Raw genomic sequence first — 57,671 nt, forward strand, 5'->3', positions numbered from 1 at the left:
ATGCAGCCTCTACGTGCGCACCCTTTATAGCATCAATCTCAAATACGATAAAGCGTTTAGTCAGCAAGTCAAGTTGTTTGTCTGAGTTAAGCAGATAATCATATTCACCTCCCTTGTAGTAAGGTTCCAGAACATTTAGGAAATTGGCTATGTCAAAGTCTTTTTCCCGAACCTGCTTTTCTTCTAATACTTTGCGGTAGTCTCTCTGTACATATTCGTAAAAACCATTAAAGGATGGATATTCATCATTGATCTTAATACGCTCTATATAACCGCTTACCGCATTAGACAAGGCTACTTCTTCTGCTCTTGTCGGTGGCTCATCATCTCGTTTCCATAAGGTTAGTATCAGGGTTTTGATACTTTCTCTCTTCTCAATATCGAATATGCCATCGTCTGTAAAGAATGGATTGAATGAAATAGGATTATCTTCGGTATAAGTGAAATAAACACCGTCTTCACCTTTGGTTTTTCCATAGATCAGCTCACATAATCCCTGATAGGAATTACCTGTGTCAACCAACAGCACATGTGCCCCCTGTTCATAGTATTGACGAACCATGTGGTTTGTAAAAAAAGATTTTCCCGAACCTGAAGGTCCCAAAATGAATTTGTTTCTGTTCGTGACGATACCTTTTTTCATAGGCAAGTCCGATATATCCAAATGGATTGGCTTTCCCGTTAACCTGTCTGCCATCTTGATACCGAACGGTGATGGTGAACTTTGGTAATTTGTTTCTTCTGTGAAGAAACACAACGCGGGTTCTATGAAGGTGTAGAAACTTTCTTCAGAAGGAAAATCCCCGGCATTGCCCGGCATTCCTGCCCAGTACAAAGTTGCTACATCAGTAGTATTGTGTCTTGGTTTGCATTCCATCAAAGCCAGAGCACTACCGGTATCATTCTTAATCTGTTTTAGTTCGATCGGATCCTCAGACCATGCCAGTACATTGAAATGTGCACGAATGGAAGACAGACCATGTGAATGAGCCTCATTGAGATAGCGTTCTATCCATTCTTTGTTAATCTGGTTGGCACGGCTATACCTTGCCAGTGAATGCATATTCCTTGCAGACTTTTCGAACTTTTGGAGGTTTGCTTCGCTGTTATCTAAGAAAAGGTATTGATTATAGATGTGATTACAACTTAACAGTAGTCCAACGGGAGAAGCGAACGACAACAAACAGTCACTTCGGTCTGTAGATAATTTTTCGTAACGCGTATCAGCAGATACTGTTCCCGGTAGATCATCCGTATCAGATAAGGTATGTAAACATAATCTTTTGTTCCCTATACGAACTTCTTCAGACCCCAAAGCAATGTCCTGTAAAGGCCTTCCCTCATCTCTTGACAAGGTGAGGTACTGTTCCAGCAATCCTTGCTTGCCACTCGTTCCGACGATATCCTCTTCGCTCAGACGTTCCAGTTTTACAAAATCGCTATCATTCACTATCCTTTCAAACTGTGCCACAGCTTCCATAAAGCGATGAATGATTTCCTTATCCCTTATTTCTTTAGGGATAAGCACACCCTTGCAAAGTGAACTAAAGTTGCTTTGCATACGCATACGTTCTTTAGTGGTCTTGGTAAGAAACAAGTAACAATAATGATTCAGAAAAGGACGCTCGTTAAAATGCTGTTGATACGATTTTGCTAAAAAGCTTTGATCTTCTTTTGCAATATCAGGAGCGTAATTTTCTTTGATATACCAATCTTGTTTGTGAACGACTGTAAAATCCGGTAAAGTTTTGATCGCCTTGTGCCATGCGGAATGTATAGCTTCGTATTCTACGGAAGCAACCGTAAACAGTTCGGGCAAATGTACCCGAAAGCAAGCCGTAATGTCTGCATCTTTAGAGATGATGCAGTTGTTTTCCACAGCCAATAATGGGAACTTGCTTTCCAACGTAGTGGCTTTTGCTACATTTCTCATAAGCCGACAGATTTAGAGGTGAATTTTAAATAGCGATGTACGGGTTTCCGGCAGATGATATAACGTGGATGCCTCTTATTGGCACCCACTTTCATTAATCCGTATTCACCATACTTCTGGTTCAGAGAGAATGTCTGCCAGACAATAAGAGAGCCTCCTCCAACTCCAATAAATAGACACACATAAGAACTTACGCCTGCCATATACAGTATCATCACCAGAACAAGCATACCCAGTAAGCCACCTGCAAAAATGAACAGATACTGTGCTTTCAATCCTTTGAACTCGACTGTACGTCCAATGCCTTTATTAATATTGTATTTACTCATAAGGCAAAGGATTAAAGGAAGAATGAACGAAGAATAGTTGCAGCAACGATCAAAAAGATACAAGCTCCAAACCATGATGCCGCAGTCTTGCTTGTATCAGGATCACCACTACTGAATTTATTGTACACTTTAACACCTCCGATTAACCCGACCACGGCACCAATGGCGTAAATAAGTTGTGTGGCGGGATCGAAATAAGAGGTTACCATTTGCGTGGCTTCGTTGATTCCCGCAGAACCGTTTCCCTGTGCAAATACCCCAAATGCTGACAGCAAAGCCGCACCTGTCAGCAGCACTTTTTTTCTTTGTTTTTTCATCTTTAAAACGAATTAATTTGTTACGATTTCCTGCACCTTGCAGGCTTTCGGAACAAATGTGCGACGTAAAACAAAGCACTCTTAAAAAGTGTCGTTCAGTGGAATAACTTGGCTTTCAAAGGCTTTTCGTATGAAAATTGAGTATAAAAAAACGCCAGCCTTTTGATGGCTGACGTTTCGTTCTTTTTACAATATTCTCACATTTTTCTACCCTTTTTCCTTTCTGAATTATAAGGAGTATTCGAGTTCTTATTTTCTTTTTTAATTTTATCTAAATTCTCTTTGATTTTTTGAGGCACATAAATGTCTTCCCATTTTCCTTTTTTTGCTGTAAAACTCATTTGCAATCCTACTTCCATTAACCCATCTTTCAGATCAAATCCGTGTTGCCTATTCCATCCGATAGGATCCAGTTTTAACTCGTTTGGAAATTCTATTACAACAAGATTTTTTGGAATTTCTGTAATATTTTCATAGTCAATTTCGCCCATTTCTCTTGTCTTAGGATTGTAGGGAATAAGATATGTTCCAGAGCTATCATTAAAATAGTCTTCTATGTGTGAAAAAGCAATTCCATTAGAGAGGAAGTCATCTTTTGGTCTAAGTTTATCCATTCTTATATCTACATAGAAAGTGTGTCCTTCAATATCAATGGTGGGCAGCATTCCTTTGTTCACACGCAGGTCATAAGCAACGGGGTCAACCATGATATCATAGTCGTTCCTTTTCTTTATGACATCTAATGATAGCTTATATTTATTCCCCATCCCAATAGGATCTAATACGGAGAATTCGGGAATAGTGACGGTTACTTCGTGATTTCCCCATCCCGATGAAAGTCTATTCTTTTCAACGTCGTAATCAAAACGATATCCATTTCCTAAATATTCCATTTCATCAAACCGAATAATATTCGTTTCATCTTCTTTTTCTCTCAGTTCTAATTTATTCACATCCACAAGAAACACTGTTCCGTGGATATCAAATTCTTTCAGTTCTTTTTCCATACCTTAACGTTTTAAAACACAAAGGAGAGTCTATACAAACTCCCCAATGTCAAAATCATTAATATTATTTTTCCGCAAATTGGAAGAACCAGAGTCCATTTCTTTACCGGGAACACCACTGTCCAACAACGCTGCAATTTTCTGTGCAGCACCCTCCATTGAGTTTTCCAGTAGACTAAAAAGATCGGTTCCCTGTATTTTCTGAACTATTCCCACCGCTGTTTCCTTCTGAGCTGTTTCCAATTTCTCTTTTTGGAGCAACATCCCCACGGTACTTAGTTCTTCAAAGGTAACCCCTGTGGCAAAACCGTTTTCTTCCTCATAAGTTCCATACCCGTTCCATTCTTCTTCCTCTTCCTCCAAATCAGGTTCGGTATTAAAAACTTCATCTAGCTCTTCCTGCGGAATTTCTTTAGCAAACCCTTTTAGGGATCTTTCTTCTTCAAAATTATCAGGTTTTTCCTCTTTATCTTCAAGTTGTCCTTTAGTGGTATTCTTTGGCGGAGAAAGGCGTTCAATCGGCTTGGGTTTTCCCATAATATCTAAAAATTCTCGCTTTTGACTAGGAATTTGCTTCTCCTGTTTTGGATTTCTTTTGATAACCACCTTGTCCTGCAACAGCAGGACAATGACAATTAATAGGGATATAAGAATTGCTGTTTCCATAGCTATAATTTAGGTTTGTCGATTGCGTTATAAATGGCTGTGAGTTCCTCTCCGAAATCCTCAAAATGGTATTTCAGCACATTGTGTAGGTAATCAGTAATAGTCAGTTTACCTCCACCCATCATAAAGACGATAAGCGATAACTTTTCGTGAAACTCTGTACTGATATAGGCTGTTTTGCTATCTCTTGCCTTAACGCCTTTCGACTGAAGAAATTCAGTTTTGTACTGATCTATTCTTAATGTTGCTTTCTTTTTTTGTTTTGTATTTTTCATAATGAAACTATTATATAATAGGTTTATATCTTTCATTGAAATAGTCGGTAATATCATCACCAAATTCCTTGAAATGATGTTCAAGAATACTATCTATATATGAATAAAGAGTAGTTTTATCTTCCCGTGTGAGTTGAACAATGCGGATTAATCTTTCATGATATTCAGGACGGATATAGACTACTTTACCGTTACGCCCTGACGGAAAGCGATTGACTAAAAAGGTTTCTTCATAATCTACTTTTTTGGTAGAAGTCGAACGAGATCGCTCACGTGGTTTGCTTTCTTTTATTTCCTCTTGTGATTTGGGAATTGGTTTGTCAGGGACAGGCTGGTCACCGCTCATGATGTTCATCAGGTATTCCTCATCAACATCCGGTTTCTCAAAGTCTTTTCGTTTGTTATCTGTTGCCATACATCATCGGTTTTACAGGTGAATAATTTTTAAAAATTCCTGCACAAAAGCATCCATGCGGGTGGTTTTCAGCAATTGCGGTTCGGCAGGGAGCAGACTGGAACGGAATACATAATTTCCTGTATCGTCTGTTTCTTTTCGGAAACGCTTGCTGTCCATAATGCGAGTTTCCATAATTGGCAATCCCAACTCCTCTATGACATTTTGATATGCGTCGTACAAACCTGTTTTTTCCCTACCATCTACTTGATTCCAAAACAACCATATTGCCAGATCTTTGTTTCCGGTTTCTGTTTCTGGTAAGTGAAGAAAGGCCTTGGTAAAGCCCAATGTACTTTCTACCACCAGTCGATCTGCCGTAATCGGTGAAAACACAAAATCCATCGTTTTTAAAGTCGATAATACTCCCTTTGTATTTGCAGTTCCAGGAAGGTCGAAAAAGATAATATCCGGCTCTACCTTCGATTTTTCTGTCTGCTCAAATGCGTTTTCCAATGCGTTTTCCGCTTTGCTCTTGACGATGGTGTAGGCCTTCTTATTGATAGTCTGAAACTGCTTCATAGCAGCTTTCTTGTGATAGTCATTTTCCATGACCGTTTTTAAATCCCTCGCACGCATATTGGTTAAACTGTGTTGCGGAAAGTCGCAATCCATTACTAGTACGTTGTAACCTAAACGGTAGTGCAGCACACTAGCCAACAGCGTAGTGATCGTTGATTTGCCTACACCTCCCTTTTGTGTGTAGAAGCTGATTTTTAAAGTTTTCTTTGTCGTTTCCATTATTTAAAAATTTATTGATGCTTTTCTTTAAATCGGTACAGGCAAACAAAAACCTTCATTTGTACCTTTCTTTGTTCTAATATTTCTTTTTTACCTTTTGCGTAATTGCTTGTCGTTTTTCCCTTTTTCATTCACATGAAACCTGATTGTAAAATTTCAATCCGTGAAGTTTTGCAGGTAGAAATATGCTTTACTTCAGTTAAACTTTCTTTTCTGCTTTTCTTATTTACCGCTTTTACGTTTTAGCGTTTTTATATTTTTAAAACTTTATGCTTTTATTTTTTACAGGATTTGCACAGATACATATCTCTTTTTTTACTTTTTTCTTTACTGTTTTTTTCAAAGCTTTCTGTAGAACCTTGAAACAAAGAAAGCGATTAATAGAGGTGGTTTTTAAAGCGTTGTACACTTTGGCTTTTAACGGAATACTTTGGCAGTATTCTATATATCAATAGTTTATAAAATCAACCTTTACTTTGCAAAGGGGGTTTTTCTGACGGTTTGATAGAATGCTATTCCATCAAGAAAGGTAAAATAAGAAGCAGCATGAAGCTGCTTTTTCCACTAAATAGAATCCGTCCCGCAGGGCGGATTTTCTATTCACCAGAATAGAGCAAGTTATGTTTTGAGGCACTCGAAACGTATTTCGTGCCCCAAAACAACTTGCCCTGCCGGGAGCCGAAAAACACCCTCCAAAGTCGGGGTTTTATAAAATTTTAAAATGGATTTGTGATGAATGAGAACAGTAACAACAAACAGAACAAAGGCGGACGTAAGCCAAAGCTAAACCCAAGCACGCACCGCCATGTTTTTCGTCTGAATGACGAAGAGAATGCGAAACTCCTGTCGCTTTTTGAAGCGTCAGGTATAAGCAACAAAGCAAAATTTATTATTTCTCTTTTACTACAACGGGAGATTAAGACGGTTAAAATTGATGTAGCTGCTATGGATTACCATGCACAACTGACCAAATTATACAGCCAGTTTAGAGCAGTTGGTATAAATTATAACCAGATAGTGAAGATACTTTATCGCAATTTTTCAGAGAAGAAAGCCGCTGCTTATCTCTTTAAATTGGAAAAGCAAACCGCAGAAATGGCGACATTATGTCAACAAGTTATCCAATTAACGCAGGAGTTTGAAACAAAATACCTATACAAAAGCGAAGAAAAATGATAGCAAAAATTGGAAAAGGTGCGAACATGATCGGAGCAATTTCTTACAATCTGCTTAAAGTGCACGAGGAAAATGGACATGTTTTGCTCACGAATAAGATACCCGAAGTGCTGAACGACAACTACACTACCGCTTTTCTCAACCGCTATTTCGAGCCTTATTTGCTGGCAAATAACAAAACAGAAAAGCCTGTTCGTCACATTTCGCTGAATCCTGACCCTGCGGATAAGGTTAGTGATGAGCAGTTCAGAAATATAGCGGAGCAATACATGCAAGAAATGGGTTATGGCAATCAGCCGTATGTGGTATTCAAGCATACCGATATTGAACGCACCCATATACATATCGTAACCACCTGCGTGCAACTCAACGGTGCAAAAATACCGGACAGTTATGATCATCCACGTTCAATGGCTGTATGCAGGAAATTGGAACAGCAATATGATTTGAAGCCCGCTACAGAGCAATACCAGTCAAATAGTGACCGAATTTTTAAATCCGTGGATTATACCAAAGGAGATATAAAAAGCCAAATAGCATCCGTTACCCGCCACTTGCCCAAATATTATCAGTACCAAAGTCTAGGAGCTTACAACGCTTTACTTTCTCTTTTTAATATAACTTCCGAAGAAGTTAAAGGTGAATTACACGGTCAACCAAAACAGGGTTTAGTGTATTTTGCTTTAAATGAGTATGGACAAAAGGCAAGTAATCCGTTCAAGTCTTCACTGTTTGGCAAAGAAGCAGGAATGACCCAGCTTGAAAAACACTTTGAAAAATCAAAGGAAAATATGAAAACCAACCCTGCAAAAGAGGTGCTTAAAAATACTATTGAAGCTGGTATGCATACATCCAATAATGAAACAGATTTTAAGAAGCAGCTATTGGAGCAGGGCATTAATACCGTTGTCCGCAGGAATGATGAAGGTCGTATTTATGGAATGACTTTTATAGACCACGAAAGCCGTACCGTATGGAACGGCTCGCAATTGGGTAAAAATCTATCTGCTAATGTATTTAATAAATGGTGGGATGAACAGGCAATAGAAAATAGGAAGCAAACCACAAATGACAATACAACACATTCAAGCCGCTCATCCCAGAATAATACTAAGGAAGAGTCCGAAACACCACACGAGCTTTTTGATTTTCTGAACAAGGAACAACCTGCCTATAATGAGCCTGATCTGATAGAGGGGTTGGGCAGTCTGCTTCCCGATGTACAGGACGAAGATTACGAGGAACAAGAATTTGCCAATAGAATGAAGAAGAAAAGGAAACGAAAAAGAGGTAAATAGAAACATCAAACCAAACAATGCCACCGAACGCCATCGGTTACCGTTTATCCAAAACCAACCCGAACAGACTCTAAATTCACTCTCTGTCATTTTAATCATTACAAATTATGCAAGGAGAAGACGATTTAAGAGGTTTAGCCAAGATTATGGCTTTCATGCGTGCGGTCAGTATCATCATTGTACTGATGCACTTTTACTGGTTCTGCTTTGGTTTCTTTTTGGAGCGTGGCTGGACATTAGAAATAATAGGCAAAATATTAGCCAACTTTAACCGAACGGCGGGGCTTTTTGCTCACAACCTTTACACCAAAATTTTCGCATTGGTATTGCTGGCATTAAGCTGTCTTGGAACCAAAGGTGTAAAGAACGAAAAAATAACATGGACAAAAATAAACACCGCCTTGGTAATTGGTTTTATTCTGTTTTTTCTCAATACACCTTTACTAAAACTGTCTCCCTTTATAGGTACATCTCTCTACATTTTTACTACAGCATTAGGTTACATTTCTTTGATGAAGGCGGGTGTCTGGATTACCAGATTGCTCCGCACGAATTTAATGGATGATGTATTTAATAATGAGAATGAGAGTTTTCAGCAAGAAACCAAACTGATGAAAAACGAATATTCTGTAAACTTACCTACTAAATTTTATTACAAGGGAAAGTGGAATGAAGGCTGGATTAACGTAGTGAATCCTTTCAGGGCAACAATTGTATTAGGCACGCCAGGTTCAGGCAAATCATACGCAGTTGTAAATAATTATATTAGACAGCATATAGAAAAAGGGTTTTCAATGTATATCTATGATTTTAAATTTGACGACCTTTCTACTATTGCATATAACCATTTACTAAAACACCGAGATAAATACAAGGTACAGCCTCAATTTTATGTTATTAATTTTGATGATCCTCGTAAAAGTCATCGTTGCAATCCACTTAACCCGGTTTTTATGACGGATATCTCTGATGCTTATGAAGCTGCTTACACGATTATGTTGAATCTTAATAGAAGCTGGATCCAGAAGCAAGGGGATTTTTTCGTTGAATCACCAATTATTTTGCTGGCAGCAATCATCTGGTTTCTGAAAATCTATGACAGCGGCAAATACTGCACTTTTCCACACGCTATTGAATTACTGAATAAAAAATACTCTGATGTATTCACTATTCTGACGTCTTATCCTGATTTGGAAAATTATTTATCGCCCTTTATGGATGCTTGGCAGGGCGGAGCACAAGACCAACTGCAAGGACAGATTGCTTCTGCTAAAATCCCATTATCAAGAATGATTTCTCCACAATTATATTGGGTAATGACCGGTGACGACTTTTCTCTGGATATCAACAATCCGAAGGAGCCTAAGATTTTATGTGTAGGTAATAATCCAGACCGTCAAAATATTTACTCAGCGGCATTGGGTTTATATAATTCAAGAATTGTGAAACTCATTAATAAAAAAGGACAGTTAAAGAGTTCTGTCATCATCGATGAGTTACCGACAATTTATTTTCGAGGATTGGATAACCTGATTGCAACGGCCAGAAGTAATAAAGTGGCAGTATGTTTAGGCTTTCAAGACTATTCTCAATTAATCCGTGATTATGGAGATAAAGAAGCTAAAGTAATTCAGAACACTGTCGGTAACATTTTTAGTGGTCAGGTAGTGGGAGAAACTGCTAAAAATCTTTCGGAACGTTTCGGGAAAGTGTTGCAAAAACGTCAAAGCTTGACAATTAACAGGAATGATAAATCTACTTCAATATCCACACAGTTAGATAGCTTAATACCTGCATCTAAGATTTCTACACTTACACAAGGAATGTTCGTGGGAGCTGTTTCCGACAATTTTGACGAACGTATTGAACAGAAGATTTTTCATTCTGAAATTGTAGTAGATAACGACAAAGTTGCTGCCGAAACCAAAGCTTTTAAAAAAATACCAGAGATTTTATCTTTTAACGATTCACATGGAGCTGATAATATGAAAGAACAAATTGAAGCTAATTACAAGCAGGTAAAGAAAGATGTTATAGGTATTATTGCAAATGAAATAGATCGAATCAAGAATGATTCTAATTTAACGCACTTACTTAAAGACCTATAGATAAACTACACTTCTCTTAGTAGTGTTAATGCTCACTAAGCTTTTTTTCAACCTTTTAATAATACTGAATAAATAATTATTAGAATCATTGATGCACTATTCTGTTTAGAACAAGCTACAGTAAATAGAGGTATTTACTGTAGCTTTTAAATTTTTATTATATGACTTTGTTCTTTCCCTTTTTAATAGAAAACGGTTTGACATTAGACGAATCTATTTCTTTTGTGATTCCTCATTTTTATGACTGATGGAAATACAAAATCTGTAAAAAATAGAAACTTTTTTATACTGAACACAAAAGAGGTATATTTTAAAATATTTAACAACTTCAATCAGGCAAAAAATTACGATACACAAAGTGATTATTTATAATCCCCTCTTAGATTTCTCGAATTAAAAACAGGGAATAAATCCTCCTTTCCGAGGTATAGTTTAATTTTATTTAAGCTAGCAGCAAGTTCGTCCTTCTGAATGGGTTTCATTAAGTATTCTATACTTACACTATTATTACTAAATGCTCTAAAAGTATATTCATCATAGGCAGTTGTAAATATTATCGGGCATTTAATAATTGACTGATCGAATATGGAAAAACTAACCCCATCAGCCAAACATATATCCATTGTAATTAAATCTGGTGAATTGTTTAAATTTAACCAGGAAACTGCATCCTTAACTGTATCAATTATTTGCAAAATTTCACAGTTAGGTTCCAATTCTTCTAACAATCTTTTTAGGCGACGAGCATTTAAGTCTTCATCTTCTATAATTAAAATTCTCATACTGTTTATAGATAGTGGTGATTAATTAAGTGAAAATTCTATTGGTATTATTGAAAATTAAATAGGACCTATTAAAAATGATTCTGACTTAAAGACATTGCATACAAGACCCTATACACATTTGATCACTAGAAATACTTACATTAATTTGGTGTCATACGTACATGCTAATAACAATTGAACATCTTTGTCGATTTCAATCCCATTAACTTCGCTATATCAGCGTGAATTGTGTGTTGCTTATTCCGCTTTTAATTTATCCACAATGGTTTTGATTTCAGGTATAGCTTCATCCACACCTATATAACCAACGTTTTTGTAACGTATAAAACCATTCTTGTCAATAAAGAATTTAGCAGGAAGTCCAGAAATTTTATAGGCAGCTGAAACAGGGCTTTTTCCAAGAACCTCGTCCTTTAAATCCATGTAAACATCAAATCGGTTTCCCCTTGCAATTAGCATCTTTTTAGCATCATCAGCAGCATTTGGGCTTTTTTCTTGGGTATGAATAAACATAAAAACAACGCTATCATCGTTTTTGTAGTAATCTACGGCCTTCTGCATACCCGGGAAAGAGGCTATGCAAGGCTGGCACCAAGTAGCCCAAAAGTCTAAGATAACGATTTTACCCTTTAGACTTTTTAACGAAACGCTTTTTCCGTTTAAATCTTTAAGTTCAAAATCTGGAGCCAATTGGTTAGTCTCCATTTTTGCTATTTTTGTCAATGTGCTATTATGGTCCACAGTTTCCATAGAATCGAGCAGAAATTCATAGCGTATCTCGTCACCATATTTATTTTGAAATAACTTTCTTGAAGCATCTTTGAATCTATCACTTCTATTTGCCGAAATTTTCAGTAATCTATTAACTTCATTGAAAGCATCCAGCTGTTTATCAGCTTCGATCAGTGCGAAAGGATAAATTTCAGCATCTGCACTTAAAAAATCAGACTTGTCTTCATTATTAGGCTTTAGATACTCCAATGCAGCTTTAAACTCCTTACGTTTATAGAGAATCAAACCGTAGTGAAAGTTGTTTGATCCAGTTTGACCCAAAAAAGGCTTTACAAGTTCTTCAGCATCATTCAGCATCCCAGCTTCGATAAGAGCTCGAGTAACTGTAGATAAACTGCTTGTCTTCCAACTTTTATTATTAATCTTATTCATCCAGTAGTTTGCCTTCTGAGCATCTCCTGCGTGGGCATAAGCTTTAGCGGCTATGTATCGGCCAGCATCTAATATCATGGCATCTCTTGGTTCCGATGCAGACTGCTTTTCCATTTGAACAAGCATTTTTTCAATGCTAATTGGATCTGTTTCAGATTTTATTGCATTATAGAGGTAAGTAGTTGACTGTTCCTCAACAACAATTTGCCCAATTGCTTTTATTGGAGTAGCCATTACTACTAAAAGCAAAATTGTCACGATAATCATACATTTTTTTTCCATTTTCTTTTAATTAGGTTATCTATAGTAATAGACCACTAAAAACACAATTTGGGGGGGCAACTATCATTTTATTAATATCCTTCTATTAGCCTTATTAATTTTTTCTGTATTCATTTGGTGTCATACCTACTTGTTTTTTGAAGAATTTACCAAATGATGTGGCATCAGCATAGTTAAAATGTTCTGCCAATTCTTTAATGGTAATTTTTGAAGATTTAATAAGAGCCTTTGCTTCCGCTATAATATATTCAAAGACCCATTCGTTGACCGTCTTTCCTGTCTGTTGTTTTATGATCGTCGATAAGTATTTGGTCGATAATAATAGCTTTTCGGCATAGAACAATGTGTCTTTTTCATTCTTGTAGTGTTTAAATAAGAGCTGATAGAACTCCCAAACTAGTTTTTCCTTTTTTGTCAGGCCTTCGGTATTTAAATATGTATGGTTTTTTTCAATCAGCGCAAACTCGTACATGCCTGACAATAATGAATGCTGTATGATCTGTCTTCTGAACAAATTATCTTTCCGATTATATTTTTCAAGCAGATTATCATAAAGCTTTAATAATATATTATATTCTTCAATATCGGCTTTAAAATAAGACGTCTGTCTTGCATCGGGATAGAGATATGAAGCATCGAAAGCAGCGACGAACTCAAGAGATATTGACATATATTTCATCATAAAATCACTGCTTATTTCTTCTGGCACATATTGGATGATAGTGCCGGGAGAGAGTGCTATGACGTCTCTTTCAGATAGCGGAACAGATTTTAAGTTGACTTTCATATTACCGTTCCCTTTTATACATATACCAACAAGTAAGGAATTAATCTTTACCGGATGTTCGAGCGTTATTCCAATAATATCTTCACTTGTATCTGATATCGCAAAATCGTTCCTCAGATTATCATCCGCCAAATTCAGGTGTGAAACTTCCAAGGTGTAAATAGTTTTTTGTTTCATCATCACATTATCTTTTAAGACAAATAAACCATTTTTTTCAATTTATCCGTCTATTATTCCAAAAATAGTACCATCTGACTATAAATTAGGAATGTGTGACCTTTTTAATATATGCTGTAGAACGGAACTTTGCAATGTTAAAATATTGAATTAATCGGTATGAAAATTAGAAACTATTTAGCAATCGCCTCTTTTATCCTTTTTCTCATTACAAGCTGTAAGAACAAAGAAAAGGAAATCCAAAATGAACAGCAGATTCCAGTAAAGGCAGTATTGATTGCACTGAATGATATTGACGGACAGAGAAAGTATATCGGTTCCGTCGAAGAGTCTGCGCAGACCCAGCTAAGTTTTCAGGTTGCTGGAAATGTAAAGCAGATACTTGTTTCCGAAGGAAGTAAGGTCAATGCAGGTCAACTCTTAGCAACTTTGGATAAAGGCCGTTACCAAAAGGCTTATGAGGTAGCAAAGTCCCAGAAAAAGCAAGCTAAGGATGCCTATCAGAGACTTAAGATTATTTATGATAACAAGAGTTTACCTGAGATCAAGATTATTGAAGCTCAATCTATTCTTGAACAGGCAGAAGCTGCAGAGTCTCTTGCTCTAAAGGATGTAGAAGACTGTAACCTCTATGCCCCTTACAGTGGAGTAATCGGGACCAAGGGTATTGATCTGGGTGCAAATGTAGCTGCTGGTATGCCGGTTTTTACAGTACTTAAAGTAGAAAAAATACGGGTTAAAGTTTCTGTTCCCGAGAATGATATAAAAGAGTTGAAAATCGGTGATGATGCAAATATCTACTTAAAGACACTGGATAAGACTTATACCGGAAAAATTATCGAGAAGGGAGTTGTGGCCAATCCATATTCCAGAGCATATACGGTTAAGGTAGATATTCTAAATGGCAGCGACGAACTGCTTCCGGGGATGGACTGTAACATTACATTTAAATCGGATAACTTGACAGGCTATTCACTTCCAATTTCTGTAATTCAAATTTCTGCAAGGAATGAACGGTATGTGTGGAAGGTCAGTAAAGACAATACTGTGTCAAAACAAACAGTGAAAATAGGAGAACTGACTTCAGATGGCGTGGTTGTCTTAGAAGGTATTGGAGAAGGAGACCGGATTGTTACCGAAGGTTTTCAAAAAATCTTTGAAGGATCTAAAGTTATCGTTAACTAAAAACTTGAACTATAAGAAATGGCAAATAATATTAAAGCAGTAGCATGGGCTATGCGTTACCATAAAGTTGTCTTTTTAGTAACGGCGTTACTTCTACTAGCGGGAATTGGTGGGCTTCTCTATATGCCCAAACAGGAATATCCAACTGTAAATATAAATCAGGGGATTATTGCGGGAATATACCCCGGAGCTAATTCAGAACAGGTCGCAAAACAACTGACCAAACCTTTGGAAGAACATCTTTTCAAATATAAAGAAGTAAAAAGAAAGGCTACCTATTCACAGTCTAAAGACGGTATTGTTTACGTTTACATTACCTTGAATGATTATGTAAAAAACAAGGATGAGGTATGGGCAAAAATAAGACACGGCTTAAATGAACTTAAACAGGAACTGCCTCCCGAGGTATTGGCGCTGGTAGTAGATTCAGAGTTCGGTGAAACTTCAGCTTTACTGTTTTCAGTCGAGTCCGAAAGTAAAACTTACCGACAGCTTGAAGGCTATTTGGAGAAAATAGAATCGAGACTAAGACAGGTACCCGAAGTTTCAAAGTTGACAAAATCAGGAGAGCAGAAAGAAAGGATAGCCATCTATCTAGATAAAGGAAAAATGGCAAAAAATGGCATTCAGGTTCAGGAAATCGGAGAAGTACTCTATACACAAGGACTGAAAGGGTATGCAGGTGATATAGATAACGGAGATATGTCAGTCCCAATCTATCTAAATACTGCGAATCAGACCGAACAGAACATTGCCAATCAAATTATCAGGGGTGATGGACAAACGGATATACTTCGGTTAAAGGATGTAGCGAATATTGTGAGAGAATATCCTACACCAGATAATTTTATCAAGAATAACGGAAAAAAGTGCTTGTTGATGTCTGTCGAAATGCAGACAGGGAATGATATTACCCGTTTCGGAAAGGAATTAAACTCCATCCTTTTAGAGGAAGGAGCCAAACTTCCTTCCGATGTTAAAATCAGTACCATTGTCGATCAATCAAAAGTTGTACAAAAATCAGTCGATGAGTTTCTGATCGAGATGCTTATAGCCATAATCTCGGTTGTACTTGTTACTGTATTTTTTATGCCCGTACGTGTTGCAGCAGTAGCAGCTACTTCTATTCCCATTACGATTTTTATCTCATTGGGAATTATGTATGCAGCAGGTTTCGAATTAAATGTTGTTACGTTTGCAGCACTCATAGTTGTACTCGGTCTTATCGTAGATGACTGTATCGTTATAGTAGATAGCTACATTGAGCATCTTGATGAGGGCATGTCCCGCTGGCATGCATCAATTGCAGGTGCGGGAGAGTATTTCAAATCTCTGGTTTCTGCAACACTTATCATTAGCGTTACGTTCTTCCCCTTTCTTATCACACTGAAAGGACCGAATAAAGACTTTATGTTTTCTTACCCGTGGACGCTTACAATCACACTCTTTGTTTCTCTTGCAGTAGCCTTGTTTATCATTCCTTTTATGCAGTATATCCTGATAAAAAAAGGTTTGCATAAAGATAAGGAAGACACCAAGAAAAGTTTTCTTGACCGAATTCAGTCAGGTTATGATAAGCTTCTTCCGGTATTCTTTAAACGTCCGGTATTAACCCTATCTATCTTAATTACTTCTGTGGTGTTGGCTATGTTAATGCTGGGAAATGCCAAGATGAGAATGATGCCTATTGCTGAACGTGATCTATTTGCAGTAGAAATTTATCTTCCACAGGGCAATTCTTTGGTTCAAACCGAAAAAGTGGCTGACAGTCTGGAAAAAGTCTTGAAAAAAGATGATAGGGTACTATCCATTACTTCTTTTATCGGAGCAAGCTCCCCTCGTTTCCATTCAGGTTATTCACCCAATATGCCTTCGAAAAACTACGCTCAATTTATTGTTAACACCAAATCAAATAAAGCTACAGAAGAAATACTGAATGAATATGCAGACAAATATGCCTTTCATTTCCCGAGAGCTTATGTTTTCTTTAAGCAGCTAGATAATGAGGTAGTACGCTATCCTATAGAAGTAAGATTGACAGGTGCCGATGAAACCACATTGAAATCCATGTCTAAAGAGCTGATCCGTGATTTATCTAAAATGGATGAATTCCTTTGGGTACATAACGATGCAGAAAATCCATCGTCGTCGGTACAGATAAATATAGACCAACAACTTGCTAATCGTCAGGGAATCTCTAACAATTCTGTGGCACAGGAACTTGGTGTGATTAATAAAGGCTTTGATATAACAAATGTTTGGGAGGATGACTACAAGATGAATATCACGTTGAGAGGTGAAGTAGACAGCCTAAGGCAACTTAATCGTTTAGGTGATATATATGTGCCAAACATGGCTGGTGTATCTGTACCGTTGAATCAAGTTGCCGAAGTTTCGCCTGCTTGGAGAGATGGACAGATAAACACACGCAATGGCATTTATACGATGTCTGTACTTGCCGATCTTAAGCGAAATGTAAATCCAAATGATATATTTCCTAAGGTAAGTACCTTGGTAGATTCCCTTCTTAAAAAAGATGACTATAAGAATGTTGAAGTTAAATATGGTGGTGTTTCAGAATCAAATGAAGAGTCAGTTCCGCAAACGCTTATTGCTCTGTTGATAGCCATATTCATCATCTATTTTGTACTTGTTTTTCACTACAAGAAAATCAGTCTGGCCAACCTGACGCTGGCATCAACCGTACTCTGTTTTTTCGGTGCCGCATTTGGAATATGGGTAACCGGATTTGAATTCGGAATGACTTCAGTTCTGGGATTCGTATGTCTAATCGGTATTGTAATGAGGAATGGTATTATCCTTTTTGACTATGCTGATAAGCTTAGAAAAAACGAGAAAATGACAGTAAAAGAAGCTGCATTGGAAGCTGGAAAAAGAAGGATGAGGCCAATTGTATTGACTTCGGTAGCCGCTTCAGTTGGTGTAATTACGATGTTGGTTGTTGGAAGCCCTCTCTGGGGACCAATGGCAGCTATCATCTGTTTCGGAGCACTATTCTCCATGGTCTTTATATTAACAATCCTGCCTGTTTCTTATTGGCTCGTTTACAGAAAACAGGATACTAAAATCGTAAAATAATGAAATCTCTTCACTATATATTTTTTGCCCTTCTTTTTTTGGCTACAAGTGCTGCTTCAGCACAGACTACATATACGCTGGAACAGTGCAAAGAACTCACGTTAAAGAATAACAATGCGCTAAAAGCTGATCGTTTGTCTATGGAGGAAGCATCTTTAACTAAAAAGGAAGCTTTTACCAATTATTTTCCAAAAGTAAGTGCCTTCGGATTAGGTTATCATCTTAAAGAAGGAATGATTGGCAAAGAATCCGCAGAAATGATAAACATGCTTGGTTCAAGTTTTCCGGGAATGCCCAATGTAAGGGACAGGAAAAATGGCTATATGCTAGGTATATCTTTAGAACAGCCCGTTTTTACAGGAGGACAGATTTATTATGGAAATAAATTAGCAGAGTTAGGCGAAGATGTCAGTAAATATCAGACTCAGGAAGCTGAAAAGAATTTACTAGTAAACGTAGAACAATACTATTGGACATTAGTATCCCTATATGAGAAACGCAAAACTATTGATGTAATGAAAAATCTAGCTGATAATCTTTTCAGCGACGTTAAAGTTGCTGTAGATGCAGGCGTTACAAATAGAAACGATTTATTGCAGGTACAGTTGAAACAGAACGAGATAAAGACAGCTAGTGTAGAACTAGAAAACGGTATCAGTTTATTAAAAATTCAGCTTGCACAGTTAATGAATGTAGATGGTGGTCAATTCGAAATAGAAACCAAGGATCAAGAGTATATTTCCAATCCCGTTACTCTCCTTGTGGATCATAACCAGGCCGTAACAAATACGAATATGCACAAGCTCCTAAGTAAAAACATTGAAGCTAAACAACTGGAAAAGAAAATAGAACGTGGTAAATTGCTTCCATACTTTGGTGTTGGAGCTGGATATTACCAATACAATGATATTTTTAAAAATAGAAATCCGTCTACTATGGTTCATGCAACTTTAACCCTTCCCATTTCAGACTGGTGGGGCGGTTCTTACAATCTCCGTAAAAAGCAAACTCAGATAGACAGGGCAGAATACGAGAAAAAAGATACTGATCAAAAGCTATTTGTGATGTTCCAAAGTTATTGGAACAAATTAAATGAAAATTACAATAAGTTACTATTGGCCAAACAGGCCATTGAGACAGCTGAGGAAAATGTGCGAATAAATAAAGACCAATATCAGAATGGGCTAAGCATATTAAGCGATCTTATTGATGCCCAGTCACTATTACAACAGAGCAGAGATCAGTACACAGAAGCATACACGGGATTTCTAGTTGCTAGATACCTCTATCTTAGAGAAACCGGAAGATAAATTATACAACAATGGATAAAAGAAATTTTAAAAAGACACTTGGTTTTATATTCTTTGGCATCACGCTCATATGCTGGGTTGGTGCACCCATAATACCATTTACTGATATCCCTAATAAGGCAATTGTGACAACAACGGTGGTTATTGTCGGCGAGGTATTTTTTGTATCAGCTATTGCACTTCTTGGAAAAGCATATTGGGGTAAAATCAAGCAGTGGTTCAAGAACTTATTCAGTAAGAACACCAAAGAAAACTAGGTATATTAATAAATTTTAAATGGTTCACTAATCAATAAAAATGAAAACATGCAAAAGAGCGTAAATTTTACAGTAATATTTTTGACAGCATTTCTATTTCTTATCTGCTCAGCTTATGGGCAGAATAAGGAAGATAAATTTACAGGAAAGTGGCTTTCAAAAGATAAAATGATAGTCGAAGTCTACAAAGTAGGAAAAGGTTTTAATATCAAACAATTAGAAGCTCCCAAACAGAAAGAAAAGTTAAATAATGGAAAAGTAGTGGCTAAGAACATACTTGAAACATCAAAAGGTGAATATAAAGGAACTTCAATTGACCTAAACGACGATAAAGAATATCAAAGTATGTGGATTATCAGTGATGGTGATGGAAAGAGTTTGACATTTAAGCTTAAATGGGGATTTATTTGGCATAGTGAAATTTGGACGAAATTATAGACTTAGTAATATAAATTTTAAATGTCAAATGATTGTATGTAATAATTTAAATCATTGGGAAAATGATCCCATCTAATAATAGGTGTTGTATAATAATTGCTTTTTTGTTTTTTTTTAGCAACTACGTATTTTCTCAAGACACCATAAGTAACAGCTATAGAGATAAAATAGAGATTACTACTTCATTTGGACTCAGCATCCCGCGTTCAGATTTTATGAAGCATAGTAATATTGGTATAAGAACGATGACTGGCTTCCAATATCGGTACAACAAGAGTATATTCTTCAGAGCCGTATATGAGATATCACTTTACAGTTTTACAAATAGTAGATCAGTCGATGGATTTTCCGTTATAAACAAGGGGAATCGCTCTTTAATCGGTGCGTTCGTAGATATCGGATCAAATACAGTTATTGGTGACAGAATTGAAATTGGGGGTTTTACTGGGTTTGGTTTATTATGGCTCACAAGCCCTTTTACCGAGGTTCAGGGAAGTGTTGCCAGTATCAATACGCGCTCGGAAACAAAAGCTTACGAGACTTATAGATTGGGTGGTTTTGCATCATATCGTGTTAATAAAAAATTTGCATTGTATATCGAATTACAGCATTTCAATGCTCTACGGCGTTCTCATGTCTTTGACAGTAAGCTTGGTGGTACCAATATCGCTTTAGGTTTTCGAACGAATTTGAGCAATCAAAAAAGATGACGGAACGTCAGTAAAAGCTCTTAGTAACAAAAAATAAAAGATTATGGATAAAGTAAATTCTAAAAAAATAAAGATCAACTGTTCTGTGGAGCAGGTTGTAGATATTTTTTTTCAGCTACATAACGAGCTCTATTTTGAGGGTAAGCCGTTAATCGGTGGCAATCCTGAAGACTTGGCAAGAATAATTACGAACTCTTTCCTAGACAGTGAAGGCAAAGCGCTAGATCCCTCGTGGGTTAAAACAATGTTAGTTCCACCGACACCTAGCAGGGAGTATAAGGTATTTATAATGTAATTCCTAAGTCAGATAAAGTCTCAAAAATTACGGACTAGAGACACTAATAATGTCGAATAATTATAATCTATAAGTAGGAAGGGGAATTGAATAATGATAGTAAATAATAAAATTGGGATTACACTTTCAGGAGGTGGGTTTAGAGGAATAGCTCACCTTGGTGTTCTCCAATGTATGGAAGAGTTAGGAATCTCATTTGATGCTATTTCAGGTGCAAGCGCAGGTGCACTTATTGGTGCCTTTATTGCGGAAGGCTACAGTCCTGCAGAGATTTTCAAATTTGCAAAAACAGAAAAGTTTTTCAATTACACAGATTTATTTCGAGGTAATGGAGGAATGTTCAGTCCAGATATATTTGAAAGGATTATTACCAAATATATCCCTCATAACAGTTTTGAGCAGCTCAAAGTCCCATTATATGTTTCTGTTACTGATTTGAGTAATGCTCGGTCGTTGGTGTTCAATCAGGGCTGCCTAAGTTTGGCAATTAAATCTTCATGTTGTTTCCCTATGGTCTTTGTCCCCGTCAATTATCATAATGATACTATATTATGCGATGGAGGTATACTAAATAATTTTCCTGTTGAACACATAAATGCAACATGCGGAAAGAGTGTTGGAGTGGATGTAAATTCTATTGAGATTGCAAGGGGACATATGGGATATGGTGAAATCATGGACCGCATTATCCGAATAATTACTTCAAAAATAGATAAAGAAGGAGCAAATTACTGCGACGTCTTTATACAGCCGGGAGAACTTCGAAAGTTTTCAACTTTCGACACAAAACATATGGATGAAATATATCAAATAGGATATGAACATGCTAAAAAATTTGAAGATGATTTGCTGTCTTTAAGACAGGATAATAACTGTTGAGTATAAAACATTAGTAGACTATTGCCTATTGGATAAATATCATATTAAGTTTCATAACTCAAAAATCGCAACAATTTAATAGATGAAAAAATACTGTTATGAAAAATTACAGCAGCTAAATGACCACCTAAATGATTTATCATGTGATAAAACAATGTTGCTTGCAGAAGACGCAATTGAAATTGCACAAAAAAAACTCAACGAGGTAAAGGAGTTTATCATTGAAAAGGGTTTTAAAGATGCTAATGAAGAAATCTGCTTTTTTAAGAAGATAAAACCGCAGTTTGTTGCTAAGTTGATTTATTACAACGGTATTTATAAGATTGAGGCTAAAATCCCTTATGGTGGAGATAAGGTAACGAAAAAGTATCTAAAAAATGAGATTACAAAATTGAAGCTATATTTTGATAATAATCTTGAGTTTTACAAATATTACAGAACAAATAGTACTTACCTAGATGATAAATATTTTTTGCGAGGGAAATATGATATCAAACTAAGCTTAGATAGTTATTATTTTGAGACAGATCATAGATTCTGTACTAGCCATGATTATAAAGTTGCAAAAATTTTAGCAAATGATCTTATCCAACTATATATTGAAGACAGAATTTTTGGGCTTTCAAACATTTCAAGTGCAAAAAGTCCACACTATTCTTTGAACTGGACAGGAAGTAAAGCTGCATTAGTTGAACTTATTTATGCCTTGCAAGCTCAGGGGGTATTGGATTATGGTCATGCTGATATCAAACAGATCTCAAGAGTGTTTTCAAGAATGTTTAATGTAGATATCGGTGATTTTTATCATACTTATTTAGAACTACGTAATAGGAAAATCAACAAAACCAAGTTTCTAGACTCTCTTAGAGATGTTTTAAGCAAAAAAATGGATGAACAGGACGATAAGTGAGAGTTTATTTATATTTACGCTAAAATGTATTTTTAGTACTTATATTTTTTGTCATTGAAGCAGTTAATTCTGGTAGCTTAGCCTCATTTTGAGTATCTTCCTGTTTATTTGATTGGGGTGTAATGGATAGTTGAATCTTACGGTCGATTGCGGCAAGTTCGGTTTTAAGCTCGCTCAGTCGACATTCTTTTGTCCATATACCATCCACTACTCCCTGAAGTATTGGAATATCTTTTTGAAAATCAGTTATATTTTCTTGCTCTTTAGCGATATAGGATGGTAGTTTTTCCAGTGCCCGCAAAAAATTCATTGAGGCAGTTTCCGGCTCTTTCGCCATTATTCCATTATTGAATGTATATTTTATATTTCCTTCGCCTTGTACAAAAAAACGGTTCACTCGAATATCGACTCCATCTTTTTCTGACATTTCGGTTTTTACCAATAATTGAAAACCATATAAACTTCCGATTTCTTCATAATCTCCACCTGTTCGGGATTTATCTGTTAATTCATTAAGGTTAGTACCTATTTGCTTGATGGTAGCAGTAGCAGGAAGACCTGTGAGCTGAATAGCGTTTACAATCGTACCATCCTGGTTCTTTTGAATACGTTGTTGCAGATTACTCCAATCAAGACTCATACGATCATGTCGCGACTGAGCTTTGTTAAGCTCTGCTGTGAAATCTTCAAGTTTATATTTAGCACTATATTTTGACCTATTAAATGCCTGTTTCTCACTTTCCAAGCCTGCAATTTGCTTTTCTACTTTCGCCTTGTCTAAAAGGTCAGTATTTCCTGATAGAATTGCTACGTATTCAGAAAAATTCATTCCTGACTTTTCATCCATACTTCCTTCATCAATAGTTCTCTTACCGAGATTATTTGATTTTAGCTGGTCTATGAATAGTTGTTTGTTGAACAATAGATTAAACTTATAACTGTCCAGTGATTTTTCTACGGCATAGATGACCACATCCACTTTATTATCGGCAAAATGCTTGGCTATTTCATTGCCTTTACGAATTGCCCGACCATCTCTTTGGGCAAGATCACTAGGTCTCCAGGGTGTATCTAAATGATGTATAGCTACAGCTCTCTTCTGTGCGTTGACTCCTGTTCCAAGCATACTTGTAGAGCCAAATAGTACCCGAATTTTACCTTCATTCATTCCCTTAATCAGCTCCTTACGTTGATTATCTGTTTTAGCTTCCTGTATGAAACGGACTTCGTGAGCAGGAATACCATGTGTTTCTACCAGTTTTTTCTTGATTTCAGAATACACGTTCCACTCTCCGGACTTGTAGGTCCCCAAATCAGAAAAAACGAATTGTGTTCCTTTTTGTGCATTAAACTTTTGGTAATATTTGGCGATATTATCGGCACAGTGCGAAGCCTTGTTATCAGGATGATCATAATAAGCACCACTCACCATACGCATATCCAGCGACATTTTACGTGCGTAGTCTGTTGCAATGAGCATTTTTGCTTTTTCTTCCGTTTTAGATAATGGCGGTCTTCCAAGCAAGGTAGCATCCCCGGATTTTGCAAACTGCATCAGGTTTTGTATAAATTTTGCCTGGTCTGGTGTAGGTGGAATATTGTACAGTATTTCCTTTTTCTCCGGTCGGTCAATCCCTATATCCTTTGCTGTGCGATAATCTGTAATTTCAGAATAGAACTGAGCTAGCTCCGGTACTTTAATAAAATAACGAAATCGTTCCTTTGCCACAATATTATTGGCTACAGAAAATTCATAATCCGTAGTTTTTCTTGCATAAATAGCCGCCCATGCATCAAAACAGTTTATACCTTGTTTTTCTAATGCCCTTGGTCTAAGATATTTGAATAACAGATACAACTCCGTTAAAGAGTTACTGATGGTGGTTCCCGAAAGAAAGGTAGCTCCCATGTCGGCATTGGTACGATCCTGAATAGTACGTATAGCAAACAATAAGTTCAGGGCTTTCTGACTACCATCTACATTTCCCAATCCTGCTACACGACTATGTCGGGTATTAAACATCAAGTTCTTAAACTGGTGGCTTTCGTCGATAAACAGATGATCTATACCCATCATTTTAAAATCTACAATATCATCTTTTCTATTCTCAATATCGTGTTGCAGCGTTTTAAGTTTTACTTCGAGGTTTTCTTTCCTTTTGATAGCTCCTGCAAGCATACCTCTTGTTACTTCAGCACCTTGCGATTGCATAGCATCAAGATTTCGTTCTACATTATCCAGTTCAATTTCAAGAATTTCCTTTTGTACTTCGGGCGATTGCGGTATCATTCCAAACTGATCATGCGTCAATATCACGCAATCCCAATCATTGTTTTTTATATCGCCAAAGATTCGCAAGCGTTTTTGAGGTGTAAAATCATCTTTCCCTGGAAACAGGATTTTAGCATGCGGATATGCAGTACGATAGGCTTCTGCAATCTCATGAACATTGCTTTTCAAACCAATGATCATTGGCTTATGAGCCAAACCCAGTCGTTTCATTTCCTGTGCCGCTGTACACATTACTAAAGTTTTTCCTGCACCGACTTCATGGTCGCAGATGGCTCCGTTATTCAGCTTAATCATCCAAACGGTATCCTTTTGACTTCCATAAAGATCATTTATGCCCAAAGCCTTGCGATCCAGACCAGGAAAATCCTGATGGCTTCCATCATAATTGGGGCGGACAAAACAATTGAACTTATCATTATATTGATCTGTAAGTCGTGTTTTGAACTCATCGTTTTGAGCATGGAGCCATTCAGTAAAGGCTGTTCTTATTTCATCAATTTTACTGTTTGCCATTTGTATGGCTTCCATATCCCTTACTTTAACCTCTTGATCTCCAATCGTAACTTTTTTAGTAATATCGGGTGTCGTGTTTACTAAAGCGTGTTTCAGTAACGCAATTCCATCAAATGTTCTGCTTTCCGATTTTACGGCATATTTTTCCCAAATATGTTGATTGCCCTGTTTAGAGGTTACGGAAAAATCATCTGAACTATCTGAATAGTGTATTCTTACTTCTGTGTCGAAAAGATGTGAGGCAAAGCGTGCGTAGATTCCGGACGGTATCCATCGCTCACCTAAATTAAAATCAAGTTCTTCAAACTCTATTCTTCTTGGTCGGGATTCTTCCAATATAGTTAAGCTTCGTGCAGCTTCTTTATCCTCAGGATTATTTTCAACATGGCTTCTAAGTTCGTGTGCCTTTTCAACCACATTTCCTGCAATCCAACGTTCCGCTATTTCGTATTCATTAGCTAACGGATTGTAATAAATACGGTCATTCAAGGCTTCTTTAAGAGCATCGGCAGACATACTGCTGATTTCAGACATGTATTCCAGATCTACAGTTCCGTATTTGTTTAATGAAGCTGCTAATGCTTCTTCTGGATTGTCCGTTGCCAGTGTAGAGATGGAAAAACTAACAGGATGACTAAATACATCGGCTTTATGTATCACTCCACCAATTGTACGTTCCAGATACGGTACTTCTTTCCCCGCACTATCCGTTTTAATAAGCTTAATATTATCAGCACTATTCAGGTTACCATACTTTCTTACAAAAGCATCATACAAATAGTTAAGGGTTTCTCTTTCTGAGTTATGTTCGGTTTGTTTCTCTGCTTCCTTTTGATAAAGATCTATGTAGGTATCCCTTATAGCAATATAGGCTTCAGCTCTTGCTTTCTGTGAAGAAGTCAATTGCAAAGGATGGAATATACCTGTTTTGTCAACTTTGTCAACATTTTGTAAATGACCAACCCAGCCATTGTTTACCACAAGGCAGTCATTACGGTGAAATGCTTGTATTTCCTGACTATACAAAGCAGGCTCTGGAAGTGTGTTTTTTAGAACTAGCTTATCAACAGTATCTTTTTCGTTTACCTGCGAAAATAAATCTCCGATTAGCTCTCTTGGCTCATTGTTTTTAGGTTTACTTATAGATTCATTGTTAACAGGCTGTACATAGGGTTGTTGCATACCACCACTGAAAAGATTGGTTTGCTTTCCAATCGGAGTACGGTTTCTGTTAAACTTTTTCTTTTGACTTTGGGCTGTTTTCTTTGGTGGTGCAATTACTGTTATAGACTCATCATCATTGCCAAATAAGTCAAAAATACTCAGCTGTTTTAGTTCTTGTGGCGGTGAAATTCTTTGTTGTTCCTGTTGGGTAATTGCTGATTCAATTATAGGAGGTGTAAAAATTGGTGTAACGGGAATTTCTATTGCCGGCTCCTCATTTCGTTCACCTTTGTATAAAGCTAAGTTTAAATTCCTACCAAAGTCTTTAGAAAGCATTTGTGTTAGGTCTTTAGCAATTCCATTTACACCATCATTGTGTTTATAGATCAAAGCGGGCTGTCCGTAAGGGTCAGTATCTAATTTACTTTCAGTATGTACAATCCTGCTGTTATTATAAAATAATGCATTCCCTGGTGTATTGTATACAGTCTGTTGACTTTGGCAAAACAGTTCTTCTGCTTCAGATAAGCTTTGCTTAATTGTATTCTTTTGTAGGATTATCAAATCAGAGCCTACTTCTGTGCCTGCATACTCTGTAAATAAGTTATTTGGCAATCGGATAGCTGACACCAAATTGTTGTTTTCCATTAATGCTCTACGTATCGGCTCATTCTTAGGACTATTTAATACTCCTTGCGAGGTAATGAAAAACTGTAAACCTCCTTCCCGAAGCATATCATTCCCTTTCAAAAAGAAATAGTTATGAATACTTCTGGCTGCTTGTACTTTTGCATAATCTTTACTTCGGGAATAGGATAAATCAAATACAGCAGTATCTCCAAACGGAATATTACTTGCGATTACATCATAGCTGTTCTGTTCTTTTTCGGAAATTTCCTCAAAGCCACTTACACGGATATTACTTTCTGGATAGAGGTGTTTTAGTATCTTCCCGGTTAATACATCTTTTTCATAGGCAGTAACCCTAGTCTCTTCGTTATCTGCAAAAGATTGTATGAATGCACCAATACCTGCTGATGGTTCCAGAAAATTCTGTATTTTAAGTCCACTATCTTTCAGAGCAAATGAGATAGCATCTATAACCTGTGGTGGTGTGTAAAATGCTGTTAGGACAGAGCTTTTCATACTGTCCACATATTTTCTGTACTGTTTATCATCAACGGAATTCTCCATTAATAGTTGGTGTAATTCCTGTGTAATTGGAAAAAGATCATGTTCGTTTTTTCGCCAATGATTGATATCTACTTCACTGGAGATAGGGTTCAATACGAACTTTAGACCACCAAATCCGCTATAATGCATCATTAGCAGTCTTTCGCCTGCGGTAGCTTGCCGCTGTTCCTTCTCCAATTTAAAAGCAGTACGTAAGGCTTCAATATTCTGTTGGAGATGAAGACGTTTACTGAAGCCCATTTTCCTCTATCCAGATTGAAATGGTACCGGTTATTTCTGTGTAGAGCTCATCAAACTCATGACAGTATGCGAAATCATCGGTTAATTCATATTTCAAGAAAACAGATTCACAGACGGGAAACATTTTTAGGGCAAATGGTTTCAATTCTTCATCTGCCATTAAAGCATCAAACTCATTGCAAACCACTTGAAAAATGGTGTCGAAACGGGAGAAATGTAAGCCTTCAAATAATATGTAATTGGCAATTTCACTACATTGCTCTATAGCGTTGCCCGAAAGAAATGCTCCTTCATAAGCATTTGCTGCCCATGAAGATCGTTGGTCAATAAATTTCTGGTCGCTTGCTTTTTCGGGGAAGCTGCTGTTAAGGTGTTCTTGCAGTCGTAGTCTGAAATACGACAAGTCTTTTTGCAGTGTACTCATGGTAAATTTTATTTAGAATTTTTGCGTAAATCCTAAAATTAGAGCAGTAAGGCAAAGTTTTTATAGAAGTGGTAGGATTTGGCTTTGAGAGGTAGGATTTGGCGTAATATGCAACGAGAATTTCAATCATCTGAGAGGTTCCAGATTTTAAGAGACAAATAGTCTATTAAAAAAATTATAATGAATTTGCACAATCAAATACCGTACGGTATATTTGCAATATGGTAAGATCAGAAAAAACACGACAATACATTATTGAAAAAACAGCTTCAATTTTCAACAAAAAGGGATATACAGGGACGTATTTATCCGATTTGACTGATGCAACAGGCTTGACAAAAGGTAGTATTTATGGAAACTTCAAAGACAAAAATGAGGTTGCTGTAGAAGCTTTTAGATACAATTACAAATTCCAATCTGAAAAAATACTCGGCAAAATAAATCAAATAGAGCATTCAGCCGAAAAAATGATTGCATTCTTAGGTCATTACAAAACGGAATTTAAGCCAATATTCCAAAACGGAGGTTGTGCCATCTTGAATACATCCGTTGACGCAGATGATGGAAATGATTTGCTAAAAATGGAGGTCACTAAATCAATCCAAAGTTGGCACAAGACCATTGTCTCCATACTGGAAGATGGTGCCAATAAAAATGAAATAAAAAATTTGGATGCGAGTGTTTTTGCATATCGGTTAATTGCTCTGATTGAAGGAAGTATTTTGCTAGCAAAAACACTTGAAAAACCAGAAATATTGATGGAAAGCATCGATTTTTTACAGTCTGAAATTAATAGTCTGAAAATTTAAATAAAAAAATTTGAACAAGCATATACCGGTAGGTATATGCGTAAATATTAAAAAAATGGAAAGAGTAGTTATCACAGGATTAGGAGCAATTACTCCTATTGGAAAAAACACAATGGAATATTGGAACAACTTGCTTAACGGAGACTCTGGTGCCGACAAAATAACGCGTTTTGACACAACAAATTTCAAGACAAAATTTGCATGTGAAATCAAGAATTATGAGGCTTTAGATTACTTCGATCGGAAAGAAGCAAGAAAAATGGACAGATTTACGCAGTACGGACTTATTTGCGTAGATGAAGCTGTAAAAGATGCAGAATTAGATTTTTCGAAATTGAATGTAAACCGGATAGGTGTCATTTTTTCCAGTGGAATTGGTGGCTTTGAAACGTTCGAGCATGAAGTCATCGATTATGCAAAAGGTAATTTTCAACCAAAGTTTAATCCATTTTTTATTACCAAGATCATTTCTAATGGCTTGTCTGGTATAATTTCTATCAATTACGGATTAAGGGGAGTTAATTATTGCCCTGTTACCGCTTGTGCTTCTTCTACACAAAGCATTATTCAGGCATTTAATTACATCCGTTTAGGCAAAGCGGATATCGTTATTACGGGCGGTTCTGAAGCTCCCATAACAGCATCTTCCATTGGCGGGTTCAACGCGATGAAGGCCATGTCGACCAATAATGAAAATTTCGGTACTGCTTCAAGGCCTTTTGATACAAGCCGTGATGGATTTGTGGTCGGTGAAGGAGCCGGGGCTTTGATTGTCGAAAGCTTAGGCTCGGCAATAAAAAGAGGAGCTAAAATTTACGCGGAAATTGTAGGTGGTGGAGAAAGTTCAGATGCCTATCACATTACGGGAACGCATCCCGAAGGAACTGGGGCATTTTTGGCCATGAGGGAAGGTATAAAAGAAGCCAACTTAAATCCAAATAATATTGATTATGTTAATGCACATGCGACATCGACTGGACTTGGTGATTTATCAGAAATTAAAGCGATTGAGAAATTATTTTCATCAAACCTTGATAAAATTCAGGTAAGTGCTTCAAAATCTATGACTGGGCATTTATTGGGAGGTACAGGTGCTATTGAAGCCATTTCAACTTGTTTAAGCGTAAAAACCGATTTAATTCCACCAACTATAAATACGACCGAAATTGATGAAAATATACCAAAAGAATTAAATCTGTCCTTAGGTAGTAAGGCGTTTTCAAAAACGGTGAATTATGCCTTGAGCAACAGCTTTGGGTTTGGGGGACATTGTGGAGCTTTAATCTTAAAAAAATACATTTACTAAATTACAAAGTAGGGAAATCTCTATGAAAATGCTTTAAGCATATTTTTTTATTTTTGCATCACAATTTAATCCATTATCATAATGAAAGAACTAATCGAAAAAATCAATGCTTCATTTGAAGCGTTAAAAGTAGATGCTGAATTACAGGCAGACAAAGGAAACAAAGCAGCAGGAACAAGAGCTCGTAAAACCTCTTTAGAACTTGAAAAACTGCTAAAAGAATTTAGAAAAGCATCTTTAGATGCTTCTAAGGCATAATAAGAGACTGTAACGTAAACTGTGTCAGAGGAATAATTCAATAAGATTATTTATATTCAATTATTCAAACGACACGGTCATGAAAGAAAAAGACCCATTCGACTTTGAACGCTTCAAGGCAGAAGCTATGCAAGGTCTTTACGAAGGTAAAAGTTTATCTCCCAATGATGGCGTCCTAGCGCCGTTAATGAAGCATCTGTTGGAATCGATGATGGATGGAGAACTGGAAAACCACTTGAACGAAGAGAAAGCTTCGGGCAATAGCAATCGTCGAAATGGCAAGACAAAAAAGACAGTCCGAGGTCTCAATACCGGAACTTTTGAGCTGGAGACAGGTCGGGATAGATCGGGAACGTTCGAGCCTAAAGTAGTACCTAAGAGACAATTAATCATCACTGAACAGCTTGAGGGACATGTGTTGAGCATGTATGCCAAAGGAATGAGCACACGGGCGATAAGCGAGTTTATACGCGAAATGTATGCAATGGAGATCTCTGCCACAGAAATATCGCGTATTACAGAAAGCGTGCTTCCAGCGGTAAATGAGTGGCGTAGCAGGCCTCTTGAAGCTGTTTATCCCTTTGTATTCCTAGACTGTATGCACATCAAGGTTCGCCAGAATGGAACTGTTGAATCGAGGGCTATCTATAATATCCTGGGAGTTGGTATGGATGGTAGAAAAGATCTGATTGGTCTTTATAGCTCAGAAAATGAGGGAGCTAAGTTCTGGCTTTCAGTTCTTACAGATTTAAAGCAACGTGGCGTTGAAGACATCCTTATTGCTTGTATTGATGGTCTAAAAGGGTTCCCTGAGGCCATAGAAGCTATTTTTCCAAAAACAAAGATCCAGTTGTGTATTGTTCACCAGATCAGAACAAGTATGCGTTACGTAACCGAAAAAGACAAGAAGCTTGTCATGGAGGATCTAAAACCGGTCTATAAGGCTGTGAACGAAGAAATGGGATATGAAAACCTACTGTCTTTTGAAGAAAAATGGGGCAAGAAATACCCACTTGCTGCCAAATCCTGGATGGATAACTGGACCAATCTTTCTACTTTCTTTGAATACGAGGATCAGGTTCGCAAGATTATATACACCACAAATCCAATCGAGGGAATGCACCGTCAGATACGAAAAATTATTAAATCTAAAGGAGCTTTCAGCTCTGAACAGGCGCTCATGAAATTGATGTATTTAATTATTAAAGATATTGCAAAAAAATGGACGATGCCAATGCATAACTGGGGCTTGACCATATCCCAACTTTATATTAGATTTGGGGATAGACTCAAATTAGAAAGAGGTTTTTAAGATTTAAATCCAATGACACAGTTTGAGTTACACTCCCCATAATAATGACAAAACCCTCCATATTCGGAGGGTTTGTTATTTGTTAAGTACCTGAAGAATTTTGCTCACTTCTATATTCATTCGTGAAAATGCGAACCATTTTTTGCCCAGGTCTTTAAGCGAAGCCCCAATGTGGTAAAGTTCCGTACTGTCAATAATTAATAAGCGGTCGTGGCTATCGGCAAAAACTTCAACTTCAATACGGGGATATTGACTGTTGTACCTTTGTAAATCCAACCGAAGCTGATTGCTGATGCTTTTGGTATAGATTGTTGCGGTTACAGATTGTTCTCGTTTACCTAGTAGCGTAAGTACAGTATCATCCACATAATTGTCAAGCAAGATAATGGACTCTTTAGCACTTCGAATAATATCTGATACAAAGGCGTAGGCATCGAAAACCTGTCCACTATAGAAAATCCCTTTTTCAATGTGTAGCTTGTCACTTTCCAGAGCTTTGAATATCTCTTCAAATTTTTGATCGGTTTCCAACTGTTTCAGTTCCATTTTATCCAAACGATGAAACAAAGAAGCATTACTGATGAGTATTCTACGCATTTCTACAAAGGCTTCCATAATCTCAACACTGACCTTAATCGCTGTAGACGAACGAAGAATGGCGGAAGCCATTGCCACACCTTGCTCGGTAAAAGCATAGGGTAAATAACGTCTTCCACCATAGTTTAAACTTGAGGTTCCAATCTGGAACCTCAAGTTTTCAGCTTCCTCTTCGGTTAACTGAAAACAAAACGATTGTGGAAATCTTTCGATGTTCCTTTTCACGGCTTTATTTAGGTTCTTAGTTTCTACCTGATATAAGGAAGCCAGATCGCTATCCAGCATTACGTGTTTATCTCGAATGGTGAAAATCAGTTTTTCTATTTCTTTTTTGGACAGGATTATATTACTCATTTCTTTTTTTGTTTATTGGGTGGAAATTCGAAAGAGCTTTTTCCGGTTGTATCCAACACAATGTATGCATCGAATTTTTTGCCTGATTTACTTTGCATTCCTTTTATGAGTTTTGTTCTTCGTGTTTTTAAAAGACTTTCAATATCATTGGTACTCAATAATACTCCGCAAACATTACGAAACTGTATCCAATTACAAACTTCATCGGGACATTTTATCACCTTATTCCAAATGAGGAGTTGCTGTTGTTTACATTTTGGACATTCCAGTTCAGGTTGTTTCTGTTTTACAATAGTAGATTCTAATAGTTCCTTTGTAATAAAATCTGCATATAACTCCATTTCTTTAAGAAATATGGTGGCATCTTCTTGATCATTTTCAATTTGCTGTAATGTTAACTCCCATTCTGCGGTCATAGCAACATCAGCAATCTTTTTGTCTTTAACTAAATCATAAACCTGCAAACCTTTTTCTGTTGGGATGAGTGATTTCTTTTCGCGACGAATATAGTCACGCTTAAAAAGAGTTTCTATTATAGCTGCTCTTGTAGCTGGGGTGCCAATACCAATCCCCTGTAAAATTTTACGTTCCTCTTCACTCTCAATTTCCCTCCCAGCACTTTCCATTGCTGATAACAATCCGGCTTCGGTGTACAATACAGGAGGTTTAGTTTTCTTTTCTATTACCTGCATACTTTTGATATTAACTTCTTCACCAACTTTCAGTTCGGGGATATCTTGTATAGGCTCACTGTCATCCTCACTAAAATTTCCACGAATAGCACGCCAACCCGGTTCAAGAATTTTACAACCTTTCAAAATAAAATCATAATGTATTACTTGTAAGGTAATATCTGTTATTTCTTTGGAGCATGGATGTGAGATGGCTTCCAATAATCTGAAAGCTATCATATCATAAATTGCATTTTCTTTGGCAGGTAATTCAGCGGGTATTTTTTCAGTAATGAGTAAACCATGATGATCCGTTACTTTGACATCGTTCACCATACGTTTATTGAAACGTCCCCATTTCACTTTTTTGCTGGCTTCCTTACACGATTCTCTGTTTTCTAGTAGTCTTACTAGACCAGGGATTTCAGCCCATAGATCTTCAGGAATATATTTACTACCTGTACGCGGATAGGTAATCAGTTTCTTTTCGTAAAGGCTTTGAGCAATGTTAAGCGTTTCATCCGCAGAGAGTCCAAGTTTTTTATTAGCTTCTTTTTGTAATCCTGTCAGATCGAACAATAGAGGCGGTTGCTCTGCTATCTTTTTACTCTCTGCTTCAATCACTCTAGCTATTCCAATACGCTGTAACGATTTCAGTATGTCTTCAGCTAGCTTTTTATCGTCCCATTTAGTTTTTGAAAGACTTTTGAAATCTATTGATTCCTTATGATGTTCCAGATTTATCTGCCAATAAGTTTTTATTGAGAAGTTTCTATTTTCCAGATACCTTTTACAGATGAGGGCTAATGTGGGTGTTTGCACTCGTCCAAGCGAATATACACCATGCCCAGCGGCAATACTCAATGCTTGTGAAGCATTGATGCCCACTAACCAGTCGGCACGACTTCTGCCTTGTCCGGCATGGTAAAGTCCATCAAAGTCACTACCAGGTTTTAGGTTTTCTAAACCGTGTTTAATGGCTTTTTCGGTCAAAGAACTTATCCAAAGACGCTCAAAAGGTTTATTGCATTTAAAGTAATCGTATATATAACGAAATATCAATTCCCCTTCACGTCCGGCATCAGTAGCTACAATGATACTTTCGCTTTTACTGATAACCTGCTCAATAATTTTTAACTGTTTTAAAGCTCCGTTATCAGGTACGTACGATTTGCCTTTTTTGATTTTCCTTACTGTCAATAAAAAGGGATTAGGAAGCATTGGTAAGGATTCTCTTTGAAAACCTGAGATACCATAATCTTCAGGCATTCCCAAAGCAACCAAATGCCCAAATGCCCAGGTAACGTAAAACCCATTACCTGTCAAGAATCCTTCTTTCTTTTCTGTTGCACCCAATATTGTGGCAATCTCTCTTGCAACACTTGGCTTTTCTGCTATTACTACTTTCATATTTTGCTATTTTGGAGATTTACATTTTTTTGCCTTTGGATTTAGCGGGAGCTTTTGGCTTTTCCTGTTGCTCTTGTTGCGTCTTACTGTCAGGGTTTTTCTGCCCTGTCTTTAAAGGCTCTTTTAAATTTTTTGTAGCCTCATTAGTTTTTCCCTGAGAATTAACAGCTGTCTGAGTTTTATGTGCTTCAACAGGTTGGATTTTTTCTTTCAACCTATCAGGGTTGTTAAACGAAAAGCCTGTTTTGCCTGTTTCCTTGTCAAAAGTTATATAACCCTGATATTTCTGGCCTTTTTTATCCAGTAATCCATCTACATATACAGTTTGACCTTCTTTGAATTTCTCGTACTGTTTGTCATCCAGTTCTTTTCCTCGGAAATTTCGCGGAGCTTCCTGAGAAGTACCTTGTAATTGTGTTTGCTGCTGATTTTGTGTCTGCTTATTGTTGGTGGTTCTATCAAATAAAAACTCTACATAACGTTTGTCGGCATTGAATTGAACTGTAGCATCGAATGAAGTACCTTTTTTTGAGATCATTCCCTCAATCAATAGTGGCTTACCCTCCATAAGAGTTTGTTTCTGCTGCTCATTCAATTGTACGCCTTTTAGTTCATCAGGTACTTTAATCTTATCTGTCCGCAGAGCAATAAGCTCATTGGTTAGTCTATCTACACTTATAATGGAAGGTATTGTTTCACCTGTTTTAGGGTTTTTAAGATCAACAGTTCGCCCCATATTGCCTGTTTTAATCAGATTCTCTTTATCCTCTTTGCTGAATTCATGCCCAAAGAAAGGGAAGTTTAATTGAGGTTCTTTTCTTACGCTATGGATAAGCATAACAGCTTTGCCATCTTCGCCGGGCTGTAAAGACAACCTGCCTTCAGGACGGGAAACAGCAGTTCCGAGGTTTAGCGTAACTGTTACCAATTCATTGGTTTTATATCCTTTTAAAAGAGGATCAAGCAAGTTTCTCTTTTCCAGATATTCTTTGCTCAATCCAAGATTGTTCATCATTTCCCAATCAATCTGTTCCGGCTTGAAACGGTATTCGCCTGTTTCCGGAGTTTTTTGTGTTGTTTCCATATTTTTATGATTTTCTTGTTTTAACTCTGGTTCTTTTACCTCATGCTTTGCCATTACTGATTCCCCTTCTTTAGTAGGTGTATCAATCTGTTGCTGCATTTTTTTTGCCGTATCAATTGCTTCATCAGCTGGTACTTTAAAAAATTTAAAATGGGTAGGATTCTTCAGTTGACGGAAAAAATTGGAAAAGAAGTTAGAAAACATATCTCCGTGTTTATCCACACGCATAAACTGATTTTGGTTTTTCTCATTTGGCTCTACAGTTTTGAGATTGCCGTCTTTATCAATTCCTTTGACAACCTGAATCCTGTTTTTTTCTTTGTCCAATACCAAAAGTGTTTCCGATAATTGATCCGGTAATTGCGGACTATCTATTGTTTCTTCACTCATAATTTTATTGTTTTAAAACTGTTATCTTTTCGAAAATAACCTATACACAAAAAGGTATGACCAAAGCGTCCTTTAGGGGCATTATTTGTCACTTGCTGTCTTTAGTACGGTGCAATGGAGTATTGAAGCTTTCTCTTACAAACTGATGTACGTCAGTTAATTTGTAATATAATTTACCGCTGATTGTATAGTATGGTAACTTGCCAGAAGAACGATAACGTTGTAAAGAACGACTACTGATTTTAAGCATCTGAAGTAAATCCTGATTATCTAATAATACTTCACCATCTATGGTGTTTTTCTTTTTTTCAATATCTGTTAAGCTATCTTTTAGCATATCGAAACGATCCATAATGCGTTCCATCCACGATATAAATTCTATTCTATCTATATTCATAATGTAGTCCTTTAAGAATTCTTTAGTTTTCTACCTTTCTCAATGTAACTCTTGCCTTTAGCCATAAGCTCCTGTACATATTCATCGCTGGTCTGTACGGCATTGGCATTAAGCATATCTTTTATAGCTCCAATGGTATAGAAATACTGTCCATACATTTTGGAATAAGCTATTTCTCCTTTTGTACGTATTCGCCAAAGTGTTTTTTCACTAATATGGAGATACTGACATACTTCATGGTTGTTCAGCCAGAGGCTATCATAGCTGGTATCTTCTGATTTCAGGATAAAATCATTAATTGCCTTTAACCGCTCATTGAGCTGTTTCCACGCTTCTTCTTCGATTGTTATAATTTTCATTGTACACGTATTTATTAATTACGATACAAAGTTGGATTGTCTGGCTGGTATTGTCTGCCAAGCTCTGCCAATTGGTTTGGAGTTTTTTTTAAATTTTCTTGAATCATATAAACACCTAGTTGTTAGGCATTAAGAATACATGAAAGCATCAGCAATAACGGTTTGTGAACATTTGCCAATTGGCAAATATGGGTAAAGAAAAAAGCAGTACGTTTAGGGTACTGCTTTTAAGATTGGTGTATCGAAGTAACTATAGATCTTTATCCATATATTCTTCAAGAGATATTTTAAGCTGATCTAAAAATGTAGTTCGCGAACCACTCCTAGTTTTCATTCTATGAAATGCATGATGTACATCGTTAAGAGGAATTTTAAAAAGTATCTGACAGATCAAGCCGAGCTTTCTAATCCCAATTTTGCCATGACAAATTGTTCCTGACGCATGTATTGCATAAATTAGTTCAATAAGTGCATTTTTTGAGTTTGTCCATGTTAATTCTTTTATAGAATCTATATGATCCAGTTTTATACCTGTATTATCATCAGGGGCTATCTTATTTATTAAATAAGAATATAGCAAATCATTTGAAATGATTTTGGCAATTTTGTAGTCATAGTAAGTTGAGAATTGTAAATCGATTTCAAAAGCAATACTATTTAATCCATCATAACAATTAACATTACCTAACCTGAAGTATAAATCATCTCTGTCAACCCTGCCTGAACGATAGTATCTATAAAAATCAGAATTACAGATGTGCTCACTGTAATCTATCTTCAATTTTTCAAGATGCTTAGAAAAGTACTTATGATAGATCTCACCTTCATTGACTGGACAAACGGTTTCTATTCTAAACAGCTTATTGTAGTAGATTAATTTTCCTAAAATATATGGTTTGATGTTTCGGAAGAAATCAATTTCTTCTTCGTTGTTTTTAAATCCGTTTGAGATTACATAATCTTTCACAGAGAGAAGTAAATCTTGCAAAAAAATCGTCATTTGGTAGGCTTCTTCTACAATCAGAGATAACTCTGAGGATAATCTACTCTCTTTACTGTTTATTTCAGCAATAATATTTGGCAGGGATATTCTCATAAGTGACATATTTAGAAATTAGATAGTCTCTTCCATATTTTACAAAATTTGTTATTATAAACGAGAAAATTTCCCAAGTACTAACCAACTTGGGAAATTTTTATCCATTTCTAGTAGCAATATTTTTATGTTTTAATCAGAAAAACACCATGAGGACATGTCTTATTAAAGGACATAACTGTTAATGAAAAAGTATTTAAAATAATTAATGATTCGATGTCAAAACAAACCAAACGTTCGGTATCTTTGCAAATGTTGCTTGTTATAAACTATAAAGATATAATTTGGAAAATAGCTCATATACCCGAAAAAAGGAACCGGAATTAAGTAAGCAGTTGATTATCGACGCGGCTATTCACATTGGATCAGAATCAGACTGGCACCACGTAACTTTTCAATCTATTGCTGATTGGACAGGTTTGAGTAAAGGAGGGATTATCCATCATTTTAGGAATAAGGAAGAATTACTGGATGAGCTAGTAAATCAAAGCCTGATTAACCTTACGGATAAAGTAAAAAAATACAGAGATCAAAATGTCGATAAGGATGGTGCTTTTGCTTATCTGAAATTTATCTTAGAAAAGAAAAATGATGAAAAATACGCTAAAACAATGCGAATCATTCTCCAAGCAATCATGATTAACTCCAAGTATCGCCTACAATGGGAAGATTGGTACAATCTTCACATTTTGCCAACCGATGGAGAGGAGTTGAGCATACATAGTACTATTGTTTTTCTGGTGGCAGATGCTATCTGGTACTCAGAAAATATGGGTAGTATACACCTTACTGAAAAAGATAAACCCAAGGTTTTAAATTTTTTACAGCAATTAAAGTAACCGATTCTTTATTAGGTATTAACACCAATTAATGGATAATATATTGAATCACAAAACAAATAAAATGATTCTCAAGTGCTTACTTAAAACTGTTGATATTTAAAATTAAACTTGTTTGGATATAAAATATATAAAATGGAAGAAACCGTAATTCATCAAGACAAAATATTTTCCGGTATAAATTACTCTGAAAAGAAACTGAGAAACAGAGAATTCATAAAGTGTGAATTTGTCAGTTGTGATTTTAACAAGAGTGATCTAAAGGACAATAATTTTGAAGATTGCACTTTTAAACAATGTAACTTTTCAATGGTGGACGTTGACGGAACCGGATTCAGGAATGCTGTATTTATTGGGTGCAAAATGCTGGGGGTAGACTTTGCAAGATGTAGCAAGTTTGCGTTTTCGTTTTCGTTTACGGAATGTCATTTAGACTACAGTAATTTTTTTGGAACAAAGCTTCGAAAAACTACTTTCAAGAACTGTACATTAAAAGACGTTGAATTTGGTGAGGCTGATCTGACGGCCTCTGAATTTTTAGGATGTGACCTTTCCTCTGCTATATTCTCTAATTCTATTCTAGAAAAAACAGATTTCAGGACAGCAGTAAATTTTGCTATAGACCCAGACGTTAACAAGATGAAAAAAGCGAAGTTTTCGGCACTTAACCTTGTAGGTCTTTTATACAGACATAATTTGGATATAGATTATGACAGCTAATAAATTATTTGACCAATCATAACCCGTTGAATTATCTGATAATTATCACTGAAGCATGCTGTACCAAGTAATTGCTTTTCCAGTGATTCATTGCTTTATTTTTTGTACTTTTGTAATTGAGTTACAAGGAATTTGAATATAAATGAATGCAGTAAGCACCATTACTAAATCATTACCAATAATAATTTCACACTGCCTAATTCGCTCTTAATTAACCGCTTTGGTCCTAATTGATTTTTTTTATAAAAAAAGATCGATGTTTTGTACGAAACTATTGATGTAATGTCAGATTAAATCAATTATCCGTTAAATGTTTGTGTAGCACTGGTGAGTTTTTATTGTATTTGCTAAATTTATCATGACTTGGTTATATATGCAGATATTGATGGATGCTAATAAGAGTAAAGAAAAAGATAGTTCTGGTTTTTTTTCGGTACTGACGTATAATGTAGCGGGGTTGCCTGGGATTATTTCCTCTGCGATTACAGGAAGAAGCAGAAGTATTGCTGAAATTGGAAAGAAGATCAATCCTTTTGACATTGTTAATGTACAGGAGGATTTCAATTATAATAGAAGTCTATATTGGGGCGGTAATTCACATCCATATCGCACAAGAACCAAGGGACGTGTTCCCTTTGGTGATGGTCTCAATACCCTGTCTCATTTTCCGATGACCGATGTTGTCCGTGTGCCCTGGAAAAAACGTACAGGAGCCGATTTTCTGACACCCAAGGGCTTCACCTTAGTTCAGATAGAAATCGTTCCTGAAGTCTGGTTGGATGTTTATAATGTTCATGCAAATGCACAAAATAGCAGGAAAGCTTCAAGTGCACGCCGGGATAATCTCAATCAGCTACGTGATTATATTGGAGAGCATTCGAGTGGTAAGCCACTTATTGTAATGGGTGATTTTAATGCACATTATAGTTTTTGTGATGATAACCTGCATGATTTTATGGATTCCACAGCATTGGTTGATAGCTGGGTTGAGCTCGAAAATGGAGGCTTAGTGCCTGAGGTGCGACATGAGTTTAAGCCGCCACATATGTTGTCTATCAGCAATCAGAGCGAATCTATCGATAAGATCCTCTATCGGAGCAGTAGTCACCTCAGTCTTGCTGCCCGGGATTATAAAATAGAAAATAATCTATTCACCAATGTCAAAGGATTGCCCTTATCGGATCATTATGCCTTGGCACTGAATTTTAACTGGGCGATTCATCCTTAAGCAGCTTATCCTTAATAGGTGTAGTTTAAACTGAAAGTTGGAACTACACGTTGTGTTGTCGTGTTGTCATTGATATAGGTACCCTTAACGACGAATTCGAAATCTGGAAGTGGGTATCTGAAAGCATTGAAATCAAGCGACAGATAGGCTCCAAAGCTTTTTGGTGAGATCTCCCTGTGTTTGTGTATATTTTGATAATCGGCAAATATTCCTCCTTTTACACGTTTAATATAGGCTAAAGATCCTAATCCAAGGTCGGGATAAGCTATAGGGAAACGATAGTTGACCAACACCGTGTTTTTTATTTTTTCATATTTGTAGTAGCTAAATCCACTCACAAGAGGGATATCGTTGATGTATTGATAAATTCCTGATCCTGTTTGGGCGCTCAATCTAATTTGAAAACCGTGATTGCTCATAAATCCAGGTAGATAGAATACTGTTCTTGCTGATAAAATTTCACCTTTTGCATTGTTTTCAAAAGGCGTATGTCGGTAGGTGACACTAAAATTTTGCCCCCATCTTGGGTAGAGATCCATACTGGCCATACGCGCATTGCGATTGAGGTAAAGCTGGTATGTTAATGGAAATGCAGTCTCGTAATTAAAGTTTTTGACATCTGTTCGGCTAAGATCATAGCGCCTTAGATAGGCTGTTGCGAGGTTGAATCCAGTGGAATAGACGTAGTCTCTTCTGTAAAAGGAGAGTGGGATGGAGATCTGTGAGGATATATAATGCTCGCGCCAGTCGAAACGGATGCTACTGTCCGGTTTATTAGGGATGCTTGCTGCTGCGATTTGCCCTCTGTTTTCATAACGTAGTGAGAATTTTGGGAAGTACTTGTTGTAGGTCAGTTCTGCCGAGTATACTCCTTTTCGAATGTCGGTGTCATATTCATATCCCAGTGCAATTTGTGTGGTGTTTAAGATATTGTTTGATAACCAGAAGACGCCAGGTTTAAAATTGTCGAAACTTTCAAAATTACTGCTACTTAACGAAAGGCTATGAAAATTGAATGTTCTACCTAGTCCACTATAGGGAATAATTTGGTAGTGTTGGCTTGTGTCTACTGCGATGGAAGCAATGTTTTTTATGCTGTCTTTCGTTAATGCTGTGCTATAGTAATGCGAAAAATAATCTGTTTCGGGACGGATATCAAATGTTGTGTCTATGGATGTTTGGGCGATTTTGTAGCCATTGTATTGGTAATCGTTGAAGAATAATTGCCTTGTGTCCTTGTCGTAAAAAGGGTTGAACGCGCCAAACTGTGCCTTTGTCAGCTGCTGTTTTTTACCAGATAAGAGATCAATAGTGTAGATATTATCGATACCATTGAAGTTAGCTTTTGTGATAATCTTCATACCTGAAAGGTATTGCGGTCTTTCATATTGTTGGTTACCCCATGGTGTTAGGTTGGTGATTTTGTCATTTTTCAGATCGATTTCACACAGTGCGGTTCCGGATTCGGATAATCGTATTGCTATTATTTTATCGCCTTTGGGGTTGAAAGCAGGGTGTTGCAGCTGTTCGGAATTGCCTATTTTTATCCGTTTGATGACATTGTTGTTTTTAAGGCTTATAAGCGTCAGATAGCTGTCGTTGGATAAATCTACCTCAACGCAGGCGATGGTTTCGTCTAATGGGCTAAAAATAGGTGAATAATATCTCGTCTGTTTGCTGAGCTGGCTAATTTTCCCTGTTTTGAGATCCATGACATTGATAACGCTGTATGTTCTTTTGTTGAAACGCGGATCTTTATGGAGCTCGTCCCATACGATGTAATTGCTGTTTACGTCAAAATGTGGTGTTAACTGTATGCCAGTTTTAGCGAGCCTATTTTCTGTTTTTGTTGCCACATCATACGTGTAAATTGCATTGGTCTTTTGTGGATTCTGTTTAATAAAATAGATCAGACCGTTCTTGTGTTTTGGTAATAAATTGCTGTTGTAATAGCTGTCGTTTTTCTTGTCTATTTCTTTGTATTTCTGGTATTGATAGTCGCTTGTTTTCTTATTCCATATGATCTCTAAATTTGCTATTGTTTTATTGTATAAGTAGGCACTATTTCCTCCAATTTTTTTCTTTAAAACACGATTGATATTATAGGGATATAATGGTTTTTTGTTCAGCTCCGAAAAGAGGTCGGCTTCATAATTCGAAGGTAATTCCGACTTTAAAGTGGAGGTCATCAGATAGCCGATTGTATAGTAACTCGGGACTATATCTTTATAGGACCCCAATAAATATTTATTAAAACTATAGCTGTGATTCGATTGAAAGTTCGCTTTGATGGGCATTTCAAAAGCGGGTAATCTTCCTCGCCCTCCCTCCGAATATATGGTTTCTGTAAGGGTTGCATCGCCTTCAAAATACCAGGAAGGAACGGTCAGTCCGTAGTAGGCAAGGGCTAATTGTTCAAAAAATGGCGCGCGTAGTTTTCCTGTCAATTTGTCAAATTGACTTACGTGTCTTGACTCGTGAAGGATCAAATTGGGTAGCCAGGTCTGGTTGTCGGGTTCTGCGCCTGCGGTGCTGTACAGTTCAGATTTACGTGGAGACAGCTGTACAAAACCATTCGTTTGTAGATTCGTGTTATGGATAATGAATGGAATTTTCCGCGGTGTTATTTTGTAATTTCTAGCAGTTGTACGCAGCGATCGGTTAACCTGGTCAGCTAGGGTAGGGGCCTTGCTCTTCATTTCCTCAGGGAAAATTAGTCGAAAATTCTTGGTTTCAATTTTATACCATTTTTGGCTTAAGGGCGCTTGGCTGTCTTCAAAAAATTGAGCAGAACTTTTTTGTGAATATATTATTAATGATAATAATGATAATATGTTGATAATTATGTTTTTATGTTTCATTAATTTTTGTATATCGAGTGTTTGCTATTTTTTTTAGTTTTATTATTCCTATTTATATGAACTTTAACTTCTGTTTCAAATTTATTTATATTTGAATAATAGGCTTTTATGATTTTTATGATTTACTTCTTTTTACTATTTTTTTCTGTAAAACAACCTGATGATATTGGGCTGTTCTGAAAAAAAAGCACTATATTGAACAGGTTAAAGTATACGACGAATATACTTAAATAAATAGCGATTCTAAGACTGCGCCGAGAAAATTTGTCTGTTTTTTTTGTGGAAAAATCAGACGTCTATGGGGTGTTGCTTTGGGAGTGTGCTGGCGAGTTGGGTGTGGCCTGATTCATTTTATTGGATAAAAAAAATGGATCGGTAATTAGACGATAAATTTCATCGTCTTTCTTTTGTCTAGACCTGTTCAAGTTATTGGCGAGAACGGTTTTCTCTTTAATTTTTGTTGGTGACAAATTGTCTTGTTTTTGATTTGAGCATTAAACATTGTGCGGCGTATTTATCCCAATTACTGCGACAGACAGCAGGTTTTTATTATTTATTTTTTTATGCAGAATTTACTTTAAAAAAGCGATTTTTGTAACATATAAATTTTGTGTAGATGTAGGATTTTTAAATTGATAGGAGATATGGAAGAACTGGAAATGCAGGTGAATCAAATAGAGCAATTGATAGCAAGTGGAGACCTTGTTGGGCTGGAAGAATTTTTGAATGAATTAAATATTTCAGAAGTAGAGGAGCTGATTGATGAGTTGCCCGAACATGGTTCACTATTTATTGAATCATTAAATTTGAATCGCGCGGTTAACGTTTTTCGTATTCTGGATTTCCCTACTCAAAACAGGATTTTTAAGAAGCTTTCTAAAGCGAAAATTAGCGCACTAATTAACGAGTTACCGCCCGACGATCGGACTTCTTTTTTTTCAGAAATGAAGGACGATATTAAGCATTTAATTTTACTATTACCACCCAAAGATCGTGTTGAAGCATTGGCGTTGTTGGGCTATCCGGAAGACAGCGTTGGGCGTCTAATGACCCCCGATTATATTACCGTAAAAGAGCATTGGAGTATTGAACGAATATTGGGACATATTAGGCGTTATGGAAGAGATTCGGAGACAATAGATGTACTCTATGTGATTGATGGAAATGGGAAGCTGGTTGATGATATTCGGATTAAAGATGTGCTGATGGCGGAGCCAGATAGAGTCGTTGGCGAACTGATCGATCATCGTCTCATTTCGCTGAATGCTTACGATCCCCAGGAGGAAGCAATCAACATCTTCCGGATGAATAATCGCGTGGCCTTGCCTGTTGTCGACGAACAGGGGGGTATGTTGGGGATTGTGACTGTCGATGATATTCTTTGGGTAGCAAACGAGGAGTACACGGAAGATATGCAACGTATCGGGGGAACGGAGGCGTTGGATGAACCTTATCTGGATGTGTCGATTAAGAACTTGGTGAAGAAGAGAGCTGGATGGCTTATTGTGCTTTTTTTGGGGCAACTTTTGACCGCGACAGTTATTGAGCACTTCGAGGAGCAAATGGCAAGTGCGATTATGTTATTTGCGCTGATGCCCGTTATTATTTCCAGTGGTGGGAACAGCGGTTCGCAAGCATCAACATTGATTATTCAGGCGATGGCCTTGGGGGAAGTTACCTTAGGGGATTGGTGGCGTGTGATGCGAAGAGAGATTCTGTCGGGTTTACTGCTGGGACTTATTTTGGGGGCTTTGGGTTTTATAAGAATTATGGCATGGCAGTCTTTTGCGCATAGCTATGGTGAGTATTGGGTGTTGGTTGCATTGGTTATTTCTTTGTCCTTGGTCGGTGTTGTCCTCTGGGGGTCGTTGACGGGGTCTATGTTGCCTTTTGTGATGAAACGGCTTGGAGCCGACCCTGCGAGTTCTTCAGCGCCTTTTGTGTCGACATTAGTCGATGTAACAGGTTTGCTGATTTATTTTAGTGTAGCGACGCTTATTTTGAAAGGTGTGCTACTATAATCGTACTGAATTTACAATATTGCCCATTGATCAGCTAATAGCTATTGAACGTAAAAGAAGGATAATGTTGGTTTAAGTGCTGAAAAGGGGATTTTGTGGAGCAGTATGAAAAATAAAAATAAATTATTCTAATTGGAATTTAGGAAGTTGTAAAAAATGTGCTCAAAAAATTTGTAGTATTCTAATAATCTTCCGATACTTGCATCACGGAAACGCGATAGGGTCTCCGGAAAAATTGAAAAACACTCCTGAATAGCTCAGCAGGTTAGAGCATCTGACTGTTAATCAGAGGGTCGCTGGTTCGAGCCCAGCTTCAGGAGCAATTTAATAACTTACATAACCGGAGTTTTTAAAATATTCAATTTTTCATTCCTGAATAGCTCAGCCGGTTAGAGCATCTGACTGTTAATCAGAGGGTCGCTGGTTCGAGCCCAGCTTCAGGAGCAACAATGCAAATATTTTATTTGCAAATGATATTAAAATGTACTACTTTTGTACACTCTATGAGAAAGGAATTTCTCGAAAAATAAATTCCTGAATAGCTCAGCAGGTTAGAGCATCTGACTGTTAATCAGAGGGTCGCTGGTTCGAGCCCAGCTTCAGGAGCAATATTGAAACCGGCTTTATGCCGGTTTTTTTGTTTACCATGCTTATTAAAAAACTATGAGTTTAGTAATTATTGGTACGGTGGCTTTCGATACAATAGAAACACCGTTCGGTAAAACTGACAAAATTCTAGGTGGTGCCGGTACATTTGCTAGTCTGGCGGCATCATATCTATGTGATCAAATCAAATTGGTCAGTGTTGTTGGGGAGGATTTTGGAAATGACAATCTCGATCTTATCAGGAGCCGTGGTATAGATGTTACGGGTGTTCAGGTGATTACTGGTGGGCAAACTTTTTCTTGGTCAGGCAGATATCATAACGATATGAATAGCCGTGATACCTTGGCGACAGACTTAAATGTATTGGCTGATTTTGATCCAATTATTCCTGAAAGTTACCAGGATTGCGAGTATCTTCTCCTGGGTAATCTTACACCTCAAATACAATTAACAACGTTGGAGCGCTTGGTGCACAAACCTAAGCTGGTTGTTCTGGATACGATGAACTACTGGATGAATGTTGCCATGGATGACCTAAGAAAGGTTCTTCTAAAGGTTGATGTGTTAGCCATAAATGATTCAGAGGCGAGACAGCTGTCAGGAGAGTATTCTCTGGTTAAGGCTGCAAAAGCCATTTTAGCAATGGGGCCTAAATATTTAATTATCAAAAAAGGTGAACACGGTGCGCTTCTTTTTGGAGAGAATCAGATTTTTTCTGCTCCAGCGCTACCATTAGCAGATGTGTTTGATCCAACTGGCGCGGGGGATTCCTTTGCAGGAGGTTTTATTGGCTATCTTGCCAAAGTAAAAAGTATAAACTTTACAAACATGAAAAATGCGTTGATTTTTGGTTCTGCGCTAGCTTCATTCTGTGTAGAGAAATTTGGTACAGATCGCTTGGTTGATCTGACCGAAGAGGACATACAAAAGCGCTTGAATGCTTTTGTTGCCCTATCTCAGTTTAATTTATAATCATGGATCTTTCAGTTTTCCAACGATCTGAAATTTTGAAAATACAGATGCTGAATGAGGGGCTTCTTGGAGCTCCTCAGTTAGATCTTGTCCGGCCCAATGTTCGTAATGCATTCCGTTTTTCCACAGTCTACTTTCTCCGACATCATAGATAAATCCGCGATAGGCAACCCAAATATGTGGTTTGTCCTGACCATTACGTAAAGCCAGTTGGCTTTTGCTGTATTCCGATAATTCTTCTGCCATTCGTAATTGTAAAAAGGCGAAGATAGAAAAACTAGGCTACTTTATAGGCCGATAGTGATCTTTTCATTAATTTTCTAGCGACATGTATTCTTGTTTTTACCGTTCCGATGGGGATATTTAAATGTTCCGATATCTCGTGGTATTTAAACCCTTCGAAGTACAATGAAAAAGGGATGTAATATTCTTCGGAAAGACTAGATAAAGCTTCATGGATGTCTTCCATGACAAATTTGCTTTCGCCCTGATTTGAGGAGGCGGATAATAGGAGGTTAGCGTTAGAAATATCCTCGTCTTTCGTAATGAAAGAGTTGGTTTTCACAATACGTCTATAGTTATTAATAAACGTGTTTTTCATGATGGTGTAAAGCCATCCTTTCAAATTGGTTCCTTCTTTGAAATTTTTAAAATAGGTTACAGCTTTCAGGAGAGTGTCCTGAACGAGATCGTTGGCATCTTCGTAATCACTGGTAAAATTTCTGGCGTAGAGTTTTAATGAGTCCGATTGCTCAATAACCATGGTGTCAAATTCATTCTTTGTCATAGCTTAATGAATTATAACTGTTCTTTTTACAAAACAGTACGTTTATAAAATGCGGTTCATTAAGTATGAGGCAAAAAATGCGCCAAAAATGGCAAAATTAGATTTGTTAATATAATTTTAAGATTATTTTAAGCGGAGCAAACGTTTGCGTTGACTAACTTTAAGTAAATAAAATTAGCTCAAAGTGATATTTTACTAAAGTGAAGCCTGTTTTTCTTTTGCTTTCAGATTTAAAAAAAATATTTTTACTTTTTTTAAATCTTTACAGTAAATTAACTTCACGCTCCAGCTTAATGCCAAATTTGTTGGCTACATCACTTATGATTTGTTCCGATAGATTATAAATTTCCTGTCCTGTAGCGTTTTGTCTATTTATTAGTACAAGTGCCTGATTTTTCCATACACCTGCTTGTCCATATTCTTTTCCTTTCCAACCACATTGTTCTATTAACCATCCAGCAGCCAATTTTGTTTCATTATTGGGCATTGGATAATGCGGTATTGTAGGGTATTCTTTCTGAAGAGGCTCGAAAGTCGAAGCTGTAACTACGGGGTTCTTAAAGAAACTTCCGGCATTTCCCACTGTACTCGGGTCAGGGAGCTTTTCTACGCGGATTTTGGAGACAATGGTTGCGATATCGGCAATACTTGGGTTGGTTATATTTTCTTTAGCGAGTTCGGCTTCTATTGCACCATAAGTTGTATTGATATGAGCTGTTCGGCTAAGCTTATAGGTTACCTGGGTAATGATAAACCGTCCTTTATGAGCTGTTTTAAAGATGCTGTCGCGGTAGGAGAAATTGCAATCTTCTTTTTTGAATGTGGCGATGTTGCCCGTATGTGTATCGAAAGCCTGACATTCGTGAAAGACATACATTAACTCGGTACCATAGGCGCCGATGTTTTGTACAGGTGAAGCCCCAACAGTGCCGGGAATTAGGGCCATGTTTTCAATCCCAGCGTAATTATGTTCGATGCAATACCAAACGAAGTCATTCCAGATTTCTCCCGCTTGCGCTGTGACATAGACATCATCGCCATCAATTTTTGACTGTATGCCCTTGCTCGTCATACGAATAATATAGCCGTCGAATGCTTTGGTGAAAAGGACATTGCTACCTGCGCCAAGAACAAAGAAGTTCTCTTTAAAAATACCATTTTTAAAAATTTCGGTCAATGTTTCATTGTCATTCACTTCGATTAGAAAATTTGTCTTTTCTTCAATTCCAAACGTATTGAAAGCTTTTAAAGATATATTCGATTGAATGTTTAACTTCATATTGACTTTAGTTTTCAGAAATTCAAAAAAATCAGCTATCTTTAGCATGATAATCGGTAAAGATAGTATAAACCGTTTATTTAACGATAAAAAATATAAGTTTAATGGGTAATGCAGATGTAAAAAGAATCAAAATTCTAGAAGCTGCGACGAGGCGCTTTTCACATTTTGGAATGGCTAAGACAACAATGTCGGAAATAGCTAAAGATCTCAATTTCTCAAAAGCATTGCTGTATTATTATTTTCCGGATAAGAATAGCTTATATTCTGCAGTTTTCGAATACGTTATTGATAAAATGATCGAGGATATCGAGGAGGTCATTGATAAGGGGGGTGACTTTGAGGAGATCATGATGTATTCTATTGATATGCGTGTCAAGATCATCAATCAGTATTATAATTTATTTGAATACACCATGAAGATGGTCAAAGAGCTTCCGGACGAGCTGGAACAGGTGTTCAAAGAGTCTTATCTCCGTGAGGTAGAAATTATTGAGAAGATTCTCAAGATTGGTATCGATGCCGGCGAGATACAGGTGGAAGATATCAATGAAACTGCGCGGATTCTTTTGTATTCACTATTCGGTATGCGTATGGGCATATTAAAGGATATGAAAAACATGTTGTTCCCAACAAAAGAAGAATTCGATCATATTCTCAGTTTACAGAAGAAAATGATGAAAATCTTCTTAAATGGCTTACGTTTTCAAGTCTTCAAGTAAGTGTTGAGCGAATATGTCCGATAATCTGTTTGGCATGAATTCGTGAATTTTCAATAAACCAAAGGTGGGTATTTAAGCCACCGCAAACGACACCTGCCAAATAAATCCCGGCAATATTTGTTTCCATTGTTTCTTCATTATGGCTGGGAATGCAAGGTGCTTCTTGGGGAATATCAATTCCGATCTTTTTCAAAAAATCAAAATTTGGGCGATAGCCGGTTAAAGCCAGTACAAAATCATTATCGAGTTCGACGATACCATCTGGGGTTTGGATATGCGCAGTAGTTGGAGTAACTTCTGTTAAGTGGCTGTTATAATAGACATCGATTTCACCCGCGGCAATTCGATTTTCAATATCAGGTTTTACCCAATATTTTACCCGGCGGCTGATTTCGCTACCGCGGATTACCAAAGAAACTTGTGCTCCTTTTCGGTAGGTTTCAAGGGCGGCATCAATGGATGAATTACTGGCGCCGACAACGATCACCTTTTGGCTGCTATAATAATGTGGATCGTCGTAGTAATGCCTCACTTTGGGAAGTTCTTCGCCCGGGATATTGAGCAACATCGGTATGTCATAAAAACCCGTGGCGATGATGACTTTCTTGCTCAGGTATATGCTTTTGCTACTGCTGACCAGAAACTCCGTGTCCTCTTTCTTAATTTGCAGTACTTCTTCAAAAAGATGGGTATCCAGTGCGAACTTTTGCTGTATACGTCTGTAATATTCCAGCGCCTCCATGCGTTTTGGCTTGGAATTGGTGGTGACAAATGGAATATCACCTATTTCTAATCTTTCGGAAGAAGAGAAGAAGGTCATATTTTGGGGGTAATTATATAATGAGTTGACCAAACAGCCCTTTTCGAGAATAAGGTAGTTTAAATTTGCTTCTTTGGCTTCTAAGGCGCAAGCTAAGCCAATTGGCCCGCCGCCAACTATGATCAGGTCGTACCGTGTTATCGTATCGCTCATGGTATAAATGTCGAGAATTTTAAAGAATAAATCAGCTTAAAGCTTTAGGCAGTTCATTTTCTGACATTGCTGTGCTTTTAGCGTGAAGGTCCTGGACTATTTTATGCAGGTCCTGTGCAATTTTATTGAGAAAGTCCAGCTGTTCACTCAATAGCTGTCCATCAACTGAACTGACATCTGTATTATCAAATTGGTCGTTGGGAATTTCGATTGCCAAAGGAACAAATGCATTGACACTATCGGCAGAATGCAGCAGCTGAATGGATTGCTCCAAGGAGCTTAATATTTTTCGAATCGTCCGGACATGGTCCTTATTGATATAATTATTGTCCATTTCGTCGAGATGGTTCATCAATGTTACCGAAAAAGAAGCTAGGATATGGTTGAATATGACGAATTTATTGACTTCCTTACTATATTTTTGACGTTTCTTGGGTTCCGTAAGCATACGTTGGAATGTGGAACCCATGTTGGCTGTTTCCACATAGACTGCCTTGCGTGTTAGTTTGTAGTCGGTGATGGAAGGCGCTTGGCCTGCAATTTCTTTCAATGCCTGAAAGATGTAATTGTAGTTGGCTATCAGTAGCTTTCGCATGGATTCCTTGACTTGCATGCTTTCCCAATTTGGAAAAATAACATAACTGGATAAGAATGCAATCATGCCGCCGATAAAGGTGTCCAGTATGCGTTCTTTCGTGACGTCCAATGTATTGGCGCTGACGAAGCTCAGCATAATTAATACATAAGGGGTCATAAAAAGTACGGCAATGACATAATTGACCCGGAATAAGCTATATGCCGTCAGAAAAAAGAATACCAGTAGAACGAAAAGGACCGTTGGGTCATGAATGGTTAACAGGATGAGGGCTCCAATGAGTCCACCGATCGTTGTACCGATTAGACGCTGGATATTCCTCTCCTTTGTGAGCCCGAAGCCAGGCTTTAGGATAACCATGATAGTCAGGAGAATCCAATATACATTATTTGTGATATTGGTGACCTCAAACACGTAATAAGTGACCGACATGACAATTGCCATGCGGCATGCATGTCGAAAGATCGTGGATTTTAGAGTAAGATTTTCGCGGAACTTTTTGAAATCAATTGCAGAACTTTGGACAAAGCGTTTTGCGTCGTCAATTTCTTTTCGTTTGACATCGTCCGGTTGTAGATGCGAGTAACCATAGATATTTTTGATCCGGCGAACCAAATCACGCAAATTGATCAACACTTTGCGTAAAGCAAAGGTGCTATACTCTTGATTTTTATCCAGCTGATCGATTTTAGTGTGAAGGCGACTGAGATCCGAATCGAAATCGTACAGTGGTTTTGGTTGTGTATTGGTATTGAGCTGATAAGCCAAATTGTCAAGCTCATTGGTATATTTTAGGATCACGTTTTTGAAATCTTCCAAGATTCCGGTAGGACCAAAGCGTTCGCTGATGGTGTTGTAATCATAGTGTGCCGCCATACTTTGCTCAAAGAGATCGACAATATCGTTGAAGACGAGGGTTAAATAACGTCCCACCTTTGTGGTGTCTTTAATTGATCGTTTACTTTGAAACAATACATCCCGTAGGTTTTCCTGATGCTGATTGACTTCAACTTGTTTGTCGATCAGTTTGAGGTAGTTTTTATCGTTATCAATTTTAGCATCGTAAAAATTAGCTTTCAGCCGGATGTAATCAGCCACATAGCGAATTGTTTCGGATAGCTCCTGTTCGGCGAGCCTGTAAGGGCGTGCCTGGGTGATGGAAAGACTAATGGCGATATACCATAGACCACCTAATGTATAGAAGCCTAAATAGTTGATGGCTTCAGCAAGAGGATAGTGAATCTGCACATGGATCAACATCATCAGAATACACATAAGGCCTACGTTGGCGGCCCTGCTATTGAATACTGCAAACATGGCAAATATAAAGCAGGCTACGCCGATAAAAATCGCCAGTAGATAGACATTTTGATTAACTATATTGGTTAAAATAAAAGTTAACGTAGTCAAAATCGCACCCGCAATCATGCCTTTCCTTCTATGGCTAGGTGCTCCGGGCGTATCGGAGAGACCTACCAAGAGCGCTCCCAGGGAAACAATGGTTCCATTGGTAAATTGCCCGATAGTTGCAAAGATTAGGACAGGCACAATACATCCGATGGTAATTCGGAGTCCATCCGCAAAATATTGGCTATAGAAAAAACTTTTTATTTCTTGTGTCTGTTTCATAATGTATAGTACAAACTTAGATAAATTGCTTTTCATATTAAAAACAATTGTTCGGCTATGTTTGCCTTTTTAGTACGGATGAAAGCGAGATAGCTGTTCCGTTCCTGTCAGATCAGGGATGGTTCATTTTGTAGCGGGGCTTAACAGGATCAGGTTCTCAAGGTCTTCGTTGCTATACTGCATTGCATTAATGTGTTAAAAATGAAAATTTACTAAAATTTGTTAGTATGTTTATAATATTTCAATTGTTTTTTTGATTAATTTATATTTTTTTATTTGTTTAGCTATAATATTGTTATATTTGGAGCCATAGGGTTATTTCAGAGACATTACAAATTTTCAAGAGTCACCTAAACTCTCTTGACCACTTTCAAAGATTTAAATATGAAGCAAAGTAAAAATGAAGCCGTCTTTCAGGACGAGGTATTGACACGCTTTGAGCTTTTCAAAAGTTTGTTTTTAACATTGCCATTTCAACGTGTTAAAGATACAGGTACTTTATTACCATTTTTTGCAAAGCAATGTGAAAAGGGTGTGGATCAGCATTTAACTCCTGATGAGATCATAAAAAGTTTCTTCGATCAGCATGAGGAATTTTCTTCGGAAGAACAACGGATTGATTTGTTGTTTCGATTTGTTCAATATATAGAGCGTCAGGTTGTTTTATTTGATGCGATCGAAGACTCATCCTTTCAGATGGTGGGCCGTGGCGATGACGAAAATGTCTTGGGGGCATTAATAAAAAATGCCGAGGGCAGCGAAGATATGCGCCGTAAGATCGTGTCAAAATTGAAGGATTTTTCTGTACGTCTTGTGTTGACTGCACATCCTACGCAATTCTATCCGGGACCAGTATTGGGTATTATCAACGACCTGATCGATGCAATCAAGACCAATGATATCCATAGTATACATTTATTGCTACAGCAACTGGGTAAAACGCCTTTCATCAATAAAAATAAACCGACTCCAGTTGATGAGGCTGCGAGCTTAGCTTGGTTTTTGGAAAACGTATTTTATAAAGTAGCATCGGAAATTCAGTCTTTTATTGATGATGAATTGGACGTGGATACCGAAGAAGTCAAACAATTGATTGAACTGGGCTTTTGGCCTGGAGGTGACCGTGATGGTAATCCCAACGTAAGTGTTGATAGCACCAAGAAAGTTGCCGCATTGCTACGTACCATTTTGTTTAGATGTTACTATAGGGATTTTCGTATTGTTAGACGGCGCATCACATTTAGAGGTGTAGAGGAATATATGGAAAATCTCCAAACATTGTTCTACGAAAACAGTTTTAATCCAGTCGAACATCCAGCAGACGAAACTGATAATATTATCACAAATCTGAAAGCAATCAAAAATGTTTTGGAGGAATATCACAATGGACTTTTTGTAGAAATCGTTGATGACTTACTCCGCAAAGTGATGACTTTTGGTTGTTTCTTTACCACATTGGATATCAGACAAGACAGTCGGATATTACGTGAGGCTACCAATTATCTGGTTCAGCACAATCAGGAAAAGACTGGAATGCCATTGGATTATCTGGAGCTCAGTGAAAATGATAAGCAAAAAGCATTAAAATTCAAAGAACTTGACTTAACGGTGGGAGAAGATGCAGATCCGTTGACGAAAGATACATCTGGTGTGATCAAATTGTTAAAGGAGATTCAACGTTCCGGTTCTGAGCGAGCTGCGCAACGCTTTATCATCAGCAATTGCCAACAGGCAAGTGATATTTTGGGACTGCGTCAGTTATTCTTGTGGTCTGGATGGAAGAAGGATGCTTTAACGATCGATTTTGTACCCTTGTTTGAGACCGTTGATGATTTGACGAGAGCAGCAGATGTGATGAAAACCTTGTATAGTAACAAGGAGTATAAAGCGCATTTGAAGCGTAGAGGAAACAAACAGACCATTATGTTGGGCTATTCAGATAGTACCAAAGACGGTGGATACTTGATGGCGAACTGGTCGATTTATCGTGCAAAAATCGAACTTACGGCGATATCTCGCGAGTACGATGTCGATTTGGTGTTTTTTGACGGTCGTGGTGGACCTCCGGCACGTGGCGGTGGTAAGACACAGCGTTTTTATGCATCGATGGGTAAAGAGATTGCCAACGATCATATTCAATTGACGATTCAAGGACAAACAATCAGTAGTCAGTATGGTTCTTTAGATACGGCACGATTTAATATAGAGCAATTGTTGCACGCTGGAATTATTTCAGATTTGAAACAACGCGTAGGCGATACCTTAACCAAACATCAACAGGAGATCATTGATAAGCTGGCTGAGCTAAGTCATCATAAGTTTATGGATCTACGGACGAATGAATTGTTTTTACCTTATCTGGAAACGATGTCGCCATTGAAAGCGCTATCGTCGATCAATATTTCAAGTAGACCTGTAAAACGTAACTCAGGCCGCGAATTGCGATTGGAAGATTTGCGGGCGATTAGTTTTGTAACTTCATGGAGCCAGCTGAAACAAAATATTCCTGGGTTTTATGGTGTCGGAACAGCATTGCAATGGGCTGAAAAAAATAACCTTTGGAAAGACGTGCAGCAATTGTATGTGTCATCTGGATTTTTCCAAACATTGATCGACAATTGTATGATGTCGATGACAAAGTCCAACTTTGATATTACAGCATACATGAAAGATGATCCTATTTATGGTGACTTTTGGAAAACTTTGTATGCCGAGTACCAAATAACAAAAGAATATCTGTTAAAGCTGAGCGGAACCTCAAAATTGATGGAAAACTATCCTGTGGATCGTGAGTCTATTTTAGCGCGCGAGGGAATTGTATTACCGTTATTGGTTATACAGCATTTTGCGATTCGTGCATTGAATTCGGATCAGCTGACTGATGCACAACGTGAAGATTATTCGAAATTAATAGCGCGTACAATCTTTGGCGTGGTGAATGCCGGAAGAAATGTTGCGTAATTTTTCTTTCTTTTCACGGATAGGGTTTCGGAGAACATATATTTTATCTACTTTTGTATAGTTAACAAAATTGATATGAAGATTAATAAGTTATTTATTGTTGCGGCTTGTGCGGGTACATTATTTGCATCTTGTGGTCAAACAGCTGCAGATAGACAGCGTCAATACTCTAATGCATCCTTAGCGGATGGTGATGCCTTTGCAATGATTAAATTCGTTGGCGAAAATGGAAACTACTTGGTAAATCTTGCTGATGTAGCTGCAAAACAATCTACCTCAGCAGAGGTGAAAAATGTAGCTGCAAAGATTAAAGAAGCTTACGCAACAGTGTTACCAGAATTGGACAATTTAGCAAAAGAATTGCATGTTGGCGATGCGCAACGTGGCGTGCCTGCATTTCAAGTTCCTGCTTCAATTGGTTCGGACAGTACAGCGGCATTCAATGATAAAGCATTTTTAGCGCTAGTGGTTGAAAAACAAGGTGAGATCAATACTAGATTGTCTCATGAAGAGCACAATACAAACAAGGATGTTATTCACCTTTCGGAGGAGTCTTTGAAAAAAGTGGAAGAGATCTACAAATTAGCTGGCGGTAAAGTTGAAGAACACCATCACTAAGAAATAAGATAAATAAAAGGAAAGGAGTATTCATTAAGATGAATATTCCTTTTTTTATGATTTTTTTGTTGACAATACTAGATTTTCTGCATGGAATTGTGATAGGTACTGAGTTTCGATAGGATGTGCTATCTGTATTCCGACTCAGTTGATTGCCAGCGAGATGATTTTGGCAGGAAATGAGTTTGTATTCTTGATAAAATGGAAATTTTAGTTATTGTAAGACATATCAGTGTTGTGTACACAAGAATTCCCTGGAATAATCGTTTGTTATTTGTTAAATTAATGATAACTTAACATTTATATAACACAGTTTTTAATAACTGTGTTTATTTTAGCGTAATTTAATGAAATCGTATATAAAGTGAGATACGCCGCAATAGATATAGGTTCCAATGCAGTCCGTC

Annotated in this window: 50 protein-coding genes and 3 tRNA genes (1 of these 53 running past the window's edge); 28 read left to right on the forward strand and 25 right to left on the reverse strand. The window is 37.2% G+C overall.

Translation table 11 applies throughout. The annotated features are described in order from the left end of the window. The 8 genes from B4Z90_RS03920 to B4Z90_RS03955 all read right to left on the reverse strand — a co-directional run. Positions 1–1,933, reverse strand: a 1,933-nt coding sequence (locus tag B4Z90_RS03920; RefSeq protein WP_286801445.1) for a TraG family conjugative transposon ATPase, incomplete at its 3' end; no start/stop codon positions are given. After that, positions 1,930–2,262: a DUF4133 domain-containing protein gene (locus tag B4Z90_RS03925; protein ID WP_058699758.1), complete on the reverse strand. Its 333-nt coding sequence runs from the start codon at positions 2,260–2,262 to the stop codon at positions 1,930–1,932. The genes B4Z90_RS03920 and B4Z90_RS03925, both read right to left, overlap by 4 nt. A gap of 11 nt (positions 2,263–2,273) precedes the next feature. Continuing rightward, complete coding sequence (locus tag B4Z90_RS03930) at positions 2,274–2,579, reverse strand: DUF4134 domain-containing protein (protein WP_058699759.1); 306 nt, start codon at positions 2,577–2,579, stop codon at positions 2,274–2,276. A 197-nt stretch (positions 2,580–2,776) separates the two neighbouring features. Next, entirely contained in the window at positions 2,777–3,586 is an 810-nt protein-coding gene (locus B4Z90_RS03935; RefSeq protein WP_058699760.1) for a hypothetical protein, read from the reverse strand. 30 nt (positions 3,587–3,616) lie between these two features. Beyond that, on the reverse strand, positions 3,617–4,252 hold the full coding sequence (locus tag B4Z90_RS03940; protein ID WP_058699761.1) for a hypothetical protein: 636 nt from the start codon (positions 4,250–4,252) through the stop codon (positions 3,617–3,619). A gap of 2 nt (positions 4,253–4,254) precedes the next feature. After that, positions 4,255–4,527, reverse strand: a complete 273-nt coding sequence (locus B4Z90_RS03945) for a DUF3408 domain-containing protein (protein WP_176221477.1) — start codon at positions 4,525–4,527, stop codon at positions 4,255–4,257. A 10-nt stretch (positions 4,528–4,537) separates the two neighbouring features. Continuing rightward, a complete protein-coding gene (locus B4Z90_RS03950; RefSeq protein WP_058699762.1) occupies positions 4,538–4,942 on the reverse strand; it encodes a DUF3408 domain-containing protein in 405 nt (134 codons plus the stop codon). A 12-nt stretch (positions 4,943–4,954) separates the two neighbouring features. Then, entirely contained in the window at positions 4,955–5,722 is a 768-nt protein-coding gene (locus B4Z90_RS03955; RefSeq protein WP_058699763.1) for a ParA family protein, read from the reverse strand. Between the two features lie 732 nt (positions 5,723–6,454). Between B4Z90_RS03955 and mobA the strand changes: the two genes are divergently transcribed. From mobA to mobC, 3 genes are all read left to right on the forward strand, one after another. Then, positions 6,455–6,898 (forward strand): conjugal transfer protein MobA, encoded by a 444-nt coding sequence (gene mobA / locus B4Z90_RS03960; RefSeq protein WP_058699764.1) that lies wholly within the window; start codon positions 6,455–6,457, stop codon positions 6,896–6,898. Next, positions 6,895–8,196, forward strand: a complete 1,302-nt coding sequence (gene mobB / locus B4Z90_RS03965) for a conjugal transfer protein MobB (protein WP_058699765.1) — start codon at positions 6,895–6,897, stop codon at positions 8,194–8,196. The genes mobA and mobB overlap by 4 nt, the downstream gene beginning before the upstream one ends. Before the next feature lie 104 nt (positions 8,197–8,300). After that, positions 8,301–10,304 carry a conjugal transfer protein MobC gene (mobC, locus tag B4Z90_RS03970; RefSeq protein WP_200811747.1) on the forward strand — a complete coding sequence of 668 codons (2,004 nt, stop codon included), beginning with the start codon at positions 8,301–8,303 and terminating at the stop codon, positions 10,302–10,304. 362 nt (positions 10,305–10,666) lie between these two features. On the opposite strand, the gene B4Z90_RS03975 is transcribed toward mobC, so the two are convergent. The 3 genes from B4Z90_RS03975 to B4Z90_RS03985 all read right to left on the reverse strand — a co-directional run bounded on the left by B4Z90_RS03975 (position 10,667) and on the right by B4Z90_RS03985 (position 13,502). Further along, a complete protein-coding gene (locus B4Z90_RS03975; protein ID WP_058699767.1) occupies positions 10,667–11,086 on the reverse strand; it encodes a LytR/AlgR family response regulator transcription factor in 420 nt (139 codons plus the stop codon). Between the two features lie 240 nt (positions 11,087–11,326). After that, the gene (locus B4Z90_RS03980) at positions 11,327–12,535 is read right to left on the reverse strand and encodes a TlpA family protein disulfide reductase (RefSeq protein WP_058699768.1); all 1,209 of its coding nucleotides are present in this window, start codon (positions 12,533–12,535) and stop codon (positions 11,327–11,329) included. Positions 12,536–12,629: 94 nt separating this feature from the next. Further along, positions 12,630–13,502 (reverse strand): helix-turn-helix domain-containing protein, encoded by an 873-nt coding sequence (locus B4Z90_RS03985; protein ID WP_058699769.1) that lies wholly within the window; start codon positions 13,500–13,502, stop codon positions 12,630–12,632. 156 nt (positions 13,503–13,658) lie between these two features. Between B4Z90_RS03985 and B4Z90_RS03990 the strand changes: the two genes are divergently transcribed. The 9 genes from B4Z90_RS03990 to B4Z90_RS04030 all read left to right on the forward strand — a co-directional run bounded on the left by B4Z90_RS03990 (position 13,659) and on the right by B4Z90_RS04030 (position 22,582). Further along, positions 13,659–14,684 (forward strand): efflux RND transporter periplasmic adaptor subunit, encoded by a 1,026-nt coding sequence (locus B4Z90_RS03990; protein WP_058699770.1) that lies wholly within the window; start codon positions 13,659–13,661, stop codon positions 14,682–14,684. Between the two features lie 18 nt (positions 14,685–14,702). Further along, positions 14,703–17,783 carry an efflux RND transporter permease subunit gene (locus tag B4Z90_RS03995; RefSeq protein WP_058699771.1) on the forward strand — a complete coding sequence of 1,027 codons (3,081 nt, stop codon included), beginning with the start codon at positions 14,703–14,705 and terminating at the stop codon, positions 17,781–17,783. Then, positions 17,783–19,093 (forward strand): TolC family protein, encoded by a 1,311-nt coding sequence (locus B4Z90_RS04000; protein ID WP_058699772.1) that lies wholly within the window; start codon positions 17,783–17,785, stop codon positions 19,091–19,093. Before B4Z90_RS03995 ends, B4Z90_RS04000 begins: the two co-directional genes overlap by 1 nt. 11 nt (positions 19,094–19,104) lie before the next feature. Further along, positions 19,105–19,350: a transporter suffix domain-containing protein gene (locus B4Z90_RS04005; protein ID WP_286801447.1), complete on the forward strand. Its 246-nt coding sequence runs from the start codon at positions 19,105–19,107 to the stop codon at positions 19,348–19,350. A gap of 48 nt (positions 19,351–19,398) precedes the next feature. Beyond that, positions 19,399–19,788 (forward strand): DUF2147 domain-containing protein, encoded by a 390-nt coding sequence (locus B4Z90_RS04010; RefSeq protein WP_058699774.1) that lies wholly within the window; start codon positions 19,399–19,401, stop codon positions 19,786–19,788. A 215-nt stretch (positions 19,789–20,003) separates the two neighbouring features. Further along, positions 20,004–20,498 carry a hypothetical protein gene (locus B4Z90_RS04015; protein ID WP_058699775.1) on the forward strand — a complete coding sequence of 165 codons (495 nt, stop codon included), beginning with the start codon at positions 20,004–20,006 and terminating at the stop codon, positions 20,496–20,498. A 43-nt stretch (positions 20,499–20,541) separates the two neighbouring features. Further along, positions 20,542–20,793 carry a hypothetical protein gene (locus B4Z90_RS04020; protein ID WP_058699776.1) on the forward strand — a complete coding sequence of 84 codons (252 nt, stop codon included), beginning with the start codon at positions 20,542–20,544 and terminating at the stop codon, positions 20,791–20,793. Between the two features lie 93 nt (positions 20,794–20,886). After that, positions 20,887–21,672 carry a patatin-like phospholipase family protein gene (locus B4Z90_RS04025; protein ID WP_058699777.1) on the forward strand — a complete coding sequence of 262 codons (786 nt, stop codon included), beginning with the start codon at positions 20,887–20,889 and terminating at the stop codon, positions 21,670–21,672. Positions 21,673–21,754: 82 nt separating this feature from the next. Then, positions 21,755–22,582: an RteC domain-containing protein gene (locus B4Z90_RS04030; protein WP_058699778.1), complete on the forward strand. Its 828-nt coding sequence runs from the start codon at positions 21,755–21,757 to the stop codon at positions 22,580–22,582. Between the two features lie 19 nt (positions 22,583–22,601). Here B4Z90_RS04030 and B4Z90_RS04035 read toward each other — a convergent pair whose 3' ends face one another. Both B4Z90_RS04035 and B4Z90_RS04040 read right to left on the reverse strand, forming a co-directional pair. Beyond that, positions 22,602–27,986, reverse strand: coding sequence for an N-6 DNA methylase (locus tag B4Z90_RS04035; RefSeq protein ID WP_058699779.1), 5,385 nt, complete (start codon positions 27,984–27,986; stop codon positions 22,602–22,604). Further along, entirely contained in the window at positions 27,973–28,410 is a 438-nt protein-coding gene (locus B4Z90_RS04040) for a DUF1896 domain-containing protein (RefSeq protein WP_058699780.1), read from the reverse strand. The genes B4Z90_RS04035 and B4Z90_RS04040 overlap by 14 nt, the downstream gene beginning before the upstream one ends. Positions 28,411–28,631: 221 nt before the next feature. On the opposite strand from B4Z90_RS04040, the gene B4Z90_RS04045 reads away from it, so the two are divergent. The 4 genes from B4Z90_RS04045 to B4Z90_RS04060 all read left to right on the forward strand — a co-directional run bounded on the left by B4Z90_RS04045 (position 28,632) and on the right by B4Z90_RS04060 (position 32,095). Continuing rightward, complete coding sequence (locus B4Z90_RS04045) at positions 28,632–29,219, forward strand: TetR/AcrR family transcriptional regulator (protein ID WP_058699781.1); 588 nt, start codon at positions 28,632–28,634, stop codon at positions 29,217–29,219. Positions 29,220–29,274: 55 nt separating this feature from the next. Then, complete coding sequence (fabF, locus tag B4Z90_RS04050) at positions 29,275–30,525, forward strand: beta-ketoacyl-ACP synthase II (RefSeq protein ID WP_058699782.1); 1,251 nt, start codon at positions 29,275–29,277, stop codon at positions 30,523–30,525. An 81-nt stretch (positions 30,526–30,606) separates the two neighbouring features. After that, on the forward strand, positions 30,607–30,783 hold the full coding sequence (locus tag B4Z90_RS04055) for a histone H1 (protein ID WP_058699783.1): 177 nt from the start codon (positions 30,607–30,609) through the stop codon (positions 30,781–30,783). 79 nt (positions 30,784–30,862) lie between these two features. Continuing rightward, a complete protein-coding gene (locus tag B4Z90_RS04060) occupies positions 30,863–32,095 on the forward strand; it encodes an IS256 family transposase (RefSeq protein ID WP_059344605.1) in 1,233 nt (410 codons plus the stop codon). A gap of 75 nt (positions 32,096–32,170) precedes the next feature. On the opposite strand, the gene B4Z90_RS04065 is transcribed toward B4Z90_RS04060, so the two are convergent. The 6 genes from B4Z90_RS04065 to B4Z90_RS04090 form a co-directional block, all read right to left on the reverse strand. Further along, a complete protein-coding gene (locus tag B4Z90_RS04065; RefSeq protein ID WP_058699784.1) occupies positions 32,171–33,046 on the reverse strand; it encodes an ORF6N domain-containing protein in 876 nt (291 codons plus the stop codon). After that, complete coding sequence (gene topB / locus B4Z90_RS04070; RefSeq protein WP_058699785.1) at positions 33,043–35,127, reverse strand: type IA DNA topoisomerase; 2,085 nt, start codon at positions 35,125–35,127, stop codon at positions 33,043–33,045. The genes B4Z90_RS04065 and topB overlap by 4 nt, the downstream gene beginning before the upstream one ends. 19 nt (positions 35,128–35,146) lie before the next feature. Next, positions 35,147–36,601: a DUF3945 domain-containing protein gene (locus tag B4Z90_RS04075; RefSeq protein ID WP_058699786.1), complete on the reverse strand. Its 1,455-nt coding sequence runs from the start codon at positions 36,599–36,601 to the stop codon at positions 35,147–35,149. Positions 36,602–36,689: 88 nt separating this feature from the next. Further along, positions 36,690–36,998, reverse strand: a complete 309-nt coding sequence (locus tag B4Z90_RS04080) for a helix-turn-helix domain-containing protein (protein WP_058699787.1) — start codon at positions 36,996–36,998, stop codon at positions 36,690–36,692. A gap of 11 nt (positions 36,999–37,009) precedes the next feature. Next, complete coding sequence (locus tag B4Z90_RS04085) at positions 37,010–37,357, reverse strand: helix-turn-helix domain-containing protein (RefSeq protein WP_058699788.1); 348 nt, start codon at positions 37,355–37,357, stop codon at positions 37,010–37,012. Positions 37,358–37,607: 250 nt separating this feature from the next. Further along, entirely contained in the window at positions 37,608–38,453 is an 846-nt protein-coding gene (locus B4Z90_RS04090; protein ID WP_058700049.1) for an RteC domain-containing protein, read from the reverse strand. Positions 38,454–38,737: 284 nt separating this feature from the next. Between B4Z90_RS04090 and B4Z90_RS04095 the strand changes: the two genes are divergently transcribed. The 3 genes from B4Z90_RS04095 to B4Z90_RS04105 all read left to right on the forward strand — a co-directional run bounded on the left by B4Z90_RS04095 (position 38,738) and on the right by B4Z90_RS04105 (position 41,240). Then, the gene (locus B4Z90_RS04095; RefSeq protein ID WP_058699789.1) at positions 38,738–39,292 is read left to right on the forward strand and encodes a TetR/AcrR family transcriptional regulator; all 555 of its coding nucleotides are present in this window, start codon (positions 38,738–38,740) and stop codon (positions 39,290–39,292) included. 135 nt (positions 39,293–39,427) lie between these two features. Continuing rightward, positions 39,428–40,012 carry a pentapeptide repeat-containing protein gene (locus B4Z90_RS04100; RefSeq protein ID WP_058699790.1) on the forward strand — a complete coding sequence of 195 codons (585 nt, stop codon included), beginning with the start codon at positions 39,428–39,430 and terminating at the stop codon, positions 40,010–40,012. 358 nt (positions 40,013–40,370) lie between these two features. Next, positions 40,371–41,240 carry an endonuclease/exonuclease/phosphatase family protein gene (locus tag B4Z90_RS04105; RefSeq protein ID WP_083296135.1) on the forward strand — a complete coding sequence of 290 codons (870 nt, stop codon included), beginning with the start codon at positions 40,371–40,373 and terminating at the stop codon, positions 41,238–41,240. Positions 41,241–41,251: 11 nt separating this feature from the next. Here the strand turns inward: B4Z90_RS04105 and B4Z90_RS04110 are convergent, their stop codons facing one another. Next, complete coding sequence (locus B4Z90_RS04110; protein WP_286801448.1) at positions 41,252–43,939, reverse strand: TolB family protein; 2,688 nt, start codon at positions 43,937–43,939, stop codon at positions 41,252–41,254. 806 nt (positions 43,940–44,745) lie between these two features. On the opposite strand from B4Z90_RS04110, the gene mgtE reads away from it, so the two are divergent. The 5 genes from mgtE to B4Z90_RS04135 all read left to right on the forward strand — a co-directional run bounded on the left by mgtE (position 44,746) and on the right by B4Z90_RS04135 (position 47,700). Next, entirely contained in the window at positions 44,746–46,122 is a 1,377-nt protein-coding gene (mgtE, locus tag B4Z90_RS04115; protein WP_201639483.1) for a magnesium transporter, read from the forward strand. 246 nt (positions 46,123–46,368) lie between these two features. Continuing rightward, positions 46,369–46,442 (forward strand) — tRNA-Asn (locus B4Z90_RS04120). Between the two features lie 50 nt (positions 46,443–46,492). Continuing rightward, positions 46,493–46,566, forward strand: a tRNA-Asn gene (locus tag B4Z90_RS04125). Between the two features lie 88 nt (positions 46,567–46,654). Next, positions 46,655–46,728, forward strand: a tRNA-Asn gene (locus tag B4Z90_RS04130). 57 nt (positions 46,729–46,785) lie between these two features. Beyond that, a complete protein-coding gene (locus tag B4Z90_RS04135; protein WP_201639482.1) occupies positions 46,786–47,700 on the forward strand; it encodes a PfkB family carbohydrate kinase in 915 nt (304 codons plus the stop codon). Here B4Z90_RS04135 and B4Z90_RS04140 read toward each other — a convergent pair whose 3' ends face one another. From B4Z90_RS04140 to murB, 3 genes are all read right to left on the reverse strand, one after another. Then, entirely contained in the window at positions 47,701–47,946 is a 246-nt protein-coding gene (locus tag B4Z90_RS04140) for a cytochrome b5 domain-containing protein (RefSeq protein WP_201639481.1), read from the reverse strand. A gap of 31 nt (positions 47,947–47,977) precedes the next feature. After that, on the reverse strand, positions 47,978–48,487 hold the full coding sequence (locus B4Z90_RS04145) for an RNA polymerase sigma factor (protein ID WP_070570464.1): 510 nt from the start codon (positions 48,485–48,487) through the stop codon (positions 47,978–47,980). Positions 48,488–48,749: 262 nt separating this feature from the next. Next, positions 48,750–49,766, reverse strand: a complete 1,017-nt coding sequence (gene murB / locus B4Z90_RS04150) for a UDP-N-acetylmuramate dehydrogenase (RefSeq protein WP_083296138.1) — start codon at positions 49,764–49,766, stop codon at positions 48,750–48,752. Between the two features lie 104 nt (positions 49,767–49,870). Between murB and B4Z90_RS04155 the strand changes: the two genes are divergently transcribed. Then, positions 49,871–50,488: a TetR/AcrR family transcriptional regulator gene (locus tag B4Z90_RS04155; protein ID WP_070570468.1), complete on the forward strand. Its 618-nt coding sequence runs from the start codon at positions 49,871–49,873 to the stop codon at positions 50,486–50,488. On the opposite strand, the gene B4Z90_RS04160 is transcribed toward B4Z90_RS04155, so the two are convergent. Both B4Z90_RS04160 and B4Z90_RS04165 read right to left on the reverse strand, forming a co-directional pair. After that, positions 50,481–51,461, reverse strand: a complete 981-nt coding sequence (locus tag B4Z90_RS04160; RefSeq protein ID WP_201639480.1) for a YpdA family putative bacillithiol disulfide reductase — start codon at positions 51,459–51,461, stop codon at positions 50,481–50,483. The genes B4Z90_RS04155 and B4Z90_RS04160 overlap by 8 nt on opposite strands. Before the next feature lie 31 nt (positions 51,462–51,492). Further along, on the reverse strand, positions 51,493–53,685 hold the full coding sequence (locus tag B4Z90_RS04165; RefSeq protein WP_286801452.1) for an FUSC family protein: 2,193 nt from the start codon (positions 53,683–53,685) through the stop codon (positions 51,493–51,495). A 384-nt stretch (positions 53,686–54,069) separates the two neighbouring features. Here B4Z90_RS04165 and B4Z90_RS04170 point away from each other — a divergent pair, with 384 nt between their 5' ends. The 3 genes from B4Z90_RS04170 to B4Z90_RS04180 all read left to right on the forward strand — a co-directional run. Next, positions 54,070–56,646 carry a phosphoenolpyruvate carboxylase gene (locus tag B4Z90_RS04170; RefSeq protein WP_201639479.1) on the forward strand — a complete coding sequence of 859 codons (2,577 nt, stop codon included), beginning with the start codon at positions 54,070–54,072 and terminating at the stop codon, positions 56,644–56,646. A gap of 75 nt (positions 56,647–56,721) precedes the next feature. After that, on the forward strand, positions 56,722–57,264 hold the full coding sequence (locus B4Z90_RS04175; protein WP_070570475.1) for a hypothetical protein: 543 nt from the start codon (positions 56,722–56,724) through the stop codon (positions 57,262–57,264). A gap of 364 nt (positions 57,265–57,628) precedes the next feature. Beyond that, positions 57,629–57,671 carry the 5' end (the start) of an exopolyphosphatase gene (locus B4Z90_RS04180; protein WP_115047823.1) on the forward strand. 836 nt of this gene lie beyond the right edge of the window, so the window shows 43 of its 879 coding nt (coding positions 1–43); it begins with the start codon at positions 57,629–57,631; its stop codon lies beyond the right edge, outside the window.

Origin of the sequence: Sphingobacterium sp. UBA5639 (assembly GCF_002421245.1) — a bacterium.
Lineage (GTDB): Bacteria > Bacteroidota > Bacteroidia > Sphingobacteriales > Sphingobacteriaceae > Sphingobacterium > Sphingobacterium multivorum.

What these genes read in the sequence shown, in the direction of transcription:
- B4Z90_RS04135 (WP_201639482.1), top strand. Translation starts at nt 46,786, where the DNA reads ATGAGTTTAGTAATTATTGGTACGGTGGCTTTCGATACAATAGAAACA.
- B4Z90_RS04055 (WP_058699783.1), top strand. Translation starts at nt 30,607, where the DNA reads ATGAAAGAACTAATCGAAAAAATCAATGCTTCATTTGAAGCGTTAAAA.
- B4Z90_RS04090 (WP_058700049.1), bottom strand. Translation starts at nt 38,453, where the DNA reads ATGAGAATATCCCTGCCAAATATTATTGCTGAAATAAACAGTAAAGAG.
- B4Z90_RS04010 (WP_058699774.1), top strand. Translation starts at nt 19,399, where the DNA reads ATGCAAAAGAGCGTAAATTTTACAGTAATATTTTTGACAGCATTTCTA.
- B4Z90_RS03985 (WP_058699769.1), bottom strand. Translation starts at nt 13,502, where the DNA reads ATGATGAAACAAAAAACTATTTACACCTTGGAAGTTTCACACCTGAAT.
- B4Z90_RS04065 (WP_058699784.1), bottom strand. Translation starts at nt 33,046, where the DNA reads ATGAGTAATATAATCCTGTCCAAAAAAGAAATAGAAAAACTGATTTTC.
- B4Z90_RS04145 (WP_070570464.1), bottom strand. Translation starts at nt 48,487, where the DNA reads ATGACAAAGAATGAATTTGACACCATGGTTATTGAGCAATCGGACTCA.
- B4Z90_RS04035 (WP_058699779.1), bottom strand. Translation starts at nt 27,986, where the DNA reads ATGGGCTTCAGTAAACGTCTTCATCTCCAACAGAATATTGAAGCCTTA.
- B4Z90_RS03990 (WP_058699770.1), top strand. Translation starts at nt 13,659, where the DNA reads ATGAAAATTAGAAACTATTTAGCAATCGCCTCTTTTATCCTTTTTCTC.
- B4Z90_RS03980 (WP_058699768.1), bottom strand. Translation starts at nt 12,535, where the DNA reads ATGGAAAAAAAATGTATGATTATCGTGACAATTTTGCTTTTAGTAGTA.
- B4Z90_RS04160 (WP_201639480.1), bottom strand. Translation starts at nt 51,461, where the DNA reads ATGAGCGATACGATAACACGGTACGACCTGATCATAGTTGGCGGCGGG.
- B4Z90_RS03945 (WP_176221477.1), bottom strand. Translation starts at nt 4,527, where the DNA reads ATGAAAAATACAAAACAAAAAAAGAAAGCAACATTAAGAATAGATCAG.
- B4Z90_RS03950 (WP_058699762.1), bottom strand. Translation starts at nt 4,942, where the DNA reads ATGGCAACAGATAACAAACGAAAAGACTTTGAGAAACCGGATGTTGAT.
- mgtE (WP_201639483.1), top strand. Translation starts at nt 44,746, where the DNA reads ATGGAAGAACTGGAAATGCAGGTGAATCAAATAGAGCAATTGATAGCA.
- mobA (WP_058699764.1), top strand. Translation starts at nt 6,455, where the DNA reads ATGAATGAGAACAGTAACAACAAACAGAACAAAGGCGGACGTAAGCCA.
- B4Z90_RS04085 (WP_058699788.1), bottom strand. Translation starts at nt 37,357, where the DNA reads ATGAAAATTATAACAATCGAAGAAGAAGCGTGGAAACAGCTCAATGAG.
- B4Z90_RS04040 (WP_058699780.1), bottom strand. Translation starts at nt 28,410, where the DNA reads ATGAGTACACTGCAAAAAGACTTGTCGTATTTCAGACTACGACTGCAA.
- B4Z90_RS04155 (WP_070570468.1), top strand. Translation starts at nt 49,871, where the DNA reads ATGGGTAATGCAGATGTAAAAAGAATCAAAATTCTAGAAGCTGCGACG.
- B4Z90_RS03930 (WP_058699759.1), bottom strand. Translation starts at nt 2,579, where the DNA reads ATGAAAAAACAAAGAAAAAAAGTGCTGCTGACAGGTGCGGCTTTGCTG.
- B4Z90_RS04105 (WP_083296135.1), top strand. Translation starts at nt 40,371, where the DNA reads ATGACTTGGTTATATATGCAGATATTGATGGATGCTAATAAGAGTAAA.
- B4Z90_RS03940 (WP_058699761.1), bottom strand. Translation starts at nt 4,252, where the DNA reads ATGGAAACAGCAATTCTTATATCCCTATTAATTGTCATTGTCCTGCTG.
- B4Z90_RS04075 (WP_058699786.1), bottom strand. Translation starts at nt 36,601, where the DNA reads ATGAGTGAAGAAACAATAGATAGTCCGCAATTACCGGATCAATTATCG.
- B4Z90_RS04015 (WP_058699775.1), top strand. Translation starts at nt 20,004, where the DNA reads ATGAAGCATAGTAATATTGGTATAAGAACGATGACTGGCTTCCAATAT.
- fabF (WP_058699782.1), top strand. Translation starts at nt 29,275, where the DNA reads ATGGAAAGAGTAGTTATCACAGGATTAGGAGCAATTACTCCTATTGGA.
- B4Z90_RS03935 (WP_058699760.1), bottom strand. Translation starts at nt 3,586, where the DNA reads ATGGAAAAAGAACTGAAAGAATTTGATATCCACGGAACAGTGTTTCTT.
- B4Z90_RS04100 (WP_058699790.1), top strand. Translation starts at nt 39,428, where the DNA reads ATGGAAGAAACCGTAATTCATCAAGACAAAATATTTTCCGGTATAAAT.
- B4Z90_RS03995 (WP_058699771.1), top strand. Translation starts at nt 14,703, where the DNA reads ATGGCAAATAATATTAAAGCAGTAGCATGGGCTATGCGTTACCATAAA.
- B4Z90_RS04080 (WP_058699787.1), bottom strand. Translation starts at nt 36,998, where the DNA reads ATGAATATAGATAGAATAGAATTTATATCGTGGATGGAACGCATTATG.
- murB (WP_083296138.1), bottom strand. Translation starts at nt 49,766, where the DNA reads ATGAAGTTAAACATTCAATCGAATATATCTTTAAAAGCTTTCAATACG.
- B4Z90_RS04060 (WP_059344605.1), top strand. Translation starts at nt 30,863, where the DNA reads ATGAAAGAAAAAGACCCATTCGACTTTGAACGCTTCAAGGCAGAAGCT.
- B4Z90_RS04005 (WP_286801447.1), top strand. Translation starts at nt 19,105, where the DNA reads ATGGATAAAAGAAATTTTAAAAAGACACTTGGTTTTATATTCTTTGGC.
- B4Z90_RS04000 (WP_058699772.1), top strand. Translation starts at nt 17,783, where the DNA reads ATGAAATCTCTTCACTATATATTTTTTGCCCTTCTTTTTTTGGCTACA.
- B4Z90_RS04175 (WP_070570475.1), top strand. Translation starts at nt 56,722, where the DNA reads ATGAAGATTAATAAGTTATTTATTGTTGCGGCTTGTGCGGGTACATTA.
- mobB (WP_058699765.1), top strand. Translation starts at nt 6,895, where the DNA reads ATGATAGCAAAAATTGGAAAAGGTGCGAACATGATCGGAGCAATTTCT.
- B4Z90_RS04170 (WP_201639479.1), top strand. Translation starts at nt 54,070, where the DNA reads ATGAAGCAAAGTAAAAATGAAGCCGTCTTTCAGGACGAGGTATTGACA.
- B4Z90_RS04025 (WP_058699777.1), top strand. Translation starts at nt 20,887, where the DNA reads ATGATAGTAAATAATAAAATTGGGATTACACTTTCAGGAGGTGGGTTT.
- B4Z90_RS03955 (WP_058699763.1), bottom strand. Translation starts at nt 5,722, where the DNA reads ATGGAAACGACAAAGAAAACTTTAAAAATCAGCTTCTACACACAAAAG.
- topB (WP_058699785.1), bottom strand. Translation starts at nt 35,127, where the DNA reads ATGAAAGTAGTAATAGCAGAAAAGCCAAGTGTTGCAAGAGAGATTGCC.
- B4Z90_RS03975 (WP_058699767.1), bottom strand. Translation starts at nt 11,086, where the DNA reads ATGAGAATTTTAATTATAGAAGATGAAGACTTAAATGCTCGTCGCCTA.
- B4Z90_RS04045 (WP_058699781.1), top strand. Translation starts at nt 28,632, where the DNA reads ATGGTAAGATCAGAAAAAACACGACAATACATTATTGAAAAAACAGCT.
- B4Z90_RS04110 (WP_286801448.1), bottom strand. Translation starts at nt 43,939, where the DNA reads ATGAAGAGCAAGGCCCCTACCCTAGCTGACCAGGTTAACCGATCGCTG.
- B4Z90_RS03925 (WP_058699758.1), bottom strand. Translation starts at nt 2,262, where the DNA reads ATGAGTAAATACAATATTAATAAAGGCATTGGACGTACAGTCGAGTTC.
- B4Z90_RS04020 (WP_058699776.1), top strand. Translation starts at nt 20,542, where the DNA reads ATGGATAAAGTAAATTCTAAAAAAATAAAGATCAACTGTTCTGTGGAG.
- B4Z90_RS04030 (WP_058699778.1), top strand. Translation starts at nt 21,755, where the DNA reads ATGAAAAAATACTGTTATGAAAAATTACAGCAGCTAAATGACCACCTA.
- B4Z90_RS04165 (WP_286801452.1), bottom strand. Translation starts at nt 53,685, where the DNA reads ATGAAACAGACACAAGAAATAAAAAGTTTTTTCTATAGCCAATATTTT.
- B4Z90_RS04140 (WP_201639481.1), bottom strand. Translation starts at nt 47,946, where the DNA reads ATGGCAGAAGAATTATCGGAATACAGCAAAAGCCAACTGGCTTTACGT.